We start from the raw sequence: 54,157 nt of genomic DNA, 5'->3' as shown, positions 1-54,157 counted from the left end.
ACTAGACTCCCCAATGGTTGACATAGAACCAACATTTTCCCTCTCAAAAAGAAATACTCAACAATTTCCCTTACATAAAAGAAAGACCTCTTTTTCAAGAGGCCTTTCTTTATATTATTCTTTGTCGCCGAGCCATTCGCGCATAAGGTCGAAGTATTGTTCTTCTTCTTCCACAAAGCACATATGGCGCGAGTAGCGGAAGAGTTTCCAACGGCTGTTGGGCAGCTCATCTGCCATGCTTTTTGAAATGTAGCAGCTGGAAAGATCCATTTGGCCGTTAATGACCAGGGCGGGTACGGTAATCTTTGAAAGTTTACCGACGTAATCGTATCCTGCCAATGTGCCGGTGGGGCCGAATTCGTTGGCGCCCCAGCCTGTCACGTAGACTTCGCCGCTATTTTCTTTTTTGCGCGTCAAATATTCCGGTGAATGTTCGTCGATGGTCGGACCGCAATAAAGTGCCATGAAGCGATCCAGGGCTTCTAAATAGGCGGGGTCATCGTAGTTTTCGGTGGCTTCCGCTTTTTTAAATGTCTCTTGATCTTCTTTCGACATAAAGCGATCGATTCTGCGCCATTGTTCTTCTCTCCAAAGTTTGGCGGAGTGAAGTGTGGATGACAACACGATGGATTGTACGCCTTTCGGATCTTTTTCCATCATGTAGTAAATGGCGAGCATTCCGCCCCATGATTGACCTAACAGATGCACTTTATCGAGTCCTAAGTGTTCTCTCAAAGCGTCGAGCTCTTCCATCCATACCTCGGCATTGTAAAGTTCCGTATGGCCGGGTGTCGCCGATTGGCCACAGCCGATTTGATCGTACATTACAATGGGGCGATCGATGGATTCCGCCAGCTTATCAAATCCTTCGAAGTAGTTATGGGTGCTGCCCGGTCCTCCGTGAAGGAGTACGAGGGCGGCTTTTTTTCCTTCGGGATTGGTAATTCTGTAATAGGTTTCGAATCCCTTAAAGGGCATGCGACCTTCTCGAACGTTTACCATTTTATTCCTCCTCTACGATAATGAGGTCTTTGGTTACAGAGTTTAAGACTTCACAACCGTCTTCGGTGATGATGACGAGGTCTTCTACACGTACGCCGATGCCTTCATCTAATAAATAGATGCCCGGTTCGACGGAGAAGCATTGGCCCGGACGAATGATCGCTTCGTTTACAGAGGAAACGTCGCCGACTTCGTGGTCTTCCAAGCCGATGGAGTGGCCGGTACGGTGAGTAAAGTATTCGCCGTAGCCTTTCGATTCAATATAATCGCGGCAAGCTAAGTCTACATCGCACATGCGATTGCCGGGTTTGGCTGCTGCAATACCGCGAAGGTTTGCTTCTTTTACGATTTCGTAAACTTCGCGCGCCTTTTCGCTGGCTTCGCCGATAAAGACAGTACGGGTCATATCCGACGCGTAGCCTTTGTAGAATCCGCCGATATCGAGGACGACGGAATCGCCTCTCTTACCTTTGGAATCGTCGGTTACGTGGTGAGGATCGGCGCCGCCGCGTCCGTAAGCGGTAATGGGATCGAAGGACATTTCCGATACACCGTGTTTTGCGAAAAGTTCAGCAACTTTTGCGCCGAGTTCATTTTCCGTAAGGCCTTTAACGACCCAGGGAATAAGTTCTTCCATAACAGCGTCGCAAATTTTCGACGATTCGCGCATAAGTTGTTTTTCGTCTTCATCTTTAATTTGACGTACGTCGTCGACGATTTCAGAACCGTTGACGTATTTAAGTTCGGGATGAAGTTCTTGAAGACGTAGCAAGAAGTGGCTTGCCCAGTTCTTGTCGATGCCGATGACCTTTCCTTTGGTCATATGATCGGAAAGAATTTTGACGCCGTCGTCGATGTCGTTATACCAAACGAGATCGACGCCTACATCGCCATCTTGGGGGAACAATTCGTTAATAACGAGTTTCGATGTTCCATCGATATTGAGGTAGAGTACGAGCATGCGTTCGCCGGGAACGATTTTTCTGCCGAGCAAGTAATAAATTGCTACGGGGTCGGAAATAATCATTTCATCGACGCCGCGATCTTTCATACCTTGTAGTATACGTTTAAGACGTTCTTGATTCATGTCAGGCTCCTTTCAGTAACCAAACAATTGTGTTTTATTCTTCGTCTTCCACTACTAAACTGTTTAATTTCGGGCTTACGGCAAAGAGGATGAGACCGCACACAATGGCGATGGCCGCAATCACGAAGTAGGTTTTGGCGAAGGGGAAGTTCAAGGTGAACTCATAGAGATAGCCGTAGGTCTTAGCCGATGCGAAAACAGCCAATGTCCAAACACTCATCATAACCGATAAGAGTCTTGCCGGAGCAAACTTGGAAATAAAGGAGTTTCCAAGGGGAGAGAAGACCATTTCGCCTAAGGATAAGGTAATACCGAAGGCTACGATCCAGCCGAGGTTAGCCAGATTGCTGCCTCTTGCGATATCTGCAACGGCGAAAATAATATAAGCGAGACCTAATAACAACATACCGAAGGATGTTTTTTGGAACATGTTGAAGTCGCCTTTGGCGCTTCTTGCACGTTTAGCCCAGAATGCACCGAGGATCGGGCCGAGGGTAATACAGCAAAGTGCGTTCAAGGAGTCGAACCATGCGGTGGGCACTTCGAAGTTGCCGATCATCCAGTTAGCAGCCGGGTTGTCGCCTGCCCAGTGGAAGTAAACGGGCATGTATGCCAAGTACCAGAACAACCAGAAAATGGTAGAGAATGCCGATACGAGAACAATGGCACCCACACGTTTCTTTTCGATAGTGGTAAGGGGACGTTTTTCTTCTCTTTCTTCAGCCGCGTCATCGAGGGCTTTACGTTCGTCAACTTTAAAGGGTTTTTTACCGGCATCGCCGAGGTATCTCCAACCGAAGACAAACCAAACGGCGTTGATGAACATGATAATGCCGCATACTAAGAAGCAGAAGGAGTAACCTTTGCTAAGGGCCAAAATACCGATAATCGTCGTACCGATAAAGGAACCGATATTAACAAATGAATATTGCGTTGAGAAAGCTGTATCCAGTACTTTCGGATCGTCGAAAAGACGGCCTGTAATAGCGTTGGATTGGGGCTTAAATAAACCGGTACCGATGGAGACGACGGCGATCATAAGATTGATCATGGCCGGAGTAGTAGCTTGCCAACCGATTAAATAGCCTGCTCCCATAAGGATCATCCCGACGGGGATCAAGTATCTTGCACCGATAAAGCGGTCAGAGATAATCGAGCCGAATAAAGGCGCGACATAAGTCCAGGCGACGAGATTTGCACTCATCTTAGCCGCATCGGCATCTGTCATTCCAAGGCCTCCGTTGACGACGGCAGCTGCAACCATTACCGTCATAAGCCATTTTGCAGAATAAAATGCAAAACGCTCCATGGAGAAGCCTAGGGAGACGACATAAAACCCGAAGGGCATCTTCGTTTTAGTGTTCATGTTTTCCTCCTATAATTGTTTTGTGTATTTTTTCAGCCATTCTACCTCTTCATCCTCTAAGTAGGGCGAAATGGTCTTGAAAACTAATTCATTGTAGCCGTTTAAGTAGGCTATTTCTTCGCTCGTGAGCAAGGATACGTCTACTGCATCGAGATCGAAGGGAACCAATGTAAGGGGTTCCAGATGCATCCAGGTACCGTATTCGTTGGTATCGCCTTTTACGACCAACATACAGTTTTCCAAGCGAATGCCGTGTTTGCCGGCGATATAGATTCCCGGTTCATCGGTAAGGATCATGCCCGGTTCGATTTGGTGATGTTCATTTTTCGCTACATTGATTTTGTAGCGGAAGCCTGTGGGGCCTTCGTGAATATTTAAAAGCTGGCCGATGCCGTGGCCTGTGCCGTGGTTGAAATCCAATTGAAGATCCCAGAAAGGCTTTCTTGCGGCGTAATCCAGGGAATAGCCGTGTGCGCCGTAGGGAAATTTCACCATGGCGAGACCTAAATGGCTCTTTAATACGAGGGTGAAGTGGAAAATTTCTTCATCGGTCAATTCACCGAGGGCGATGGTACGGGTAATATCGGTAGAACCTTCTGCAAAGTTCGAACCCGTATCGGAAAGGTAAAGGCCTTTCGGTTCCAAGGGAATGTCGCTCTCTTCGTCGGCGGTGTAATGCACGACGGCGGCATGTTGTCCGTAACCGCTAATGGGAGCGAAAGAGGGCCACATATAGCCTTCTTGTTCTTTACGGAAGTCTTCCAATTTATCGCTTGCGCCGATTTCGGTAATTTCTTCCTTGCCGATGGTGTGCTTCAACCAGTACATAAACTTGGTCCAGGCGACGCCGTCTTTAACGTGGGCGATGGCCATGTTTTTAACTTCCACTTCGTTTTTCATGGCTTTCATGATAATCGAAGGATTGGCCGCTTCCACCACGTGGTTTTCAGCAGGAATATTTTCGTAAAGCGCGTAGTTCATCTTGGAAGGATCGATTAAAATGGAGCGATCCTTTAAGTCCTTGACGTAGTCGTAAATGGCGTTGTAAGGACGGATGGAGACATTAAGCGCTTTGAATTCTTCTTTCATCCCGTCGTCGAGTTTCGCTTCGTCGATGAAAAGCACCATGTCGTCCATGGTAATGACGGCGTAACTCAAGACGATGGGCGAGAACAAAATATCGTCGCCGCGGATATTTAAAATCCAGCAGACGTCGTCAAGGGATGCGACAATATGGGTGTCCGTTCCCTTTTCTTCCATGACTTTGCGAATGCGCGCAAGTTTCGATTGAGCACTTTCGCCGGTAATATCTTCTGCCAGTTTAAACGCTTTCTTTTCGGAAAGGGGCGGGCGATTTTCCCAAATTTCGCCGACAAGATCCATATTATAGGTAATAGAACCTTCCTTTTCTTCAGCGAGCGCTTCATAAGCGGCGCCGTCGGATACGGAAATCGTACGGCCGTCGAAACCGAGGGTTCCACCTTTGGGAAGATGGGATTTTATGTATTCCATCACGGTAGGCACGCCGGGTTCACCCATTTTTTGTAAGACAATACCCGTGCCTTTTAATTGATCTCCCGCTTGAAGGAAATAACGTCCGTCGGTCCAAAGACATACTTCATCAGCCGTTGCGACGACAGTACCTGCACTGCCGGTAAAACCGGATACATATGCGCGGGCTTTAAAAAATTCGCCGACATATTCGCTTTGATGAAAATCTTCAGACGGCACGATGTAGACATCGATGTCTCTTTCCTTCATAAGGGAAAGCAGTTGTTTAACTTGTTCTCGCACCATAAACTCCTTTCGATAAAAAGTTACTTTCTTATCTGAATATTATATAGCTTCTATAGAACAATGTAAACCGAACCGACGTGAAATTGCTTGCATCTATAGCCTTTGATTTAGTCCGAAAAAGAAGTAATTTGCTATTGTCATTCGAAAAAAAGAAACGTATAAATCCCAATTTTACGGGAATTTCCAGAAAACTCGGCTCATCTTTGACGCGCTCTTTATAAAAAAATTCCCTTTTCAAAATTTTTTGGAGGGAATAAAAACATTTGCATAAATTAAAAAAGCACCCCGAAGGATGCTTCAATAGCGCACGACGCGCTCACCTTTTACCTCGCCGATAAAAGCTTCGATTCCGTAGAGATCGTAGAGATCTTTTTCGTCGACCTTATCCGGCGTTTTATTAAATAAGACCTCGCCGTTTTTTAAGGCGACAATGCGATCGGCAAAGCGAAAGGCGTGGTTAACATCGTGAAGAGCGGCGATCACCGTCGTGTCCAATGCTTTTACAAGGGAGAGGATGCTCATTTGGTAATAGACATCCAAGTGATTGGTCGCTTCGTCTAAAAGCATGTGATCCGTTTCCTGCACGAGGGCGCGGGCCAGCACCGCCCGTTGCCGTTCTCCCCCGGAAAGTTTGCCCAGGGGGCGATGGCGAAAATCGGAAAGGCCGACTTCCTCGAGAGCTTTTTCCGCAAGGGCGAGATCCTCTTTTCCCTCCCCTTCCCAAAAAGAATGGTAGGGCGACCTGCCCATAAGCACCATGTCCATCACCGTAAGCTCGAAGGCGCCGTCGTTAAACTGGCTCACCATGGCGAGGCGCTTGGCATAGTCTCTCCTCTTCATATGGTCGATCTCTTTTTTATCGAGGGAAATACTTCCCTTATAGGGAATCATACCGGCGACGGATCGCAAAAGAGTACTCTTCCCCGATCCGTTAGGGCCGATCAAGGCCACAAATTCTCCATCTTCTGCGGTGAAATCCACATTTTTTAAAATCTGTTTTTTCCCTATGGCGACATTTAATTTTTCCACACGTATCACGACCACGCCCCCTTTCTTCCCCGCTGAATAATCAGGTAGACGAAAAAGGGCGCGCCGACGACGGAAACCACCACGCCTGTAGGCAGTTCGCCGCCGGGAATAATGTTGCGCGCCACCACATCGGCCCACATTAAGAGCATACCTCCCAAAAGCACCACTACGGGAAGCAAGTGCTTGTGGTTGCCTCCCACGAGAAAGCGAGCCATATGGGGAACGATCAGCCCCACAAAACCGATGGTGCCCGATGTGAAGACCACGAGGCCGACGAGCACCGACACGACGACAGTGTAGACCGTGCGCAGAAGGGGCAAGTCCACGCCTAAACTGTGGGCGGCTTCATCTCCCAAGAGCAACAGATTTAAATAGCGGCTCTGAGTGGCGAGAAACAACACCAAAAGCACGATCACCGGCCCCAAGAGTGCGATATCCGCCCGTTTTGCTCCCGAAAGGGAACCCATGAGCCAAAAACTGACCTCCCGAATGGCGTCGCGATTTTTCGCCGTATACACCATCAAGGTGGCGAGACTGGATGCCGCCGTGGAAATGGCCATGCCCGACAAAATCAGCCGCTCACTGGTGGCGCGGCCGCCGATTTTTGCGAGAAAGAGCACGAAAAGCGCCGTGGCCAAGGCAAAGCAAAAGGCGGAAACCCCGACGCCGATGCTTCCGAAGACGGAAAACACGCCGAGGACGATGGCGAGAGTGGCGCCTAAGGACGCCCCGGACGAAATCCCCAAAATATAAGGATCCGCCACGGGATTCCCTACCACCGCCTGCATCACCAGCCCCGACACCGCCAGGGCGACGCCGGTTAAAAGGGCGAGGAGCACCCGGGGCAGGCGAATATCTAAAATAATCGCCCGCGTCGCCGGAGACAGATTATCGGCCCTACCGAACAGCGAGGCGAGGGCACTGAAAATATCGCCTTTTGAAATCGACGCATAGCCCAGCGTCATGCCGAAATAAATCGAAAGAAGAAGCCCTAAAACGAGCGCAATCAGAACGAGGGATCGCTTCATCGCGACGACTCGATCCCTTTAATCATCGTGTCGATACCGTCGGCAGTACGTACGCCCGATGCGTAAACTTCCGAAAGGCTAATGGGATAAACGTGATCTTTCGTAATGGCGGAAAGTGCCTTCAATGCGGGCAGCTTTTTAAATTTCGCAAGCTCTTCGTCGCGAACCTTGTCTTCCCCGTAATAAACTACGAAAATGACGTCGGGATCCTTCGCTACAAGTTGTTCCGCGCCGAAACGGTCGCCGTCCATCGCCAGTTCCGCGCCGGCCTGCTCGGCGATTTGTCCGCCGACCGTATCCTTTCCGTAATTGCGGAATACGCCTTCGTCTTCCATTTCGAGAATCGCCACTTTAAGAGGCTTTTCCCCGTCTTTAATCTTCTTTTCTTGGCGCGCGTGAGCTTCTTCCAAACGAGATTTCATAGAATCTACAATGGCTTGTGCTTCTTTTTCTTTATTGAAAATCTTACCTAAGGTTAAGAGATCATCGTATTCGTTATCCAGAGAATCTACTTTTACGGCACCGCTGTTTTTAAGAATAAAGGTGTGGATGCCCTTATCTTGCCATTCCTTTACACTCCCCAGCGTCTTATCTTTAAAATAAGAAGACCAGGAAATAATAAAGTCCGGATCGGCGGCGAGAACCGCCTCTTTCGACGGCGCGTCCTTCATATATTTAACTTTACTGAATTCATCTTTCCATTCGTCTTTTACATCAATATCCAATTGGCCGGCGAGGACGAGTTTGTCGCCGAGACCGAGGGCGAGCATATTTTCGATGGCCGATTGATACACCGCCACCACCCGTTCCGGAGCCTTGTCAAAAGTTTGCTCCACGGGATTGCCGTCGCTATCGACGGTAGTAACCGTAACGGGATAACCCGCTTCCTGCGTTTGAGCGGCTTCTTTTTGATGTCCATTGTTCCCTTCATTCTTTGCATTTTGCGGCGAACAAGCCGAAAGCAAAAGCAGACAGAGAACGAGCAGCGTGCTTAATTGTTTTTTCATTATAAACCTCCATACATCGTGAAGATAGCGAACCGTAGGCAGGTATCCTGACTTCCAATCTTCGGGTAAACCCACGCCCGTCATCCTTCCCTTGCAGTGAATGGCGGGCTCGATTTTCACAGTGGCGAGACCGTGCGCCGCGAGCGACTTCCCTATACCTACACCTATATTATAGTAGAGCATTAACATAAAGTCATGATCGAAAGCCGCCCTCTCAAAACTTCCGCTCCATGATAGAATAGAATGTAGGAAACAGAATATTTGGAAACAACGAGGTGATAAACATGAACACAAAAGTGGACATGGAAAAAGTAAAAGCATATGCCGACGAAGCTTTCCATTCGGGCTACGCCTGCTCGGAAACGGTCATCGATACCTTTAGAAAAAGTTTGGATCTGGACATCCCCGACGAAGCCATCGCCATGAGTTCGGGCTTTCCCTGGGGACTGGGCGGAGGCGGCTGCATCTGCGGCGCCCTGGCCGGCGCTACCATGTGCATCGGCTACCTTTACGGCCGCACGGAAAAAGGCGATCCGAAAATCAATCGCTGCTTCGAGCTAAGCAAGAAAATGCATGATTCCTTTAGAGAAAAAAACGGCGCTACCTGCTGCCGCGCCTTGACCCACGGCTACGACAACGACGATCCCCATCGCAAATGTAAATGCGCGGGCATCGTGGAAAACACCATGGAAGATTTAATGGCCATCGTCGCGGAAGCGGAAAAAGAAAATAAATAGACACAAAAAATACCCCTCGCAAGGGGTATTTCTCATTTTAAGCTATTGTTCGTTGTAGTAATCGTTGCGCTTCATATCTTGGAACACCACGTGAATGTGTTCCTTGGGAGCGCCCGCATGTTTGTGTACGGATTCGATAATTTCCTTTGCGATTTCAGCTTTTGCTTCGTCGGAGCGACCTTCGACGAGTTCTACATGAATAAATGGCATAATATTCCTCCTTTTTTATTATTATATCCAATTCGAGAAAAAGGGTCTAATAAAGTTTTCCCTTTCGAAAAAAATTTCGACCGCTACGCCGTCTTTTTCCTTAAAAGCAAATAATTACGAATAAACAAAATCCCCGACAGAGCCAGTGCCGAGCCGAGACCTGTGTAGAAAAAAGCGATAAAACTTTCCGGAACAAACCCCGATGCCCGCAAGCCGATGCCCACGCTCATCATGGTCAACATGATGAGATAGGATTTTTTATCGAAGAAATACCAAAACGGCTTCGCCTCGCCATAGTCTAAAATACGCTCCGTGTGGCTTTCCGTCATATTAAAAAACATTCTGCCGAAAAGAGCGAAGATCACCAGCGAAAGAGGATGCAAATACCACGCGCCCCCAATATTGCCATAGGATATGACGCCGAGACGCGCCACATTAAACCCCGCCATAAACCATACCGCTCCTGCAAACAAGAGCAGATTTTTATTCTTCACGCGAAACATCATCATCACCTGCTTCATAAACTCTTACATCATAAAAAAACATTTTCTTCGTTTGTTATATATTCCCAAAAACCAAACCCTTATTCTGTTTTTAAAAAAATTTACTCGGAAATGTTAAGAAGAAAAACGCCGATACCATTTCTTCTGACCCACCCCTTGACTATTTTCTTATTACCGATTAAGATTTTGTTAGAAAGTTTGAATTTCTGATAAGGAGGCTCTAACATGTTAGTAGAACTGAAGGCGAAATCGCAAGTTACGATTCCGAAAGATATCGTAAACTCTATGGAATTAAATCAAGGCGACCAATTTGAAGTCATGGAAGAGAATGGAAAAATTATCCTCGTTCCCGTGGCAATTTATCCCGAACATGTTATTAAAAATTTAAAAGCGGAAGTTCAAGAAATCAAAGAATCCATAAAAAATGGAGCACAACCCGTCTTTGATTCCATCGATTCCCTATTCGAGGCACTAGACAAATAATGCCTTATAAAATTACGTACTCAAAGGCATTTAAAAAACATTACAACAAACTATCCGATAGTGAAAAAAAGCAAACGCAACAGAAACTTAAATTTTTCGTAGAAAATCCCACTCATCCCTCGTTAAGAACCAAAAAGATTCTGGGTGCCGACGGCATTTGGGAATCATCCATCACGATGGATATTCGCATTATTTGGTTCTATGAAAATAACGAACTCGTTTTTCTCCTCGATATCGGACATCACGATATACTCAACAAATATTAAAACCTCCTCTATCCAATGTAGAGGAGGTTTTTCGTCGTTCTACTTTTTTTCGACAAAAGGATTGTATTCCCCGTCTTGATGAAAAGGCGTCGCCTTGCCGAACACGGCGCTTTCGTCGATGTGGGCAAAAATCTGTTCCGAATAAGGATGCATGCCGCTATGGCCCGTGCAAACATACTCGAGAGAATATCCCTTCAACTTCTCTTTCAGCGCGGCGAGGGACTTTTTATTGCGAGGGGGATCTTGAGTGAAAAAATCGAAAAAAGCATAGCCGCCATTATCGTTGACGGCGAGGCAATCTCCCGATACGATGATCTTGTCATCGACGACATACACCGTGTGGCCTACGGTGTGACCGGGCACGGGAATAGCTTCCACCTTGATCCCTTCGACCTCGAAATCCTCGTTGCCCTTAATGGGCGTCCAGCCGTCGGCAATGTGCACGCAATTGTGGAAAATACCCTTTCTGCGAACGTCTCCGGTCATGTAGCGCATTTCCTGCGCACCCATATACACCTGCGCCTCGGGAAAAAGAATCCGCCCGCTACTGTCCATTCCCCCTGCGTGATCCGTGTCCAGATGCGTTAAAAACAAATGCTTAATCCTTTTCGGATCGATCTGAATCTTCTGAAACTCCGAATCGATGGCGCTGTAATTCAAATGGCCGCTATCAAAGGCGATGGTGTTGCCATTTTTCGTGTAAAACCATAAATTAACATCATACTCGCGAATGCAGCTCATGCCGCCATGTAACACGCCCGTGTCTTCCGGTTTGCAATAATACTTTCCCCGCATGGTAAGAGGTTTAATCTTATCGTCAAAAAAATACAACCACTTCACACATGTCACCTCCTGAAAAAATTCTAAAATAACGTTAAGAGATAACCGTCGAGTAAAGCGACCAAAGCATACATCACCAAGCCCCTTACAAAAGCGTCGACATGCTTTTTCGGGTTTTGGTAAAGAGCCTTTTCAGGAATTTTTGAAAACCTGATGCGCTTTGTGTTCCGCCACCAAAATAAATCGATCACCACGAGATCAAACACATTCAGCACTTCCCCTAAGATCAGAAGAGAAACGACATTTTCCAAAAAAATATCTCGGCGAATAAAACGTCCGAAGATGAGAAGCAAAAGGGCGAACACTACGAAATTAGCGATGAACGCAACGAAAAAATTAGATTCCTTCCATTTTCCCCGGTATTCCTCCATTTCTTTAAGACGCAATTGAACCTCGTCGGGATAAGAACTAAAATATTTTAAATTCTTTTCGTCCGTGCCCGTGCCTAAAAAACATAAGGCGAACAAAAGAGAACACAAGACGATCACTTCTACCAAAAGCATACTCATCGCCTCACACTTTCAAAAATGCCAACATCATCTACTCCTATTATATTTCGAATGATAGTGATTTTCAAAAATATGGGTATGCTTTTTTGTAAAAAAGGATAAGGGTAAAAAACTTCTTTTCTTTCAAAAGGTATATTTATCAGAATGAATTTTAAAAAATACGCACACATAAAACGACTAGTTAATTGGGTTTCATACAACCCGAAAACCATGTCGCGGGGAAGAGGGAAAGGGCTCAGAGGCAAAGGCCGCGTTTCCCTCTTCCCCGCGCGCCCCATCTCCCTTTCCGGCCGGCACTATAACGTAAAATGCCAACGGCATTTTACTGATTATTGTCTGGCGCCAGCGGAAGTTATGCTTCACCGGGAAATAAAATCTCACGCTCACCTTGCGATGGCAAAATGCATCGCCTGAAACAGAGCGTCTCTTTCCGCGACGAATCTAAAAGATCTCTTTGCTAGTAGCTCGACTCATAATAATTCTCTCCGCAACACAGCCCAACACAAATCTGGGGTTGTTAGGACTAAAAAGCGTTAAAATGGAAAGGATTGGGGTCCGTGTAAATTAAAAAGTGCCTGACCCCAAAGTCGGACATAAAAATCCAGCCTTTCGGAGTCAGGGCACATGACCTATTTTTAATTTTTGTCTTTATCTTCAAATGTCGACGCATCGAGCAGAGCTTTAGAGAACTCTTCAGTTCCTTTTAAGAATGCATCATCCGGCATCCAAGAAGCTTTCAACTCTTCGTCTATAAGTTTAAAACCTGCCTTTTCGAGCTCTTCTCGTAAAACTTTGTTACCTTCTCCCGACCATCCGTAGGAACCGAAAACTCCCGCTACTTTGTCTTTAAATTTAAGCTCTTGAAGGAAGTGTAACCAGCCTGAAATCGTGGTAATTGCAGATTGTCCGACTGTGGGAGAGCCTACAGCTATGGCCTTCGATTTAAAAACTTCAGTCATGATGTCATTTCTGTCCATTTCTGCTACAGATAGAACTTTTGTCCTTGTCGATGGGGAAAGCTCTCTTATATCATCTGCAATTTTGTGGGCAATTTTTTTAGTTGCTCCCCACATCGAGTCGTAGATAATTGTAACCTGATCTTCCTTATAAGCATCTGCCCATTCTGCATATTTCTCTATTATTTCTAGAGCATTTTCTCTCCAAATACTACCGTGGCTTGTCGCAATGATATCTATGGGCAAGTTCATAGCCACAATTTCTTCAATCTTCTTTTTGGCAAAAGACGAAAAAGGATTTAAAATGTTCGCATAGTACTTCATAGCTTCATTCCAGAGAATCGTCGGGTCTGCCTTGTCATTGAAGAGCTCACTTAAGGCGTAATGCTGACCGAAGGCATCGTTGGAAAACAAAATATTGTCTCCGGTCAAATATGTCGCCATTGAATCCGGCCAATGAAGCATTCTCATTTCTACAAATACTAATTGTTTCCCATTACCTATATCCACAGAATCACCGGTCTTTACAACTCTATAGTCCCATTCCGGATGATGGTACTGTCCAATAAGAGATTTTTTACCGTTGGCTGTACAGAAAATCGGCGTATTTGGAATTTCCTCCATAATTTCTAATAAAGATCCTGAATGATCGGGTTCTCCATGGTTAATAACGATATAATCAATTTTTTTCAGGTCGATTTCGCTCTTTAAATTCTTTACAAACTCTTCTTTATGGGGGGTCCATACAGTATCGATTAATACCGTCTTTTCTTCTTTGATCAAATAAGCATTTTGGCTGGATCCATTGTGCACGGAGTATTCTGTTCCATGAAATTCTTGAAGTTCCCAGTCAATTTTGCCGACCCAATATACATTGTTCTTAATTTGCTTTTTCATTATTTCCACTCTCCTTCTCTATAGTTATCGAATATAATCGAAATCTTTTTTAATTAGTGGACGAAAATCGTCTTTTCGGTTTCTCCGGTATGCCAGATGTCTCGATATCCCTTCATAAACGCCTATCTCCAATTCACAACATCTGCTTTTATGCTTCTTCTATTGCACCTACCGGGCAACTATCCTTCGCTTCTTCTGCTGCGGCTTCTGAATCCGCAGGTACTTCTGTTTCAATAGCCTTTGCTTTGTCTTCATCAGTCATAGAAAATACTTCCGGGCATATCCCTACGCAAAGTCCACATCCGATGCAGCTTTCATTTACTCTGTATTTCACTATGATAACCTCCCTTTCTACTATTTCAAGGTAATAAGAAGAGCCATCTTAAATTTCTTTGTCGATTTTACTGAATGCAGACCGCCCTTGGCAAAGTGAAAATTTTCACCGGCATGAATTACATGATCTTTTCCCTCGTATCCGACCACTGCCTCGCCGTCCAAGGCGAAGATAATTGCCTCGCCCGGAGCAGCGTGTTCGGAAAGGCTCGTTCCTTCATCAAAGGCCATGACGACGAGCTTCATCTTGTCATTGTGCACTACGTCCATATTGACGATCTTACCTTCCGCATAGGGTACAAGATCTCCCAGCTTAAAAACTTCTCCTGCTTTGACTAATTCGTTCATTATGGTCTCCTTTCCTACGCATACTTCTGTGTATATGCTACCTTCTGCCGTTCGTATTCCTATAGGAATCTCCGTCAATGTTAAGATGCTGTCCCCTGCTTGCAACATTTGTGAAAAGCCGTCATTTCCGTAAACCTCCACACTTCCTTCCGCAACGATGATCAGTTTGTGATAAGGATAAATTTCCGCACTGATATCGGTATTTTGAGCAAGGGAAAAATATGAGATTGCATTGACTCCTCCGGCAATCTCTCTCGATACGGTACATCCCGGAATCGCCGGATTATCCTTTCCTATGGAAAAGACTTTACCTGTTTTTTCTTTCATTTCATCACTTCCCTGTCTCGGTTATTTTTCATTAATAGATTTTACGACCTTTATAATGTCGACCCATGGACGGCGCATGCCTCCTCTAGACTATCCCCCTGAAGGCAGGACATCCGAACCGATGCATGCCGATTCCATAAAATACTTCCATTGCTTCGCAATATCGGCTTAGGATATCGCTAATGATCGTTTTTCCCTTTATATTGACACTTCCCATGTTTTTTACTCCTCTCTATCGACTTTCTATTTATATTGTAGTACGATTGTTGCAACATGTATGTTGCCACAGCAACTAATTGGAGGTTTTATGAATACATTTTTTCTGGCAAACACGCAGCTTTTTCGCGGTATTAGAGAAGACGAAATAACAGAGCTCCTCCACTGCCTGGGGGCAAGTGAGCGCAGATTCCAAAAAAACGACGTCATCTTCCGAGCCGGATCGCCCGTCAACGAGATCGGGCTTATAGAATCCGGTAGCGTCAATATCGTGGTTAATCTCTATTGGGGAAACAGCATCATATTCGGACACATCGGTAGGGGAGAGGTTTTTGCGGAAAACTACGCGGCTATACCCGGAAAGGAACTTCTGTGTGATGTCGTCGCTACAGAGAACACTAAAGTAATCTTTTTGAAAATGCACAACATTCTGACGACCTGCCAAAAAGGATGCGCCTATCATAAGCGTATCATTCAGAATATGCTTCGCATCTCCGCTCAAAACAATTTGAATATGTCCTCCCGTATGATGCATACCGCATCCAAATCTCTACGAGACCGACTCCTGTCATACCTGTCCGAGCAGGCACTGGAGCACGGAAGTTCGCAATTTACCATACCGTTTAATCGTCAACAACTTGCTGATTACCTCGCAGTAAATCGCAGTGCCATGTCAAAAGAACTTTCTAAAATGCAGGAGGAAGGGCTTATAACTTATCGAAAAAATAAATTCATATTGACGGAGACTGTTCATAATGAATAAATAGCCGTTCGATCGTATCCATTACCTCCCGTAGAAGCGGATGATCTTTTTTATCTCGAGGACAAGCCATGTCCCATGGAATAAAAAAGAAGATACCGAAATCAATTAATGCACCATTTCCACAAAAAAATTCTCTGCCTTTAATCTTAGCAGAGAATTTTTTTGTGCAATTTTATGCTTCTTTTCCAAGGAAGTGTTCTTTCGTAAATTCCATATCTTGTACCAGTTCCAGGGTGCCTAGGTACTTGCCGGCCCCGTCTCGTACGGCCATATATTTAACAAGCATTGTCCGCCCCTCTTTTTCCATCCAAACCTCTACAAGATCGCGATTGCCATCTCTGAAATCACCTATAATCTGACGCACCATCGGCTCGATTTTCGGCGGATGACAAGAGAAAACCTCACGGTTCAGTGCTGCGAGAGGACGTTTGAACACCTTCGTTCCTTCGCCGAAGAATCGATTAATATTATCTGCATCGACAAATGTGATCTCCATGGGAATCGCGTTCAAAAGTGCAGTAAGCTGCTCTATGGTCAAGCGCCCTCCCGGCATGACAATCTCTCCTTCCGAGGCGGCCGCCATGGTCGTCACTGTATTTTCGGCTTCTTCCCAAATCTCCTGCTCAATACCGAAGCAAACAGAATAGTCCTTGGAATCCCGATAAATGCCGTACCAATCCTGTTCTGTAAAATTAACGGCACAAATGGGGAACAAAATATTCTGTTCTTTATAAATCATCTCCTCAGCACGAGTAAGCACGGCTTCAAGCTCGGCGCTCCATTCCTTGCCATGCTCTCTTTCACTCGCAAGGGTGCGCAGCTCATCTCGAATTTCATCGTCTACCGTCCACATCACATCAGAAGGGCCGGATATTCCATAATTAACTTTCAGCAGAGGATAGAGGAGATCTCCCTTCTTGGCGTAATGAATTGAAAGTTGACGAATTTCAGAAAGGAGCGATTCATCTTTGCTTTCTTTAAATTTCGCAAGCAATGTCGACAATGCCTCATTTTCTTTCTTCAACGTGTCAAGCGGATGCCCGGGAATTGCTGCGAGTTCTGAAGCCTTTACGTTTTTATCTGTATAATCCTTTTCAGGGAATTGATCTTTCTTCTTTAATTCCTCTTGAGCATTTTTTCTTAAAATCGAAGCTTCGACTTCCTTTTCGGCATTGGCAATTTTCTCTTCCGTAGTGGACCCGTGAAATAGCGCAGAGTGAATATCACATAGGCGCTGTACCTCATTGAGCGGCGTGCCTTCCTTCAATAATTCCTGTTCCGCTTCCATAATCTCGGACGCCTCGACTTCTCCAAAATCACGGACAAAATCTTTTCTGACTTCTTCCAGCTCTTCTCCATCACCAAGCCTTCTCAAATAAGCTTTTATTTGCTCTTTACGTCCTGTGGAAGGATTCTTCGTTTTTTCTTCCTTTCCTTCAACTCTCGATACAGTCTCTATATCCGGTATATCGCCGATAAGTTCAAATCCATTACTCATTAGAGTAGTCACTACATCCATCATTGAAATTTTCTTCAGCTTAGCGCCCTTCGGGATCGTCATCATTTTGCCCACAGAATGCAGCATAGGCTTTTTCGCAACCTCGGTAAAACCAAGACCCGCCATCATCTCGACAAGCTCCGGATACTCCTGCGTCAACTCGAAGACTGTTTTATTTAAATCAAGTTTTTTTGCCATGTCCATAACTCCTTTCACTTCTCACTTTTCTTTATTGTAAACCTAAAAGGAATTTGCGTATGTTGTTTTAACAACGGTTTTGTGTAAATGATGAAAGCTTTTATAGGATCGGTGATGAAGTTTTTTTAAGAAAACAAAAACGAGCCCGATCTTCAATAAACTCCTTAATAGTCGCATATAACCTAAATCAATGTCTAATCCAATTTATGTTCAGTACATAGAGCAGCGGTTCTCCTAGATTAATATATGACATCGACGCCTTTATTTTTCTTCTGTGACACAGTTTCTCGTTATCCACGGGATTTAACATTTCTATACCAAGAAGTTTTCTATCTCTCAGATAATTTTTAAAGATCCGGCTTTTCCATACCCTTATATGGCTATCTTTTTACTATCACCGTAGAACGAACATTATGTAAAAAAAATCGAGCAAGCATATTGCTTACTCGATTAAATCCGATTTTATGGAGTCACCTCATCGGGACAAGATCTCTTTTATGCGAAATAGCTTTTTGCTTTTTCTAATCTCTTTAATATCTCGTCTTTTCCCAAAAGATAAATAATGTTGCTGAGTTCCGGGCCGTGGACGTTTCCCGTCATGGCGGCGCGGGCGGGCATGTAAAGGTTCTTTCCTTTGACGCCGCTTATCTTTTGTACTTGTTTCATGAGTTTGCCGGCTTCTTCCAAGGTGATCTCGTCCATTTCGCCGAGGATTTCTTGGAGTCCTTCGATTACTTTCGGCGCCGATTCGGATTTTAATTGCTCGAGTGCCGCTTCTTCTGTTACCTCGTAGTCGTCGTAAAGGAAGCCGCAGGCTTCAGGAACTTGTTCCAATCGATCCAAGCCGTCTTGAATGGTTTCCATTAAGACGCGGTAGTGTTCGGGATTTTTTTCCACGTCTTCTTTTGTAAAGAGTCCCGCTTTTTCGATATAGGGCATGGCCATATCCAGGAGTTCGTCGGCGGAAAGTTCTTTCATGTAATGGCTGTTGACCCAATCCAGTTTTTTCACGTCGAAGACGCCGCCGGTTTTGGCGATGCGCTTGGTGTCGAAGGCTTTAATAAGCTCGTCCATGCTGAAGATTTCCTGATTGTCTTCAGGCGACCAGCCGACGAGGGCCAAATAGTTGACCAGGCCTTCGGGCAGGTAGCCGTGGCCGCGGAAGTCTTCTACGGACACGTCGCCTTGGCGTTTGGAAAGTTTTTTGTGATCGCTGTTTAAAACGCCGGGGAGGTGAATGTAGGTCGGTACTTCCCAGCCCAGGGCTTCGTAAAGGTACACGTGTTTCGGCGTGGAGGGAAGCCATTCTTCCCCGCGAATAATGTGGGTAATGCCCATTAAGTGGTCGTCGACGACGACGGCCATGTGGTAGGTGGGGAAGCCGTCGCTTTTCATGAGCACTTGATCGTCCATTTCGTTGCTGTTAATGGTGATGGTGCCGCGGGCTTCGTCCTCAAAGGAAATGTCGCGGTCGTGAGGAAGTTTTAAACGCACGACATAATCTTCTCCGTTGGCGATGCGTTTTTTTGCTTCTTCCATGGAGACGCCGCGGCAAAGGCCGTCGTAACGGGGTACTTTGCCTTTTATTTTTTGTTCTTCCCGCAAGTTATCTAACCGTTCTTTTGTGCAGAAGCAGTAGTAAGCGTGGCCGGATTCCAAAAGTTGATCTACGTATTTTTTGTAAATATCGAGACGTTTCGATTGAATGTATGGGCCGCAATCGCCTTTTTCTACGACTTCGCCGTTTTCCATCATGACGCCTTCGTCGATTTCAAGGCCTGCCCATGTTAAGGAGCGAATGAGGTTTTCGATGGCTCCTTCTACAAAACGGGTTCTGTCCGTGTCTTCGATGCGAAGTAAAAATTTTCCGTTATGTTGTCGCGCGTAAAGATAGTTGTAAACGGCCGTTCTCAATCCGCCGATATGCAGATAGCCCGTCGGCGACGGCGCAAAGCGTACGCGTACGTTATCCATTGTTCCTCCTTATTTTTCCATTAGCGTAAATGCGGAAAGTATGTCTTCGTCCTTCCAGGTGTTGACGATCAACTCTTCGGGATAGTCCAATTCTTCCAGGAGTTCTCTCGCCAAATCGAAGTTCCCCACTTCCACATCCATGTGAGCGTCGCTGCCCACGATGACTTTCATGTTTTTTTCTTTTCCTAACGGCAATAGTACCTTTAGGTTTTCCCTTGCCCCTTGACGCGGCCCATTAACTTTCAAAGATGAATTGTTGACCTCACAAAAAAGATCTCGCTCTACGATAAAATCCGAGAGCAAATCGTAATCTAAAGGAAAACGTCGATCGTCCGGGTGGCCGACAATTCTCACCAAGGGATGGCTACAGGCTTTGATAATGGCCTGTGTGTTTTCTTCCTTGGTTTTGGAACTGTAACATTGGCGATGCAAGCTTACGATGGCATAATCTACGCGACCTCCGTCGAGATCGATGTCGATTTCCCCTTGCGGATTTAAAATGTTGGCTTCTACACCGCAAAGCACGTGTATATCGTCGATGATCCGGGGAATTCCGCGGTAGTTTGCAAATACCGCATTACTAAAAACGCCCGGCATGGCTTTGGCGTGGTCACTGGTTCCGAGAATCGTCAATCCTTTTTGTTTGGCGACGTTTATATTCTCTCTAAGAGTGGAATAAGCGTGTCCGGAGGCGATGGTATGCGTATGCAAATCCATGTGTAAATTCATAATGCCTCCAATCTATCTTGTTTATTATAGCATAGCCTCCGAACATGGACAAAAACCGAGTGCTCACTTTCCCCATAAAAAAGCCCGACATGATGCACATTGAATTAGGGGCTTTAGAAAAACTCATTTAGAAAGTCTTTAGATAGCAAAAGAAAAGGCTATGAGTTTAATGCTCATAGCCTTTTCACTATTTTTTATAAATTTCCGCCTGCTCTACAACCATGTCAACTACTTCTTTACTCCATTAAGGAGAGTATCCGTTTTGATAAGGTTGAATTCTTGAATATACTATTTTCTTATATTTCTTACTTTCTTTCTTCTTTCTAAGTAAAATATAGCAAGAATGCTGATTATTTCAATAAATGTTACTAGTATACTACCCTCAGGTCCATATATTTCATCGTACAAGTTATAATTTAAAATTTTAAAGTTAAGTAAGCTATCAAATCCATTAAAGCCACTTACGTTTAAACCATAAATCATTGCCATGGAGAAATTCCAACCTGCGTGAACTCCAGAGGTCAACACAATATTTTCTTTGTAAAATAGTAATTTTGCAAAGAATATGCCCACTAGGATTGTGTTAAGAGTGGACAAAATCGTAACTCCCTCATTACCCAGGTGCAAAAGTCCAAAAAAAACCGAAGGAAGTAGAATTGCAACATTTCTTCCAAATCTATCACGTAGAACTCTCGTTAGGATTCCTCTTACCAAGACTTCTTCTGATGTTGACTGGATAAAAAATGCTATAAAGTAGGCAAGAAAAATCAAATTGAAATTGCCATAGTTACTTCCACTGTATCCAAGGGCTCCCCTTCCCAAGTCTAATAAGACATAAATTGAAATTTGCAGGAATCCGAGGAAAAGTCCAATGCTAGTGGTTTTGGCAAGGCTTTCTCTCTTAAAAAAGATGTAGTCACTTTTCTTTTTCAAAATAAATTTTACAAACAAGATGGCCGCCAATAGTTGACCTGTAGTTCCCATTAACATCACTAGGTTTGCATTTTTATAGTCGCTGTTAAAATAGGTTTTTCCGTAAAAAATGAGTGACAGGGCAAGCATAATCCCACCAGTGAAGATGGCGATTGTCAGTAGCAAAATAAAAAGCCTTAATATAATTTTAGAAAATTTCTTCACTTTATTTTCCATAGTCTTCTAACCTTTCTTCTTTAATCTCGTCCCATTTTAGCTCTGGTGTGAGGAGTTGCACTTATGACTTTTTGTAAGTCCAGTTTATTCATCTTTTCATTCATTATTCTTTACATAATTTATCATATGAAAATCCCATACTGCACCCCTGATCACATTGCACTTCGTGTAATTTTTCTGTCACACATTCTATAACTTAATCTCTCCATATTTCTTAAGACGAATCTATTTCCGCCTTCTTTTTTAATCGAAACATTGCGTTTATTTGGGCTAGCGAAGGGAGAATATGACCATCAACAGAAATCAACTAAACTAGAGAAACTTTTACAAAATCGCAGCCAGAAGAACTTAATGTGGACTCATTCGTTAAGCTTGTTAGGAAGTGCATGGGTATTAAAGAAATTGAACCAGGAATAATAAGAATTTTTATAGAGACGATTTTTGCAGTTCAATCAGAAAAAGCTCCAGATGCAAAGTTAAAGATACAAACCGTCTTGATTTATGCAACTTTATAGGGAAAATTGACATTTGAAAATCGGCATAAAATTTAATACCTTCATGCCGATTTAATATTAAAGAATAAAATCCCTAACTAAAAGCCCGACGCATCGGGCTTTTCTTCTTATTGAGGTTGTCCTGTGGCTTCCAGTATTTGGTAATAGCTCCACATATCTTTCTTCACGTCTTTAAAGGAATTGACGGCATAGGTATCGAGGAAGTTTTTGTTGGCTTCCCGGCCCAGGGCTTTGTTGAGGGCGGCGCATACTTCCTGGCGGGTAATGTTCGCAGAAGGCGCAAAGCGTCCGTCGCCTCGTCCGCTCATTAAACCGGCGCTTTCCACAGCGGCGATGTAACCGCTCGCCCAGTGATCGCTTTTTACGTCTTTGTAAGGGCTTCCCCCTTGCATGGGTTGGAGACCGGCATACCCTGCCAAAATGCGGGCAAATTCCGCGCGGGTAATGGTTTTTTGCGGTTTAAAGATGCCGTCTTGATAGCCGTTGATTAAACCTTTTTTCTCCATATAGCCTACGGAGGATGCGTACCATTTGCTGTCGTCGATGTCTTTAAAGGAACTGAAGGCGCCGACTTTTTCCCCTCGAGTTAAAACGCGTGTAAAGACGGCGGATACTTCCGCGCGGCTCATGGCATTTTTCGGCTTAAAGGTTTTGTCGGGATAGCCTGTCATATATCCGGGGCGAGCCACTTTTAGCGCTTCTTCCAGTGCTTTTTGCACGCTCGCCATTTCGCCCGGGTAGCTTTCTTCTTTTGCCAAGGCAAATTCCGCCGTGGCGACGGCGGCGTTTATTTGGAGATGGTCTACGTGGGTGCCGTTTTTCAGGGGAACGGATTTCACCATGTCCAAGTAATCCTGCATTTTTTTGCGGTTCGGATTTGATCCTGTCTGGATTTTTTCCGCGCTCTTTACTTTCACCTTAACGGTTTCGTTTTGTTTGCCCAACGCAAATTCAAAACTCAGTTCCGATCCCTCCGCCTGAGGGTTGACGACGATGGCGAAGGTGCCGTTGCTTTTCGCCACGCCGCTTCCGATAAGGGTGCGCCCGTTAAAGACGCGCACGCGAGTTTTCGCCGGCGCTTTTCCCGTAAGGGTGTTGTCCATGGGCTCGATGGTGTCTACGGTAAAGAGCCCGGAGGGTTTCGGTTGCCCTTTTTCGCTTACCACATCTCGTTGGATGCTCTTGGCTTTTCCCTTCGTATCCACCACGCTGTAAGCGTACGACATTTTGACTTCGTTTATGTTTTTAACGCCTTTTTTAAATTTTCCGTTGAGGATCAGATTCAGTTCTCTTCCCCTTACGTTTTTCGCATCGGGAATGACGAGGGTAATAATCTCTTGTTTCGGCCCGTCGCTTTTCGATGCGGAAAGTCGGTAGTCGTTGTCGCTTAAGGGGCCGTCCAATTTAAAATCATCGACACGTACCGATTTATCCACGAGAAAGGACAGTGAGAATGTCTTCAGGTTTTGTTTGTAATCAGTAGGCAGTGTAATAGCGAGGCTCATCGGGTAGCTGTCTCCCCCTTTTTGCTGATAGGTTTTGGGAAGGGACAGTGTCGTCTGTACATCTTCAACCGCATAGACCCCGGTGGTCACGCTTAGAAAAAGACAGAGCATCGCCCATAGTAATACTCTTTTTCTCATACCATACCTCCTTTTCGTCTATTATAAGGCTTTTTTTCTTTCCTCACGTTACGATTTTATAACATTCATAAAAAGAAAAACCTCGTCGCGCGAGGTTTTTAGTTTATGAAAGTGCCTTTAGGACAAAATCCAGCACACCGTCACGAGGAAGTTTTTCAACGTCTCCTCCGCGGCGTTTACATTCGTAAAGTCCTTCTGCAATGTCTTTCCCCGCCGTAATTTGTAGGGGGATGCCCAGCAAATCCCGGTCGTTAAATTTGACGCCTGCCCGTTCGCCTCGGTCGTCCAGCAAGACGGAGATCCCTTTTTCTTTCAGGGCGCGGTACAGGTCGAGGCCGCCTTCCATTTGATCTTCTTTTTTTATATTGACGACGGTAATCGCCACATCGTAAGGTGCGAGGCCTACGGGGAAGTTCAACCCTTTATCGTCGTGATGGGCTTCTAAAACTGCCGCCATCATGCTCGTCACGCGAGCGGCGACGCCGGTAGTAACGAAGGGCATTTCCTTGCCTTCTTCGTTTATGAATTGAACGTTCATGGCTTTTGCAAATCCATCGCTCGGTTTTTTTACGCGAAGTAGTTCAAAGCCCGTGCCGAAGGTGTAAGCTTCGCCCTCCGGCGTTTCGTCTCCTTCTTCTACGGAGAGGAGATCGTCTGCGATTTCCGCTTCGAAATCTCTGCCGTAGTTTACGTTTTTTCTGTGGTAATCTACGCGATTGGCGCCGACGACCATGTTGTCAATTTTGGTGACGGAACGGTCTACAATAATGCGCGCTTTTTCGCTCAGGCCGATGGGGCCCGTAAAGCCGGGGAAAGATCCCATTTCGCCGATGGTTTCTTCATCGAGCATGTCGATAGATTCTTCTCTTACTTTTAAATAGGCGGCGAGTTTTTTCAGGTTTAAATCTCGGTCGCCGGGAACGAAGACGAAAAGCGCATCGCCGTCTACATTGAGATCCACCGCTTTGGCACAGCGGGCGGGCTCGACGCCGATCATATCGCTTAAATCTTTAATGGTGGCCGCATCGGGCGTGTGCACATCTTCTATTTCCAGAGGCTCTTCCCCTCCGGGCAATGTGTAGCGAACGGGCGCCAGGTCTTTATAATAGGATTTCTCGCCGCACCACGCCAATTCTACGGGATAGCCTTCGCCCGTGCCGTAGAAAATATAGGCGTCGTCGGTTTCCACGGCTTTATAGGATAATTGCCAACGATCGAAGAGGGCTTTCGCCTTTTCGATTTTGTCGCGGTAAAAGTCCTCGCTTCCTTCTACGGATGTATGGAAGCGATAGCCGTCGATGACTTCGCTCTCCCGGGCGTCGCCAAAGCCTGCCTTCGGTTTTTCCACATCGCGAAATTCTTTTTCCGATTCGTAAAGGAAAAGGGGCAGTTGTTTGTAGCTTTTAAGTTCGCCGCTTACGAGATTTAAGAAGGCTTCTTCCGATTCCGGGGCGAGGGCGGCTTGGCGGTTGTAGCGATCCGCCACTTTATACATTCCCGAGCCATAGTTTTCCCAGCGGCCGCTGGCTTCCCACATGGCCCTGGGTTTTAAGCGGGAAGTGGATACTCTTAACCCGTCTTCAAAGAGGGCGCGGGTAATGTCCCCTTTTAATTTTTCCACCATTTCCACGCCATAGGGAAGTAGGCTGTAAACGCCGACGCCTGTCATGCGCGCCATGGCGCTTCTGGCCATTAAACCGTGGGCGCGGGTAACGGCTTCTGCCGGTTCTTCACGAAGGGTCGGCAAATAATAATGGGATAATTTCATGGGGCTCCTTTCATTCCGCTTGGCGAATGCAGTTTTTCGCCGCTTCTAAAAATCCGTAGCTGGCTTCCGTGGCGCCGGATACCGTGTCAACATCGGCGGATTGTTTTTTTATCACGCGGTCTTCCAATGTTTCGAAGGCATCTTCCACGACGCCAACATTTTCCGAATGGTCTACGACGTGCACGCTGTCGATGTAGCCGTCGCGCACGCGCATTTCCACGCGAATCGCGCCTTGCATGCCGCGGCCTTCCGAGGCGTAGGTGCCGTCTTCCAGCAAACGCCGCCCCTCCGCCCGTTCTTCTACGGGTAATGTGTTCGTTTCATCTTCAACTGGCTCTTCCGCACTATAACTTACAGAGGCTCCGCAACCTGTAAGCAATAGGCATGCCGATAAACTCATGATGAGTTTTTTCAATGGACTGACTCCTTTATAATCAATGAATGAATCAATAAATTTCTTTCTTATTAAATTATAACGAATATGAAAAGAGGCTTCAATCGTCTGATTCTCCGCTTTTTTTCGTTAGGTCGACGACACTTTGACGCTTAATGATTTCCACGGGAAGGAGAATCATTTCGTCGTCGCGATCGGCGTTTTTCTCATCTAAAATTTTGAAAAGTTTCCGAATGGCCACGGCGCCGATGTCGTAATAAGGCTCTTTGACCGTGGTCAGTTTCGGGCGGTAAATTTCAGAAAGGGTGGTGCCGCCGAAGCCCGCAAAGGAAATGTCCTCGGGAATACGCACGCCCTTATCCCGCATAACGTTCATTAAGTGAATGGCCATTAAATCCTGGCTGCAGAAGAGAACGGAATATTTTCCGCTAAGTAAATCGTCTTCGTGTTCTTCAAAAACCTCGACGGCATCTTTTTCCGTCAAACCTTCGCAATATAAAATCGACGGCTTGAGCCCGGCGGCGCGCATGGCGTCGCGATAACCGCGAATCTTGTATTTTTCGTTGGTACGATCCATGTCTTTTCTCAACGCCACGTAGCCGATGGAGGTATGGCCTAAATTAATGAGGTAATCGGTCATATTAAAGCTTGCCGCTTTGTTGTTGGTGGTAACTGTCGGCGCTTCGTCGATATTATAGAAGCGATTGATGACGACGCAGGGAATTTTAAATTCGTCTAATTTATAAAGTAGCTTTTGGTTTAAAATTTCCGAAATTATAATGATCCCTTCCACTTGTTTTTGGCTGAAGAGATTGGCGAATTTCAGTTCCACTTCGGGATCGCCGTAGGAAGAGGAAAGTAAAATATCGTAATTATACATTCTGCCGATTTCTTCAACGCCTCGAAGGACTTGGGATACGTATTGATTCCCTACGTCGGATACGATGACGCCGATAATATTACTTTTCTTCGTTACCAAACTTCTCGCCACTTCGTTGGGCTTGTAATCCAATACGCCGATAGCGTGGAGCACGCGGCGTCTCGCTTCGGGGCTAACCGGTTTTGAGTCGTTAATAACTCGGGAGACAGTGGAAATGGAAACATCCGCCATCTTCGCTACGTCTTTAATTGTCGATGCCATAATTCCTCCTATTTCGTAATGATTTGAATGGCGCCGGGTACCACTTGAATGGTTTTCGGTAAAAGGGGGCCTTTTTCGCCGTCGATGTCGATGTGCATTTCCTTGTCCGCATTGAGTGATACGCGTTTTACTTTTCGATAGATAAAATGATCGTGATCGATATGTTTTCCGAGACCGATGGAGGTAAAAAGCTCCAGTAATTTCGAAAGGCTCATTTTTTCGATGACGATTAATTCCAGTTCTCCGTCTTCCACATCGGCTGTGGGGCTGATTTTTGAAAAGCCGCCGACGCTGGACGAATTAGAAACCATGGCGATGAGTGCCTGTGTTTCAAAGGTTTCCTCGTCGGTTTCCACCGTCAGTTTAAAGCTGTCTTTGGAAAGATCGGTTACGCGAAAAGCCCGTAGCCCTTCGGCGTAATAGGCGAGCCTGCCCATGGTGGACTTGGCTTCTCCCGCCACATTGTAGCCGATTTCCGTAAAAAGACCGGCGGCGCATACATTGACAAAGGCGCGATCGCCGCAGAGGCCGATATCCACATTGCGCCTTTTGCCGTAAAAGACCATGGCGTAAAAATCGTAGGGATCTTTCGGAATGCCTAAGGATTCGGCAAAATCGTTTACCGTTCCCGCCGGGTAAATGCCGAGGGGCACTTTGCGTTTGGCGGCATACAACCCGCTGACCACTTCGTTGACCGTGCCGTCGCCGCCCATGGAAATAATACAGTCTTCCCCGTCATCTTCCATGGCAAAGCGTTTGGCGTCGCCGCTTTTCTGCGTAAATTCCAAGATCACCGTCGCGCCTTTGGCCGCAAAGGGGACGATTAGTTTTTTTATAACTTCCATCGCCTCTTCTCTGCCGCTGGACGGATTGGCGATGATTTTTATACGCTTCATACCACACCTCTATTCACTTCTATTATACGCCATGGCGAACGATTCCACAAAAGTTCTTTCCCCTTATTTTCATAAAATTTTCGGTGGAAAATAACTTGAAAAAATTCCCGGCAAGTCATGAATTCTTTTCCCGCGAAAAAAATATTGTCGCCATTTAGCCCGTTTTTTGTCCATGGCCTTTTCTTTAAAATGTGAAATCGGGAAAATATAAAAACTTTCCTCTCGATGATTTTTACGGCTGTTTTTGGAAAGCGTTTGATTTTTTCCACAAAAAAAGAAACGGCGAACCGTTTCTCTTTTACTTTCGATTAGCGCGTCTTCATGACGTCGCGAATAGATTCCAATACTTCGCGCATAATGTAGAAGTAATCCACTACATTGTTGGCGTTAAAGGAAATAGTCTTCGCCGTGTCGGTAATGGAATCCGACACTACATTGGCCGTGTTTTGAAGCTTCAAAGAGGTTTGATCCAATTTGCGCGCCACGGAATCTACCGTGCCGGTTACTTCGCCGACGGTCGAGGCGATTTTTTCAACCTCCGGTTTCACCACTTCCACCATTTCGGTGGCGTCGGTGGTAATGCGGGATGCATTGGTGGAGATAATAGTGGCATTATCTGTAATAGTGGGAAGCTTTTGGAAAGTGTCGTCGATGACGGCTTCGTGTGTTTCCAATTTGCTCTTCACTACTTTTAAGATAGCCGCTACATTTTTCAGCGCCATCGCCAAGTAGACGAGCGCGCCGATACCTGCAACATAAAGCAGTAGACGTAAGAGGTCATTTAAAGTAATTGTCGTATCCATGGTGACCTCCCGTTTCTATTTGTTGTCTTTGTCTTCCTTTACAACTTTTTCGCTTTTTTTGCCGGCTTCTTCGGCGGCTTTTGCGATTTTATCGGCACTTTTTTTAACTTGGTCTTTCGCTTCGTCTGCTTGAACCTTTACTTCGTCGCCGACTTCTTTTGCAGCATCGCCGATGGCGCCTGCCGTTTCCTTTACTTCCGATTTTACATAAGCGCCTTCTTGGCGTACGATTTGACCGATGGCTTTCGCTTTTGCTTTTGCAATTTCGGCGTCGTCGCGTACTTCGTCGGCTTTAATGGCGGCACGAAGTTTTAAATCGTCGTAAGTGTCTTGAACGGCTTGTTGCGCTTCATAAGCGCGAATGCTTAATTCGTCCGCTGTATCGAGGGCGAAATCTTTTGCATTTTCAGCGTAATCTCTCGAACGTTCTACAATATCTTCGCGGGTTTTTTTGCCGCTTTGGGGAGCAAATAAAATACCGGCTACTGCACCAAGTGCTGCACCTAAAGCAAATTTACGTGCACGTTCTTCGCGCCAATATTGTTCTCTTTCACGCATTCCAAATAAATCAAAAATCATAATTAACCTCCTGTTTAGTGATTCCTATTGTTAATTGTACCCTACCGTGTTGAATTTATGCAACTTGGGTAACGATTTATAGAATAAAGTTACGTTTTTTAAAAAAGGAGATCCTTATGCTCATAGATTCTCACACCCATTGCCGCTACTCTCCCGATTCCAAATCGGATCCCGAGGATAATATTCTTGCGGCGATCGACCGCAATATTCAGGTCTTGGCTTTTACCGATCACGTGGACCGCGTCGACAACGCGTTGGATTATGTCTTCGATTTCGACGCCTATATAAAGGAACTAAATGGTTTAAAGGAACGGTATAAAGACAAAATTGACATTTTAATCGGCTGCGAAATGGGTCTCAATCCCTCCATGAATCGCGTCATCGAACCTGCCATGGCCGACGATCGTTTCGATTTTTTTATCGGCTCCATGCATACATTAGATAATCAAGACGTCGCCTCCACCATTCGCCGTATGACGGGGGATTTTTTAGATTACTACCTTCATTATTATGAGGAAATGTTCAACGCCGTCGAATCCACCAAAGGCTTTCACGTGTTGGGCCACATGGATTACGTCGACCGCTACCTTACGGATAAATCCATGATCCCGAAATTTGTTCGTTATCGCGACATCGTCGCCGCCGTTTTGAAAAGCGTCATTCAAAAAAACATCGTCGTGGAATATAACACCGGCGGATTTTTCCGCGGCCTTCCCTACGGCAATCCGAAAGATGACATTTTAAAACTTTACAGAGATCTCGGCGGCGAACGGATCTGCCTTTCATCGGACGCCCACTTCCCCGCCCACATCGGCCGCGGTTTTTCCGAAGCGCGGGAACATTTAAAAGCTCTCGGCTTTCAACATCTGACCTATTTTAAAAACAAGCAGCCTATTGAAGTTCCTTTAAAATAGGAACTTTTTTATTTTCGAAAATATACAATCTACATCATTTTATCCTCTATGAATTTACCATCTTAAAGTGTATACTGGAACCAGAAACGATTATATGAATTTAAAAACGGTATTGTCGTTTTCAAAACTTCGATTTACATATAGGAGGTAGTATGACATCCATTGCTTATCAATTATTAAAAGAGCATTTACTGGAAGGGGAGCTTCGCCAAGGAGAAGAGATTAAAATTAAAATCGATCAAACCTTGACGCAAGATTCCACTGGCACCATGGTCTATCTTCAATTAGAGGCAATGGCGATCGATGATATTCGCACGGAACTTTCTGTCGCCTATATCGATCACAATATGTTGCAAACGGGCTTTGAAAATCCGGATGATCATCAATTTATTCAATCCGCAGCTGAAAAATATGGTCTCGTATTTTCAAAACCCGGTGGCGGCATTTGCCACCAAGTCCATTTGGAACAATTTGCCCGCCCCGGCAAAACGTTGGTGGGAAGCGACTCCCACACGCCGACGGCAGGGGGCATCGGTTCCCTCGCCATCGGCGCCGGCGGTTTGGACGTGGCCGTGGCCATGGCGAGCGGTTTTTATTATTTAAAGGTTCCGAAGATTTTAAATATTAAGCTTTCTGGCAAACTCCGCCCCGGCGTCAACGCAAAGGACGTGATCCTCACCATTCTCGGCAAAAAAACCGTAAAAGGCGGCACGGGCTACATCGTGGAATATTCAGGGGAAGGCGTGAAAAATCTTTCCGTCACCGATCGCGCCACGATTTGCAATATGGGCGCGGAACTGGGCGCCACCACTTCCATTTTCCCGGCCGACGAAATTACCGAAGCTTTTATGCGTCGCCACGGACGAGGCGACGATTTTAAACCGATTTGCGCCACAGAAGATGCGGTTTACGACGAAATCATGGAACTGGATCTGGGAAAAGTCGTGCCCTCTGTGGCAAAGCCCCATCTCCCCGATCAATACGAAGCCATCGATACGCTTGGCGAGGTCAAAGTGGATCAGGTGGCCATCGGCAGTTGCACCAATTCCTCTTACACCGACATGATGAAAGTGGCCCATATTTTAAAAGGGCGAAAAGTCCACGAAGATGTGAGCCTCGTTATTTCTCCGGGAAGCGCCACGATTTTACAGGCCCTTTCGGAAAACGGCGCGTTGGCGACGATGATTCAATCCGGCGCGCGGATTTTGGAAAGCGCCTGCGGCCCCTGTATCGGCATGGGGCAAGCTCCGAAGAGCGGCGCCACGAGCCTTCGCTCCTTTAACCGTAACTTTAAAGGACGAAGCGGCACGAAAGATGCGAAAATTTATTTGGCGAGCCCGGAAACCTGTGCCGCATCGGCCATTAAAGGCTATATCGCAAGCCCCGCCGATTTGGAAGGGCTGGATTACATCGAAGAACCGGAATCCTACGAACACGCCACCAATTATTTAATCTATCCCAAGGCAAAAAGCGAACGGCCGAAAGAAACCGTAATGGGGCCGAACATTAAGCCCTTCCCCTTGGCAAAACCCATCGCGGATAAAATTGAAGGGGACGTGCTCTTAAAGGCAAAAGATAATGTCACCACCGACGACATTTGCCCTTCTACGGCGAAACTTTTACCCTATCGCTCCAATGTTCCCAAGCTTTCCAACTACGCCTTTTCCACTCTCGTAGAGGATTTTAAAGAACGCGCCGAAACACACAACGGCGGCATCGTCGTCGGCGGCGAAAATTACGGACAGGGATCGAGCCGGGAACACGCCGCCCTCCTTCCCCTCTACCTGGGCGTAAAAGCGATTATCGCCAAAAGCTTTGCCCGCATTCACAGATCCAATCTTATTAATGCCGGCATCCTTCCTTTAGTCTTTAAAGATCCTGCAGATTACGAAAAGATCAGCGAATGGGATCATCTGGAACTCGACGATGTTAAAAAATCTCTGGAAAGTGGAAACTTTACCTTGATCACGCCGGCGGGAAATATTGAACTTCTCGGCGAGTTCAGCGAAAGAGAACGGGACATGCTCCTGGAAGGCGGCTACTTGAATTACACGAAAAACAGAAGGGAGAGCGTATGAAAACCGTAACCCTAATCGCGGGCGACGGCATCGGCCCGGAAATCGCAGAGGCGGTGAAAGAAATTTTATCCGCCGTCGACGCACCCATTGTATTTGAAGAGGTCAATGCCGGCAGCACGGTCTTTGAAAAGGAAGGCAGTTATTTGCCCGACGCCCTCTTCCGCTCCCTGGAAAAAAATAAACTGGCGTTAAAAGGCCCCATTACCACCCCCATCGGCCACGGCTTCCGCAGCGTCAATGTGGAGCTGCGCAAAAAATACGATCTCTACCAAAACATTCGCCCTATTTGTCCCGCCGCCAAGCTTCCCATGAAATTTGACGACGTGGACATGGTGCTCTTTCGTGAAAATACGGAAGATCTTTACGCCGGCGTGGAAAAAATTATTTCCGACGACGAAGCCCACTCCATTAAAATCATTACGCGGGAAAAATCCGAACGCATTATTCGCGCCGCTTTTGAATACGCCGCGGGCTTTCATCGCAGGTCCGTCACCGTGGTGACCAAAGCCAATATTATGAAGGCTACCGACGGCCTCTTCCTCGACGTAGCGCGGGAAGTGGCAAAAGATTACGACATTCCCATGAAGGAAATTCTCGTGGATAATATGGCCATGCAAATGGTCATGAACCCGGGGCAATTCGACGTGGTGGTGACGGAAAACCTCTACGGCGATATTCTTTCCGATTTAGGCGCCGGCTTAATCGGCGGGCTGGGCATGATTCCCGGCGTCAACAAAGGCCGGGACATGGCGATTTACGAATCGGTTCACGGATCCGCGCCGGATATTGCAGGCAAAGGCCTTGCCAATCCAACGGCCATGCTCCTCTCCGCCTGCCTCCTTCTCGACGACATCGGGGAGAGGGAAAAAGCCGATCACATTCGCCGCGCCGTCGACGACGTGCTTTCCAATCCGGCGACGCGCACCAGAGATTTAGGCGGCAGCCTGACGACAAAGGAATACACTCAAGCCTTATTAGAGAAAGTAGGTGGATCATGCTAGATATAAAAATGGATCATCGCTTAGATGATTACGCCCATAAAATCACTGAGCGAGATTATATCAATCGCGAGCTTTACCAAAAATACGACGTTAAACACGGCCTTCGCTATCCCGACGGCACCGGCGTCCTCGTGGGCATTACCCGCATCGGCTTCGTCACCGGCTACGAAAAAAAAGACGGCAAAAAAATCCCCGAAGAAGGAGATTTGCTCTACCGCGGCTATTCCGTAAAAGATATGGTGAAAGATTTTAAAGAAAACGATCGTTTCGGCTACGAAGAAGTGGCCTTCACTCTACTTTTCGGAAATCTGCCGACGAAAAAAGAAATCGCCGTGTTTAAAGAAATGTTAGGCGAAGAAAGAAGTCTTCCGAGAAATTATTTAGAAGACACGATTTTAAAAGTTCCAGGTCGCGACGTCATGAACAAAATGATGCGCTCCACCCTTTGCCTCTATTCTTTCGACGTGGATCCGGACAGTACCACCACCTCCAATGTTTTGCGTCAAAGCATGAGTTTACTCGCCAAGACGCCCCTCATTATGGCCTACAACTATCAGGCGAAAAAACACTACATCGACGGCGACAGCCTGGTCATCCACTATCCCGACAAAAATATGTCCACGGCCGAATTAATTCTCCACTTAATTCGCAAAAATTCCGATTACACCAACGACGAAGCGAAAATGTTGGATTTAATGCTCACCCTCCACGCAGAACACGGCGGCGGGAACAACTCCACCTTCGCTACCCACGTCGTCTCCTCGTCGGGAACGGATACATACAGTGCCATTACCACCGCCCTCGGCAGTTTAAAAGGCCCACGCCACGGGGGCGCCAGCTTAATGTGCTCCGCCATGCTCGACGACATCGCATCCAATGTGCGGGACATTCACAACGAAGCGGATATCGAAGATTATTTGCGCCGCATTTTGGCCAAACAAGCTTTCGACAACAAAGGTTTAATTTACGGCTTAGGCCACGCAGTCTACACACTTTCCGATCCCCGTGCGGAACTTTTGAAGCAACAGGCAAAAGAACTGGCGGAACAAAAAGGCTATTCGGATCAATTCAACTTTGTTCGTCTCGTAGAATCCATCGGCGGCCGCCTTTTACAGGAACGAAACGGGACCTCCTACCCCCTTCCCGCAAACATCGACCTTTACTCGGGGCTCGTTTACCAAATGCTCGGCATCCCGCGAGACCTTTACACGCCACTATTTGCTACGGCGCGTATGGCCGGCTGGTGTGCCCACCGCTTGGAACAAGTACAGGACACAAAAATCATCCGCCCGGCATACGTCCACTTAAACTCCAGAAAAAAATACCTTTCCATGAACGATCGGAGCAATTAATCATTTCCCCTCGCCTTTGCGAGGGGATTTTATTGTCCTCTTTTAAAATCAACTATTTATATGAATAAATAACAATACTATAGACAAGTTGTGCTCGCAGGAATACAATAAGCTTGATAAATAATATCAAATAATTTTAAAGGAGGCTCCCATGATCACTGTTCATAATCTACATAAAAGTTACGGTTCAAAAACACAACGGCTCCACGTTTTAAAAGGCATTACTTTTTCGCTCCCGGAGGGGTGCCTCGCCTGTTTGTTGGGCCCGTCCGGATCGGGTAAGTCCACCTTGTTAAATATTTTAGGCGGCATCGAATCCATGGACGAAGGGGATATTATTGTGGCGGGAAATCATCTGGCGCCTATGAATAAAAAAGAGCTGGAACGCTACCGCAGAAAACAATTGGGCTTTGTCTTTCAGTTTTATAATTTGGTAGAAAATTTAACCGTACGGGAGAATATTCTGACGGGCGCCTATCTTTCCGACGATCCTTTGGATGTGGATGCTTTGGCGAAGGAATTGGGTATCGCCGATCAGCTCCATAAATTCCCCACGGAAATTTCCGGCGGCCAGGCGCAACGTGTTTCCATCGCCCGCGCCATGGCGAAAAAACCCTCTCTCTTTATTTGCGACGAACCCACCGGCGCCTTGGACTACGAAAGCGCCAAAAGTGTCTTGCATTTAATCGAAGAACTGAATCGTAAATACAAAACCACCATTATCATCGCCACACACAATGAGGCCATCGCCTCCATGTGCCACGTCGTCCTCCGGCTCCACGACGGCGGTTTAAAATCCTACGAAGAAAATGAACACATTCTCTCCGCCGAGGAGGTGCAATGGTAATGAAAAACCCCATTCATCGACGGATTCCGCGACTGTTTTTGAAAAAACCCGGCGTCTATTTACCGCTGTTTTTCATTTCTCTTCTGACGGTGACCTTTGCGTCTTCCTTTTTTATCAGCCAAAATTCCATTAAACCCCTTTACTACAAGGGGCTTCGGGAAAATAAAGTGGAAGACGGGCAATTTCTCATGGCCAATCCGTTGACAAACGAAAGATCGGATGCCATTAAAAAACGAGATGTGGATCTCGTTGAAAATTTTTACAAAGATAGTAAGTGTCGCGTGCCGGGAGACGACGACAGGCGGGAGAAAATTCTACGCGTCTTCGCCAATCGCGAAAAAATCAACACCGCCGCCATTCACGCCGGCCGCCTTCCCAAAGCCAAGGGCGAAATCGCCGTCGCCGCCAATTTTGCAAAAGCCGAAAATCTCGTCCCCGGGGACAAATTAACTCTCGACGACGAGGATTATAAGATTACGGCCTTAGTGGCCACGCCGGATTACTCCACGATTTTAAAAACCCAGGGGGATCTGGCAATGGATACGAAACATTTTTCCGTCGCCTTCGTCACAAAAGATGTATTTGATTCCCTGAAAGAAAAAAATCATTACCTCTACTCTTACAGAAATCACGAGCGCCTTTCGGAAGAAAAAGCCCGGGATCGATTTGAAGACATTCTCTCCGATGCCGAAAAATCCGGACCTATTTTAGGTGCCACCACTTTCTACGACAATCGCTGCATCCAATACTTTATCGACGACATGGGCGGCGATGTGCCCATGATGACCATCACCCTCGTCATTCTCTTTATCTCTCTGGGGTTTATCAGCGCCCTTCAAACCCGCGGGCTGCTGCGGGAAGAAGCGCCGGTCATCGGCACGCTCCTTTCCATGGGGTACGGAGCGAAAACATTAATTCGCCACTACAGCCTCGTGCCCACCTGCCTGGTTATTTTGTCGGGCATTTTCGGCAATATCCTCGCCTACACAAAAGGCTACACCCTTTACGCCGACCTTTATTACACTTCCTATAATCTTCCACCCTTTGTGCCCATTCTTTCATTGAAGGCCTTCGCCATTACCACCATCATTCCCTTGGGTATCGTGTGGCTCGTCAATCGCATGCTACTTCTTCGCTATTTCCGTCTGTCCCCTCTACGCTTTTTACGACGGGAATTTTACCGCAAAAAAAGAAAGAACGCCCCGACATTCGACGGATTTTCCTTTAAGCGCGCCGCCCGCCTGCGCATTTTGACGGAAAACCGCTTAAATGTTCTCGCCCTTTTCTTCGGAATGTTTGTGGGCAATCTCCTGCTCCTCTTTTCCGTCGCCCTGGGCCCTATGTTCGACGACTATGCGGATTCCGTTAAAAAGGACATGAAGTACAATTACACCTATCTTGTGAAGGCGTCCGACCCCGACGTTCACGGAGTTAAGGGACTGAGCCTCACCATGGATTACAAAAAAGGCGAGGAGAAAACACAACTCAATGTGCTGGGCCCCGATCAACATACGGCCTTTGACGGTGACTTGCCCTCATCCATGAAGCCCCATGACGTGGTGATTTCCACAGGCCTCGCCCATCGAGATAACTTGGACATCGGCGATGCCATCGAGGTAAAACTTCCCGGCTCGAAACACTACAAAACATTACATGTCGCCGCCATTGCCCACGACATTCACTCGATTCAAGCCCTTATGCCCATGGACAATCTCAACCGATTGATCGACAAAGACCCGGGAAATTTTAATCTCTATTGGTCCGATACGCCCTTAAAAATTAACGACGATCTACTGATTACCACCATCGATCGCGACAAAACGGGAGCCTACCTGGAAGCTTTTCTGGAAAACTTCGACGGCGCCCTGCGTACCACCTGTATTTTGGCCATTGTTTTCTACTTTACTCTGGTCTACACCGTCAGCAAGCTGATCTTGGAAAAATCGCAAAAAGATATTTGCTACCTGAAAATTTTCGGCTACGGAGACGGCGAAGTGGCCTCCATTTATTTACTGGGCATGACCATCGCCGTGGCTCTCTTTTATCCCTTGAGCCTCCCCATCTTCGATCGCCTTGTGCGCTATCTCTTCGCCCTTTCCATTTCTAAACTTTCCGTCTACATGGAACCCCACTTCGCCATGACCAGCTACCTTTACATTTACGCGCTGGATCTCGCAGTCTTTGTCGCCGCCCAATGGTTGGGACGACGGAAGATTAAAGCTTTAAATATGGTGGAAGAACTGAAAAAAGTCAGCGGCTAAATTACCTCTTTTTGTCAATTTGCCCATTAAAAAAAGCCCTCTCGGGGGCTTTTTTTATTTTCCTACTTGTACCCAACGATCGACGGCCTTTTTGTTTTGTTTTTCCATTACCCGGTGGGTATTGGCGCCGTCCAACAAATCGTAATATGCCCAGTGATTCGGGCGCACGTCGATAAAGCTCACCATGCGATCCATGTGCGTGGTTTCTCTAAAACTTGCGGCGGTAGTCTTCCGACCCATGGAACGATTTAACATGGCCACAGCTTCCGCCCGTGTGACGCGACGATTGGGATGGAATTTTCCGTCGCCGTAGCCCGAAATCCATCCGCTGTTGTAGGCTCTACCGATGGAACGGCTCGCCCAATGGCCGTAGCTGTCTCTAAAGGGGTGGCCCGTTGCCTTGGCAGCCGGCGCAAAACGACACAACATGCTGGCAAATTCCGCCCGCGTCATGCCGCGATTGGGGTGGAATGTATTGTCGGGATAACCGCGCAAAATGCCCTTGCGGCTCACATAATCGACGGCCGTGGTGTACCAGCCGCCCGATGCATCGCGGAAGCCGCTTTTTTTAATGCCTCGAAGGGTCGTCTTCCCCGTCTCGATGCGAGCCACCATCATGGCCACTTCCGCGCGACTCACGACGACGTTGGGGTTCATGTAATGGCGATGGCCGGAAACATAGGCGCGACGTTCCACGGTCGCCAACGTTTCCGCCGGCGCTTTAAATTCGCCGTTGTGATCGTCTTTTGCCACGAGTACATCGCCGATGCGAATGGTGCGCGTCAAGGTAATTTGGAAACGACCGTTTCCGTCGCTCGTGCCCTTTCCCATAACCACCGATGTTGCGTCGTAAATAGTTATATTGGCGTTAGGCGCACCAAATCCCGTTACCGTACGCATTCCCGTTACGATGGGATCCATAAACACGCCGTGGGGAGTTTCTTTTTCCGCCGGAACATTTTCCTTTGCGGTCATGTTTGCCGGGTTCCGTTCATTTTCGGGGTTTACGCTTTCTGCATTTTCCGCCATAACAGGCGCTGTCCAAAGTAGTAGGCAAATAATTGCCGCAACGAATTTTTTCATAAGTCCTCCTTATGCGTCTTCTTCGATTACGGTGTACCCTTCCAAATCGGGAGCGTCTACCCGCTCCTCTTCCCTTTTCTTCCATTGACGATAATCGGCGATTTCCTCGGATAATTTCGACATGACGTAGACCAGTACGCCGAGATCGTCGGCAAAACCGATGGCAAAAATGAAATCCGGCACGACGTCCATGGGATTGACGAGGTATAAAAGCCCTGCCACGATCATGAGAATATTCTTTTTGCCGATTCCCCTATAGCGTCCGCTTACCGTATCTTTCACCATGTGAACGAGAAGCTCCGCCTCCGATTGCACTCGGGAAAAACGTTGCTTTCCCCGCAAAAGGGAAAAGCTGTCTTTCGCCAGTTTTTCCAGCCGCTCGGGATCGGAAATCACCCTCCGCGCCCTGTGCGATTTACTATTGAGTATGGATTCCCACATAGCACGCTCCTAATGAATCCAACTGCTGTCGTAAGGATCTTGACGCCATGTGTTCAGGCGATCCCGTTCATCGGCCGTTAATTTTCCCTGTTCCACCGCCACATCGGCGAGTTCCGGGAAGTTGGCGAGGGAAACATGTTGAAAACCCGACGCTTTGAAATTATCTTCGGCGACTTTTAAATCGTAACTGAAAATGGATACGATACCGACGACCTCCAGGCCTTCCGCTTCACAGGCTTTGGCCGCGTCGATGGAGCTGCCTCCCGTGGAGAAAAGATCTTCCACGACTACGACTTTTTCGCCTTTTTTTAAGGCGCCTTCGATGCGCTTGTTCTTGCCGTGATCTTTCGCCTTACCGCGAATAAAGCCGCTTGGCTTATTTAAAATCCAGGATACGTAGGATGCGTGGGGGATGCCCGCCGTCGCCGTTCCGAGAATGCCTTCGGCGTCGGGGAAATGTTTTTCCACAAGATCGGCGAGACCTTCTTCGATGATTTTACGCTCTTCGGGATAGGAAAGAATCAGGCGATTGTCGCAGTAAATCGGGCTCTTAATTCCCGATGCCCATGTGTAAGGTTCATTGGGCGAAAGGCTGACGGCGCCGATTTTAAGTAAAATATCGCAAACAGATTTCATTCATTACCTCCTAAAAAATCACGTCGAATGGCGGAGTAAGCGCTTAAGGGATCGTCGGCTTTTGTAATGGGGCGGCCGACGACGATAAAGTCTACGCCGATTTTTCGCGCATCCTCCGGCGTCACCACCCTCTTTTGATCTCCGGCGCTCACCCCTTTCGGTCGAATGCCCGGGCACACCAAGGGGAAAGAGGAGCCGATGGTTTTCCTGAGATATTCCCCTTCCATGGCCGAAGAGACGATGCCGTCGCATCCTGCGGAAAGCGCCATTTTCGCGAGGCCTTCCACCGTCTCTTCCACGCTGTGATTTTCGCCGAGGAGCGCCTCTTTACGCCCTTCATCGGAAAAAGACGTGAGCACCGTGACGCCGAGGAGAATGGGGGGATGCTCCATATCGTTTATCGCCTCTTTCGCGCGGGCGAACATTTCCCGCCCGCCCGATGCGTGGAGCGTAAGCATGTCGACGCCTAATCCCTTGAGAGAGTTTACGGCGCCTGCCACCGTATTGGGGATGTCGTGTAATTTTAAATCTAAAAATACGGGATAGCCTTCCGCCTTCAATTTCTTTACAAATTCCGGCCCGGCGGCGTAGAAAAGTTCCATGCCCACTTTTACAAAAGGCTTTTCCTCTAAGGATTTAAAATGATCTAAAAAGGCCCACGCCTTTTCCTCCGATGGAAAGTCCAGGGCGATAATAACATCAGATTTCATGCAATACTCCTTTTTCCAACAATCGTTTTCTTATTTTAGTATATACCGAAATCCCTACTTAATGAAACCGGTAAAAGTTAAGAGAAAGAAAAGACCTTTGATTCCGCCGAAAAGTTTTACGAAAAATTTATTTTATTTTCGATAGTCGTTCCCGTTAAAATCGATTATAATGGATTGAATGAAATGAGGAGAAAAAGTTATGAACTACAAAGATTATTTAAAAAGAGAATTAAAGGTGGCCTTCGGCTGTACGGAGCCCATCGCCCTGGCATATGCTGCCGCCAAGGCTCGGGAAGTTTTAGGCGAAGTGCCTGAAAAAATCGACGCCGATCTTTCCGCCAATATGATAAAAAACGCCAACAGCGTCTACGTCCCCGGCACCGAAGGGCGCAAGGGAAGCGCTATTTCCATCGCCGCCGGCGCTCTTTTAGGTGATCCTTCAAAGGAATTGGAAGTCCTCGCCCATATTGACAAAAGCGGACTCGCCGACTGCGATCAATTTATTAATGAGCATCGCATTCACATCGCCCTCAAAGAAAATGTAGCTAATCTCTACATTCAGATTACGGCTTACGCCGGCGATTCCTACGCCAAAGTTCGCATCGTCGACGAGCACACCAATATCGTTCACGTGGAAAAAAACGGAGAAGTGCTTTTCCATAAAAACGAAAGTGTGGAAGAAGAGGTGCAGGTCGATTTTACCTTCGATCAAATTTACGATTACGCTCAAACCGCAGATTTAAAAGATTTTGAAGAACTTTTAAATCTTGAAATCCAATACAACGGCGCCATCGCTAAAGAAGGCATCGACAATCCTTGGGGATCCGGCATCGGCCGTTTGATTCTCGACGCTCACCCCGACGATTTGCGGGAAAAAATCGCCGCCTATACCGCCGCCGGAAGCGACGCCCGTATGTCCGGCGCGGAAAACCCGGTGGTCATTAATTCGGGATCGGGCAATCAGGGGATTTCCATTTCCGTTCCCCTTATCCTCTATGCGAAAGAAAAAAATCTTCCCCGCGAAACTCTTTTAAGAGGCCTTTTGTTTTCCAATCTCTTAGGGCTCTACCAAAAGAAAAACATCGGCAAGCTTTCCGCTTTTTGCGGCGTCGTTTCCGCCGCTTCCGCCGCCATTTGCGGCATCGCCTTTTTAAATGGCGACGATAAGGAGATCATAAAGGAAACACTTTCCAATGCCCTCGCCGTCAACGGCGGCATTCTCTGCGACGGCGCAAAAGCTTCCTGCGCCATGAAGATCGCTTCCAGTTTGCGCAACGGCTTTTTGGCATACGATCAGGCAGTGGCGGGCCGATCCTTCCACGCCAATGACGGCGTCGTGAAAAAAGACATCGACGATACTCTGAAAGTTATGGGAAATATTGCGCGCTACGGCATGAAAAAAACCGACGAGGTTATTTTAAATGAGGTGCTCGGCAATCGGGACTACATTAAGGAATTTGAATAGAAAATAAAAAAAGGCTTTGAGTCGAAACTCATAGCCTTTTTTATTTTTGTGCAAAAAGATATTCGATCAGTACCATTTTATTCGTCAAATCCATTGTCATTGGAAAATGTTCGGAAGCGGGAGCAGAAACGAATGACGGTGCCGAAAAGAGCGGACAAAAAGAATGGCGCTACTGCTTACGCGCCTACAGAAACTGGTTCGTTGAGATCACCTACAGCTTTGACTGCCCATGGAATAATGGCTACGTAGAAGGAATGCACAACAGATTAAGACAGTGAAGCGTGTCGCTTTTGGGATGCGCAACTTTCATCATTTCAGGACCAAAATACTCTTAGTCTGTGCGAAAGACGAGTGATTTAAGATCTACGGGAAAACAAAAAGGAGCCTAGTTTTCACTAGACTCCCCAATGGTTGACATAGAACCTAAATAAAGGGCGAAATATCCCCAAGGGACGAACCGCGAGCTGTTATGGTCGGGACAGCTAGGCTTATTGGAGGTATTGATCCAAAAAGCTGCCGACCGTCTTCATATACTCATCATTCTTTCTATAGGGGTAAGTGGCGTGTTTGTAGCCGGTTACCGTCTCCATTTTCTTTTGATCGTGGCCTACGGCGGAGAATAAATCTTCCGCCATGGAAGGCGGCGTCAGCTTGTCGTCTTTTGAATTCGTAATTAAGACCGGTTTCGATACCTTTTTCATAGCGCGAACGCCGTCCATATCCTTGAAAGACGCGCCGATCTTAAACTTTGAATAAAGACTTCCCGTCGCCGATAAATACTCTATGGGAATGTTCTGACTTTCGGCAATGGACACCATTTCATTTTCTATCATAACGCGCCCGTCGGACACCGGCGAATCCAGTATAAGGCAATCGATTAAAGAATCGTCTTCTCCCGCCGCCAGAACGGCCGTAAGAGCCCCCAAGGATTCGCCCCATAAGGCAACCTTGCCGCCTTTATAAGCGGGGGCAATATAATGTAAGACCGCCAAAGCATCTCGGGATTCCAAGGCTCCGAAAGTATTATATTCTTTTTGATTCTCCCCGGAGTTTCGTTGGTCATAAGCTATTACATCGAAACCTTTTTGTAAAAAGCCTTCCATAAGAGGAGCCAAAGTTTCTTTCGTTCCGCCCATGCCGTGAATCATACATACAACATTTTGATTGCCCTCTCTTTTTACAAGAAGGGCCGGGATTGCATCGGACTCGCCGGAATCTTTAACGAGAACTTCTTTCACAGCATATTTCTTTTCAAGTTCATGAATCTGACGCTCAAAACCCTTTGCGTTTTTGATCGTTTCCTCTCTGCTCACCCCATTGGAAAAGCCGTCGAATACTCGTCCCCCGATATAGAAAGAAAAACCTGTAAAGGCAAGCAAAACGACGATGAGTACGATGATGACAGCTCTTAATACCTTATTCATAGCCACCTTTTTATTTAAATTTTTCCACCTTGTCGCCGATAGCCTTTAATCCCTCGTTTTCATAAAATTCAATGCTGCTTTGATCCGCCGCTTCGGCAAGTTTCGGATCGATGGGCAAGCCGCCTAAATAGGGAATTCCCTTTTCTTCGGCGATGGCTTTCGTCTTGCTTTCGCCGAAAATGTCGTAGCGCACTCCGGTGTCCGGCGCGATAAAGTACTGCATGTTTTCTACAATGCCGACGACGGGAATGCCCATCATCTTCGCCATTTTCAACGCCTTTTCCACGATCATGGCCACTAAATCCTGAGGCGAGGTGACGATGATGATCCCGTCGACGGACATGGTTTGGAACACCGTAAGGGCTACATCGCCCGTTCCCGGCGGCATGTCCACGAAGAGGTAATCTTTTTCTCCCCAGTAGACGTCGCTCCAGAAAGTGGTGAGCATATTTCCCACCACAGGCGCCCGCCATAATACGGGATCTGTAGGATTGTCGAGAATCAGATTGACGCTCATAACGTCGATGCCCGTAGAGGTCTTAATGGGACGAATGCCCTTTTCCGTTTGAAAGACCTGCTCGTCGGCGCCGAAAATTTTGGGAATGGAAGGGCCTAAAATATCCGCGTCCAAAACGCCGACGCTGTGACCCCTCCGACGCATTTCCGATGCCATAAGCCCGGTCACCATAGATTTCCCCACGCCGCCCTTGCCGCTTAACACGGCAATGGTGTGTTTAATTTTCGAGTGTTCGTTTAAAGGTTTTTTCAGTGTTTGCTTTTTCTCCATAATGCTTCCTAACTATTTTTTAGAATCTGCGACCTTTTCCATTACGGAATTGATCTTTTGATCCAAATTACCTTTTTTATCCCGTCGATCGTCGATTTTGACGACAGAATAGACCCGATGAGCGCCGTTTGCGAAGACGGCTTCCTGCATTTTACGAACACAAGCGAAAAGTTCGTCGATGTCTCCTTCCAAAACGGTGCCCATGGGGTTTAAGCGAATTTCAACTTTATCGTTATCTTTAACCGCATCGTAAGCCGCCGCCACGTATGGGCTGCAAGATGTGGATTCCGTACCAATGGGAATAAGTGTAAGTTCTACAACGGCCATATTAACCTCCAAAATAATTTACGGCAATGGCGCAAAAAGCGGCCACGCCTAATGTCATACTGCTTTCATTAAAGACTGCACGAGGATTGTGAAGTGGGTAGACTTCCCCCGATTCGGGTTTCACGCCGAGCATCATCATAACAGAGGGCACACGGGCGGCGATGTGGGAAAAATCTTCCGACGCCTGAACCGGGTTTCCTTCCCGAACGTCGATCCCCGCCGATTCCGCCGCATTCCACGCGAGCTTGGCTAGTTTCGGATCGTTGTTTACGATTTTCGCTTCCGATAAAATCTCCACTTCCGCTTCGGCGCGGTAGGTTTTCGCCACGCTCTTCGCCATGTCGATGACGCGGTTTCTTACATAATCGTGTACTTCAGAATCGAAGCTGCGAATGGTGCCTTCGATGATCGCCCGATCGGGAATGCTGTTGGGTGAATCCCCCGCCTCAAAATGACCCGTCGTAATAACGGCGGAATTCGCGAAGGGAATTTCCCGCGCCACAATTTCCGGAAGCGCCGTCACGATTTTCGCGCCCACATAGGTGGCGTCGATTCCTAATTCGGGCATGGCGCCATGCGCCGCTTTCCCCTTCACGGTGATGCGGAAATTATTATTGGTCGTGGTCATAATGCCGGGCTTAATATAAAGGGCCGGTTCGTCCACTGTGTTCACGTGAATCATAAAGGCGGCTTCAGGCGCGGGATCTTCCAAAAGCCCCGCCTCAATAAGGGAGAGGGCGCCTTTCAAGATCTCTTCCGCCGGCTGAAAGACGAGTTTCACCGTGCCCTTTAATTCCGATTCGTGGCGCTTTAATAATTTCGCCACGCCGAGAAGCATGGTGGTGTGCATGTCGTGTCCGCACATGTGCATGTTCTTTTCCGAGCGGAAATCCACATTCGCCAGTTCCTCTCCCGGAAGAGCGTCCATATCGGCGCGAAACAAAATCACGGGCTCGCCATTTCCGATGGTCGCCACTACCCCTTTATCCGTAACGAGCTTCGGTTGCAGCCCGTATTCTTCCAACTTTTCCTTTACAAAGGCCACCGTGCCCGCCACATCGAAACCTGTTTCGGCGTGAGCGTGTATATAGCGGCGATTTGCGATTAATTCCCGTTCAATTGATTCAGCTTCTTTTAAAAAATCAAAGCTCAAAAAATCATCACCTTTCTAAAAAGCCGATGATATCCTTCATCACATACTCTGTTGCCTCCTCGTGGAGCAGGTCGTGTTTCATAAGGGAGAATACTCGGTTTTCGTAATCTTTATACCCCAAATTATAAAAAGTTTTCGCCGTATCCGTAAGGCCTTCCACGCCGCCCGTTAAAGGATCTTCCGATCCGTTTAAAGCGAGGACGGAGAGATCGGGATTTTTCACTTTATAACGCCTGTAATCTTTTAATCGGCTCGCCGCTTCCCAAATGGCCATGGCGCCGCCGTTCAGGTAATGGCTCACGAGTTTTCTATCGCCCTTAAAGGAATTTAAAAACTCCGGATTGTTGCTGATGGTATTTAAGGCCGCCTTGGTCTTTGAATCCATTAAGGTCACCAAGGCGCCTCTTCGCTTGCCATTAGTAAAAAAGCGCTCGATATTGCCCGCGGCCAGCCCGAGTTTTGCCGAGGGAGGATAGCAGACGACCCCCGTTAAAATTAATTTGTCGATCATGTCGTCGTGATCCATAATATAATTTCTCGCGATTAAAGAGCCGAAGGAATGGCCGAAAAGAGTGATGGGAAGTCCGGGAAAGCGGCGTTTAAAATACACCGTCAGCGTGTACTGATCCAGGAGCAAGTCGTCGATTGAGGAAATATAGCCTCGGGGATGATCTTCCGACACGGAATCGCCGTGGCCTCGGTTGTCGGAAAGAAAGACCGTGTAGCCCGCCTTGGCCAAGTTTTCGGCAAACTCCAAATAATATCCTCTGTGTTCCTGAGCGCCGTGAATAATTTGCACGAGCCCTTTCGGATTTTCCGCTTTCATAATGGTAAAGGCCAGGGGCAAACCGTCTACGGCGGAAAGATAAATGCCCTCTTCCCGCCCGTCGTTTACACTTAAAAAAACGGCGTCGTCCTTCATGCCCTCTTCGATCCAGCGGTAGTACGCTTTGTCCGTGCGCACCTTATCCATTTTGCGCGCCAGCTGAGGGAGAACAGCCCCTGCGGCCAAGGCGCCCTTTAACCAATTGTTACCATGTCGTCTCACAACTGCCTCTCTTTCTGCAACTAAAAGCGATCGTCTTCGTAAAATGCCTTCATGGCGCTGTAAAAATCCTTTACATCCTCTACATGAACCACTTCCCTCATGGAATGCATGGCCCATGTGGGAATGCCCACGTCGATGGCCTCGATGTCCACGTGGCGCACGCTTAAAGGCCCGATGGTAGAGCCGCCCCGTTGCCCGTGGGGATTGGCGAAGTATTGCACTTTCAGATTTTGTCGTTTCATCAAAGCTTTAAAGCGGGCGCTGCTGTGGCCCTGGGTGGCGTAACTTCTCGCCGCGCCGGTTTTAATGGCCACCCCTTCCCCGAGTTTCGGCGACGCCGAGGGGTTGGAGAAATTGACGTAATTGGGATGGTAGGCATGTGCCATATCCGCGCTCATTAAAAAACTGCGGGAAAGGGCGCGGTAAAAAGCTTCTTCCCCGATGGAGAGGGCGATTCGCTTTAACACATTGGCAAAAAAACTGCTGTCGCCGCCGCTTTTCGTCAAGCTGCCCACTTCTTCGTTGTCCGTAATGTAAAGCATGGTCGTCGCCTTCGACGGCTTTCCGTCGAGGAGAGCGCAAAAAGCCGGGTAGGCCGTGGCGAGATTATCCAAACGGGGAGCGGAAAGCCATTCGCCGTTTTTGCCGATAGCTTCGGCCTTTTCCATGGCGTAAAAATAAAGATCGTAATCTAAAATCCCATCCTCTTTGACGCCTGCCACATTAGCGAGCTCTTTCAAAAATCCCCCGTCTTTCAAACTTTCGCCACCGAGGGGCACGAGATCCTTTCCCGGTTCGTACACGTGACCTGTATTCACTTCCCGGTGAAGATGGGGCGCAAGATTGGGGATCGTCGCGAGGGCATATCCGAAATCCACGGGAATACTCTTTACCCCGTCCTCTTCTACGAGAACGCGACCGGCTAAGGAAAGGGGGCGATCCAACCACGTGGACCGAATAATGGCGCCGTAAGGTTCCACGTCGAAACGCACGCCGCCGTCGATGTCGTGTACGCCGCCGGGCAGTAATTTCAAAAGAGGGCTGTCCGTGTGGCTCAGTACCGCCTTAAAGGCAAGTTCATCGTCGTTCAAACTACCCAAGCGGAAAAGCAAGACGCCGCCGTCGTCGACGACGAGGCTGTATCCTTTTCCCTCTTCCAATTTCCAGGTATCTTCCGGGCGCAACATGGTAAACCCTTTGGCCTCTTCTATAAAATGGCGCGCCACCTGATAAGAGGTGGGGCTTTTGTCAATAAAGTCTATAAACTTTTGAATCTCCATAGTCTCTCCTTTCTCTTTTTCCATTGTATAGCAAAAAATTCTCCCGTTCCACGATATTTCCTACACATTCCCCTTTTTCAGGGTATAATCGTATATACATAAAGGAGGATTTTATTCAATGGAACTTGCCGATCTCGTACCGGAACTTTTACTGATCGTCGCCCTGACGATTATCCACGGTTTTTTTGCGTCTGCGGAAATCGCCATGGTGTCCTTAAATCGCCAACGCATCGAGGACATGGCGGAAGAAGGAGATAAACGTGCCGCCACGCTTTTGCGATTGACGGAAGATCAAACGCGATTTATTTCCGCCGTTCGCGTGGGCATGACCCTGGCGGGATTTTTCTCTGCAGGACTTGCGGCGAGAAGTTTAAGCGCCCTTTTGGCATACCACATCGCCTCCATGGGCATTCCCTACGGCGACACCATCGCCTTTATTGTAATCCTCTTGTTTTTATCTTACCTTACCATGGTCTTCGGGGAACTCGTTCCCAAACGGGTCGCCCTGCAACACACGGAAAAAACGGCCCTTAAATCTGCAAAATATATCGCCCTGTTTTATAAACTCGCCTCCCCTTATATTCGCTTTCTCTCCTTTTCCACTACCGCCGTCTTAAAGGCCACGGGAAAATATTCCGAAGATGTGGAAAAAAACATTAGCGAAGAGGAAATTAAAAGCTATCTCCGCGTCGGCCACCAACACGGCGTCATCAACGAAAGCGGCGAGGTGATGATGGTCAATATTATGGCCTTCGACGACAAACTCGCCTACGAAATTATGACCCCGCGTACATCCCTTTACATGATCGATTACGACGATTTCGATAAAAACATGATTCGGGATATGCTGGAATCCGGCTACTCTCGCGTCCCCGTTTACCGCGACGGGCCGGACAATATCGTCGGTACCATTTACATTAAAGATCTTTTCGTGGAATATGCCAAACAGGATTACGAAACCATCGATATCGACAAGGTCATGAAAAAGCCTTACTTCGTGCCCGAGACGAAAAATATCGATCGCTTGCTTCAGGAATTGCAGAGCACGAAAAATTACCTGGCCATTTTAATCGACGAATACGGCGGACTCGCCGGCATGGTCACCATCGAAGACATCGTCGAGGAAATCGTCGGCGAAATCGAAGACGAATACGACGACGACATGCCGCCGATTTTAAAGGTAAATAATTCCACCTACGTGGCCGACGGCATGATGGAGCTAAACACTATTAACGAAGAGCTGAACATCGATCTGGAAAGCGAAAATCACGAAACCATTTCCGGCCTTACCATCGAACTTTTAGGCTTTATTCCCGAGCCGGAAGACACGAAAAAACACAGCGTACTTTACAAAAATTCCATTCGCCTCACCACCCTCGCCGTTTCCGACAAGCGCATTTCCCGCGTGGAAATCAAGCTTTTGGAAGAAGAGGAAGAAAAGGCGTAAATCAAGCGGCTTTCGAGCCGCTCTTTTTTAAGGAGCATGATTTGAAACGATTCTTTTTACTCGCCCTCATTTTTCTCCTCGTCCTTCCCCTTCCCGCTTTTGCGAAAACCACGGGGGATGAGGACAAAATCAAATCCTTCGTCGACAACCGCATCGTAGAAGGCGACGGTACCGGTCTCGCTTTGGATCGCCCCATTACCCGTGGGGAGCTGGCCAAAGTGATCGTCAGTTTACAACATCGTCGAGAGGATGCCGACGGAATGAAAACGAAAAAAAGCCCTTACACCGATGTAAGGGAAAGCCACTGGGCCAACGGCTTTATTAACGCCCTTTCCCTGAAAGAAAACGACGGGCTTCCCCTCTTGGCAGGCTACGAAGACGGCAGCTTTCGCCCCGACCGGGCGGTAACCTACGGGGAAGTGGCAAAAATCGCCTGTTTAATGGCATTGCCGGCCACCACTTCCGACGATATTGCGCCCATTCCCTGGCCTACGGGCTGGATGGAAATCGCACAGTCTTTGGAATTTTCCGCAGCGTCCTTTCCGCCAAATGCACCTGCTCTGCGTCGCCACGTCTTTACCACACTTTACGACGCCCACGCAACATCCGAATCCCGGGGGAAAATAAACTACATCCCTTCGCCGAAGACACTCTATTTGGAACAAATGAAGGGATTCAACGAAGGCACCTCCTTCGACAAGACTCTTTACCGGGAAGAAATACTTCGCCTCGTCAACGATGCGCGGAGAAAAAACAATCTCAGGCCCTTGCAATACATGGTCTCCCTCCAAAAAGGCACGACCCTCCGCGCCAAAGAGCTGGCGGAATACGGCGACATACGCATCAAAGGTAAGCGCCACAAACGGCAAAACGGCACGCCCTTTTATACCGCCTTTCGCTACCTTCCCTTCGATCCTCGCCCTCACATCGGAGAAAACCTCTTAATGTACGGATTGCCCTACGGCGACGAAAAAAACCGATCCTATCTCGCCGATCCCAACTTTCTCGCCGCCGAATCCTTCCGCCTGTGGATGGCGAGCCCGAGCCACCGCGCCAACCTTTTAGATCCCGATTACCGCTTTATGGCCTGCGAAAATTACGCGGGAGCAACCTACGGCGATAAAAACTACCCGAACACGGGCATTCTCGTCGCCGCCATGAGTTTTTACAAATAAACGCAAAAATCCCCCTCTCCATGTAGGAAAGGGGGATTCTTTTTTCTACTTCGTTTCTAAAGGATGAATAAACAGGCCGCTTCTCGGTTTCGGTTCAAACCAAGTAGATTTCGGCGGCATGACTTTGCCGGCGTCGGCCACGACCATTAAATCGTCTAAAGACGTGGGGAACATGGAAAAGGCCACGGTCATATCCTCTTTTACGCGCCGCTCCAGCTCTTTTAATCCGCGCACGCCGCCGACGAAATCGATGCGTTTATCGCTTCTCGGATCGCCGATCCCCAAAACCGGGGCGAGCAAAAAGTTTTGCAAAATGGAAACGTCCAAGCCTTCGATCACATCGTCGATGGCCTCGCCCTTGTAGCGGAGGCGATACCATTTGCCGTCGACAAACATGCCGAACTCGCCTTTTTCACGGGGATGGACTTCGGCTTTTTCTTCTTCTACCGAAAAGTTGTCGCCGATTTTTTCGAGAAATTCCTCTAAGGTGAGGCCGTTTAAATCGGCCACCACTCGATTGTAATCGTAAACCTTTAATTCTTCCGCCGGATAGACGATGGCCATAAAGTAATTGTAAGGGGTTTCGTCGTTCCCGGGTCCGTAGGCTTTTCGGCGCATTTCGCCGACGCGCACCGCCGATGCGGAGCGGTGATGTCCGTCGGCGATGTAAAGAGCATCCAGGGATTTAAAGTTTTCCACGATCTCGCCAATGACAGACCCATCGTCAATCGTCCACAGGCGATGAGTCGTGTCGTCATCTGTGGTAAAGGCCAGGGGCTCTTTTTTCATCGCCTCGTCGATTAAGGCGTCGATTGCCTTTTGATTACGATAGGTTAAAAAGATAGGGCCGGTTTGGGCGTCCAACGTGTCGATGTGGTCCACGCGATTTTCTTCTTTTTCCCTCCGGGTCTTTTCGTGTTTTTTTATCTTATCGTCGAGATAATCGTCCACGGAAGCGAGGCACATTAAACCCCGCTGTCTGTATCCGTCTCGCTCCAATTCGTAGACGTAAAGGCAAGGGGCCTCTTCTCTGTAAAAAAGGCCTTCTTCTTGCATCCGATCGAAATGTTGCTTCCCGATTTTATTAACCGAACCTTCCACTTCTCCTTCAACAGTGGCTTCCGGAAGATCCACTTGAAGGAAGGATTTCGGATGGCGGCGAATTTCTTCCCGCGCCTCGGCTACGGAAAAGACATCGTAGGGAAGGGCGGCTACTTCTTTTGCGTACTCATTTTTTGGCCGAACGGCTCGAAATGCTCTGATTTTAACCATAATACACCTTATAAAAAGCGCACGCGCACCACGCCGTCGATGGCGAGGATTTTTTCCCGTAACGCTTCGTTCACCGGGGAGTCGACGTCGATCATGGTGCACGCCCATTCCGTGCGGTGGCGGTTCAAAAGATTGGCGATGTTAATATGTTCTTCCGCAAGCACCGCCGTAATTTGACCGATCATATTGGGAATGTTGCGGTGATTGACCGTCACCCGCGCCACGCTCTTGCAGGTGCCCATGTTGCTGTCGGGGAAGTTGACGGAGTAGCGAATGTTGCCGTTGGTGAGGTAATCTACCGCTTGGCGCACCACCATCTTCGCCGAATTTTCTTCACTCTCAGGCGTGGAGGCGCCTAAGTGGGGAATGTTAATGGTGTTGGGAAGGGTAACGGACTCGGGATCGGGGAAATCCACTACGTATTTCGCCACTTTTCCCGATTCCAAATAGTTTCTAAGCACTTTTAAATCCACGAGGCCGCCTCGGGCAATGTTAATAAGGCGCACGCCGTCTTTTGCCACGGAAAGGAGTTCTTCCCCTACGAAATTTTTCGTATCCGGCGTGTAGGGAATGTGGATGGTAATGTAATCGCATACTTTAAAAAGATCTTTCGCATCCTCCACTACATTGACCCGCGTGTCCAGGTGAAGGGCATTTCCAATGGAAAGAAAGGGATCGTAGCCGTAGACGTCCATGCCCATGTCGATACCCATTTTCGCCACTCTGCGCCCGGTAGCGCCGAGACCGATAATCCCCAGGGTTTTCCCCATAAGTTCCGGTCCTGCAAAACGCTTTTTATTGCTTTCCACGGCTTTTGCAATATCGTCTTTTCCGTAATTGCGCACCCAGTCGATGCCGCCTAAAACATCTCTCGACGCTAAGAGGAGCGCCGTAAGCGCCAATTCTTTGACGCCATTGGCATTGGCTCCCGGCGCCTTGCTGACGACGATGCCAAGTTCCGAGCAGCGATCCACGGGAATATTGTTGACCCCCGCGCCGGCTCTTCCGATAAAGCGCACATTTTTCGTAAATTCGTAATCGTGAAGATCGGCACTTCTTACGAGAATCGCATCGGGATCTTCAATATCGGGCCCGGCGATAAAATTATCCGGCAAAAGCTTAAGCCCTTCTTCGGAAATATTATTAATGGTTTTTATTTTATAGGTTTTCTTTTGATCAGTAATAAAGTCAGCCATTGTTTCGTTCAAACTCCTTCATATAATCTACAAGTCGCTTAACACCCTCAAGTTCCATGGCGTTATAAAGACTTGCCCGCATGCCGCCGACGCTTCGGTGGCCTTTGATATTGACGATGCCTTTTTCCTTGGCGCCTTTTACAAATTCGGCGTCCAGATCCTTCGATCCCGTGACGAAGACGATATTCGTAAGGGAACGATCCCCTTCGGGAATGTTGTTTTTAAAGAGCGCGCTGTTGTCGATGGTGTCGTACAAAAGTTTCGCCTTTTCCTTGTTTCGCGCTTCCATGGCGGAGACGCCGCCCATGCGTTTCACCCAATCCAGAACCAAGCCGCAAATGTAAATATTGTAGCAAGGGGGCGTGTTGAACATGGAGTCTTTTTCAATATGGGTTCTGTAATCGAGCATGGTGGGGAGTTCCCCTTCTTTTGTAGCGAGGAGCTCTTTATTTAAGACGACGACGGTCACGCCGCTGGCGCCGAGATTTTTTTGCGCGCCGGCAAAAATAAGGCCGGGTTTATTAAAATCGTAGGATTCCGTCAAAATATTCGACGACATATCGCAGACCAAGGTGGCGTCTACTGATGCTAATTTTTCAGGGGCGAGGCGCGTGCCGTAAATCGTATTGTTGACACAGGTGTAAATGTATTTGTCCGTGGGCTTCATCTTGTCGGCGGAAATTTCCGGAAAATAAGAAAAGCCGTCTTCTTCCGAAGACGACATGACATTTACCTTTCGCAGCTTCTCAGCTTCTTGATAGGCTTTTTTCGCCCAGGAGCCGGAGATTACGTAGGATGCTGAATCTTCTTCAGAGAGTAAATTTAAGGGAATCATTGTGAATTGCAAAGAACCGCCGCCTTGTAAAAATAAGACGTCGTGGTTTTCGTCCAATGAAAGAAGAGATCGAAGGGAAGCCTTGGCATCCGCTTGGATCGCGCCGTATTCTGAACTTCGATGGCTCATTTCCATTACGGACATGCCGCTACCGTTAAAGTTCATCATGTCTTTAGATGCTTTTTCCAAAACCTCGACGGGGAGCGTCGACGGCCCTGCAGAAAAATTAAAAACTCTTTCCATGGTAACCTCCTGATTAAAAAACATTTTCTTGCTTTACCGTTCTAAATTATGAATGGTATTTCATCATTATACGCCTGATTTTAGAATCTTACAATCACCTCGCGGAAATATATTTGTAGAAACTCATCGATTTTTGCCAAATAAAAACTCCCGCAAAGCTTGCGAGAGTTCGTTTTATTTATTCTATTGTC

At 47.3% G+C, this 54,157-nt stretch carries 55 protein-coding genes and 1 riboswitch; of the genes, 15 read left to right on the top strand and 40 right to left on the bottom strand.

Annotated elements, in window-relative coordinates:
• Positions 1-114: 114 nt before the first annotated feature.
• The 7 genes from pepI to HMPREF1863_RS05545 form a co-directional block, all read right to left on the bottom strand.
• On the bottom strand, positions 115-1,002 hold the full coding sequence (gene pepI / locus HMPREF1863_RS05575) for a proline iminopeptidase (protein ID WP_068368343.1): 888 nt from the start codon (positions 1,000-1,002) through the stop codon (positions 115-117).
• Position 1,003: 1 nt separating this feature from the next.
• Positions 1,004-2,089 (bottom strand): M24 family metallopeptidase, encoded by a 1,086-nt coding sequence (locus HMPREF1863_RS05570; protein ID WP_068368340.1) that lies wholly within the window; start codon positions 2,087-2,089, stop codon positions 1,004-1,006.
• 34 nt (positions 2,090-2,123) lie between these two features.
• The gene (locus tag HMPREF1863_RS05565) at positions 2,124-3,455 is read right to left on the bottom strand and encodes a peptide MFS transporter (protein WP_068368337.1); all 1,332 of its coding nucleotides are present in this window, start codon (positions 3,453-3,455) and stop codon (positions 2,124-2,126) included.
• Positions 3,456-3,464: 9 nt separating this feature from the next.
• Positions 3,465-5,252, bottom strand: coding sequence for an aminopeptidase P family protein (locus HMPREF1863_RS05560; RefSeq protein WP_068368334.1), 1,788 nt, complete (start codon positions 5,250-5,252; stop codon positions 3,465-3,467).
• Positions 5,253-5,549: 297 nt separating this feature from the next.
• The gene (locus HMPREF1863_RS05555) at positions 5,550-6,290 is read right to left on the bottom strand and encodes an ABC transporter ATP-binding protein (protein ID WP_068368328.1); all 741 of its coding nucleotides are present in this window, start codon (positions 6,288-6,290) and stop codon (positions 5,550-5,552) included.
• On the bottom strand, positions 6,287-7,309 hold the full coding sequence (locus HMPREF1863_RS05550) for a FecCD family ABC transporter permease (RefSeq protein WP_068368325.1): 1,023 nt from the start codon (positions 7,307-7,309) through the stop codon (positions 6,287-6,289). The genes HMPREF1863_RS05555 and HMPREF1863_RS05550 overlap by 4 nt, the downstream gene beginning before the upstream one ends.
• Positions 7,306-8,316, bottom strand: coding sequence for an ABC transporter substrate-binding protein (locus HMPREF1863_RS05545; RefSeq protein ID WP_068368322.1), 1,011 nt, complete (start codon positions 8,314-8,316; stop codon positions 7,306-7,308). The genes HMPREF1863_RS05550 and HMPREF1863_RS05545 overlap by 4 nt, the downstream gene beginning before the upstream one ends.
• Positions 8,317-8,336: 20 nt before the next feature.
• Positions 8,337-8,493: riboswitch (cobalamin riboswitch) on the bottom strand.
• Positions 8,494-8,600: 107 nt separating this feature from the next.
• On the opposite strand from HMPREF1863_RS05545, the gene HMPREF1863_RS05540 reads away from it, so the two are divergent.
• The gene (locus tag HMPREF1863_RS05540) at positions 8,601-9,053 is read left to right on the top strand and encodes a C-GCAxxG-C-C family (seleno)protein (protein WP_068368320.1); all 453 of its coding nucleotides are present in this window, start codon (positions 8,601-8,603) and stop codon (positions 9,051-9,053) included.
• Between the two features lie 42 nt (positions 9,054-9,095).
• Here HMPREF1863_RS05540 and HMPREF1863_RS05535 read toward each other — a convergent pair whose 3' ends face one another.
• Together HMPREF1863_RS05535 and HMPREF1863_RS05530 are read right to left on the bottom strand one after the other, a co-directional pair.
• Complete coding sequence (locus HMPREF1863_RS05535; protein ID WP_068368317.1) at positions 9,096-9,263, bottom strand: 2-hydroxymuconate tautomerase; 168 nt, start codon at positions 9,261-9,263, stop codon at positions 9,096-9,098.
• Positions 9,264-9,346: 83 nt separating this feature from the next.
• Complete coding sequence (locus tag HMPREF1863_RS05530; RefSeq protein ID WP_232300130.1) at positions 9,347-9,784, bottom strand: hypothetical protein; 438 nt, start codon at positions 9,782-9,784, stop codon at positions 9,347-9,349.
• Between the two features lie 207 nt (positions 9,785-9,991).
• On the opposite strand from HMPREF1863_RS05530, the gene HMPREF1863_RS05525 reads away from it, so the two are divergent.
• Entirely contained in the window at positions 9,992-10,249 is a 258-nt protein-coding gene (locus tag HMPREF1863_RS05525) for an AbrB/MazE/SpoVT family DNA-binding domain-containing protein (protein ID WP_068368312.1), read from the top strand.
• A complete protein-coding gene (locus HMPREF1863_RS05520) occupies positions 10,249-10,515 on the top strand; it encodes a type II toxin-antitoxin system RelE/ParE family toxin (protein WP_068368305.1) in 267 nt (88 codons plus the stop codon). Before HMPREF1863_RS05525 ends, HMPREF1863_RS05520 begins: the two co-directional genes overlap by 1 nt.
• A gap of 39 nt (positions 10,516-10,554) precedes the next feature.
• Here the strand turns inward: HMPREF1863_RS05520 and HMPREF1863_RS05515 are convergent, their stop codons facing one another.
• From HMPREF1863_RS05515 to HMPREF1863_RS09475, 6 genes are all read right to left on the bottom strand, one after another.
• Positions 10,555-11,355: an MBL fold metallo-hydrolase gene (locus HMPREF1863_RS05515; protein ID WP_068368302.1), complete on the bottom strand. Its 801-nt coding sequence runs from the start codon at positions 11,353-11,355 to the stop codon at positions 10,555-10,557.
• A gap of 23 nt (positions 11,356-11,378) precedes the next feature.
• Positions 11,379-11,858 (bottom strand): ABC transporter permease, encoded by a 480-nt coding sequence (locus HMPREF1863_RS05510; protein ID WP_068368344.1) that lies wholly within the window; start codon positions 11,856-11,858, stop codon positions 11,379-11,381.
• Positions 11,859-12,499: 641 nt separating this feature from the next.
• The gene (locus HMPREF1863_RS05500) at positions 12,500-13,717 is read right to left on the bottom strand and encodes an oxygen-binding di-iron domain-containing protein (RefSeq protein WP_068368297.1); all 1,218 of its coding nucleotides are present in this window, start codon (positions 13,715-13,717) and stop codon (positions 12,500-12,502) included.
• Positions 13,718-13,865: 148 nt separating this feature from the next.
• On the bottom strand, positions 13,866-14,051 hold the full coding sequence (locus tag HMPREF1863_RS05495; protein WP_068368294.1) for a ferredoxin: 186 nt from the start codon (positions 14,049-14,051) through the stop codon (positions 13,866-13,868).
• A 20-nt stretch (positions 14,052-14,071) separates the two neighbouring features.
• Positions 14,072-14,725 (bottom strand): cupin domain-containing protein, encoded by a 654-nt coding sequence (locus tag HMPREF1863_RS05490; protein ID WP_068368291.1) that lies wholly within the window; start codon positions 14,723-14,725, stop codon positions 14,072-14,074.
• Between the two features lie 85 nt (positions 14,726-14,810).
• Positions 14,811-14,942: a DUF1858 domain-containing protein gene (locus HMPREF1863_RS09475; protein WP_083508528.1), complete on the bottom strand. Its 132-nt coding sequence runs from the start codon at positions 14,940-14,942 to the stop codon at positions 14,811-14,813.
• 90 nt (positions 14,943-15,032) lie between these two features.
• On the opposite strand from HMPREF1863_RS09475, the gene HMPREF1863_RS05485 reads away from it, so the two are divergent.
• Positions 15,033-15,704, top strand: coding sequence for a Crp/Fnr family transcriptional regulator (locus tag HMPREF1863_RS05485; protein WP_068368288.1), 672 nt, complete (start codon positions 15,033-15,035; stop codon positions 15,702-15,704).
• A 172-nt stretch (positions 15,705-15,876) separates the two neighbouring features.
• Here the strand turns inward: HMPREF1863_RS05485 and HMPREF1863_RS05480 are convergent, their stop codons facing one another.
• The 4 genes from HMPREF1863_RS05480 to HMPREF1863_RS05465 form a co-directional block, all read right to left on the bottom strand.
• A complete protein-coding gene (locus tag HMPREF1863_RS05480; RefSeq protein ID WP_068368286.1) occupies positions 15,877-17,400 on the bottom strand; it encodes a DUF438 domain-containing protein in 1,524 nt (507 codons plus the stop codon).
• Between the two features lie 495 nt (positions 17,401-17,895).
• The gene (gene gltX / locus HMPREF1863_RS05475; RefSeq protein WP_068368284.1) at positions 17,896-19,374 is read right to left on the bottom strand and encodes a glutamate--tRNA ligase; all 1,479 of its coding nucleotides are present in this window, start codon (positions 19,372-19,374) and stop codon (positions 17,896-17,898) included.
• Between the two features lie 9 nt (positions 19,375-19,383).
• Positions 19,384-20,103 carry a PHP domain-containing protein gene (locus HMPREF1863_RS05470; protein WP_068368281.1) on the bottom strand — a complete coding sequence of 240 codons (720 nt, stop codon included), beginning with the start codon at positions 20,101-20,103 and terminating at the stop codon, positions 19,384-19,386.
• Positions 20,104-20,391: 288 nt separating this feature from the next.
• Positions 20,392-21,252, bottom strand: a complete 861-nt coding sequence (locus HMPREF1863_RS05465) for a CPBP family intramembrane glutamic endopeptidase (protein ID WP_068368279.1) — start codon at positions 21,250-21,252, stop codon at positions 20,392-20,394.
• A 386-nt stretch (positions 21,253-21,638) separates the two neighbouring features.
• Between HMPREF1863_RS05465 and HMPREF1863_RS08910 the strand changes: the two genes are divergently transcribed.
• Positions 21,639-21,767, top strand: coding sequence for a hypothetical protein (locus tag HMPREF1863_RS08910; protein ID WP_232300129.1), 129 nt, complete (start codon positions 21,639-21,641; stop codon positions 21,765-21,767).
• Positions 21,768-21,874: 107 nt separating this feature from the next.
• Here the strand turns inward: HMPREF1863_RS08910 and HMPREF1863_RS05460 are convergent, their stop codons facing one another.
• From HMPREF1863_RS05460 to HMPREF1863_RS05425, 8 genes are all read right to left on the bottom strand, one after another.
• Complete coding sequence (locus tag HMPREF1863_RS05460; RefSeq protein ID WP_068368276.1) at positions 21,875-23,410, bottom strand: S-layer homology domain-containing protein; 1,536 nt, start codon at positions 23,408-23,410, stop codon at positions 21,875-21,877.
• A gap of 103 nt (positions 23,411-23,513) precedes the next feature.
• Positions 23,514-25,178, bottom strand: a complete 1,665-nt coding sequence (gene proS, locus HMPREF1863_RS05455; protein ID WP_068368273.1) for a proline--tRNA ligase — start codon at positions 25,176-25,178, stop codon at positions 23,514-23,516.
• A gap of 10 nt (positions 25,179-25,188) precedes the next feature.
• Positions 25,189-25,593, bottom strand: a complete 405-nt coding sequence (locus HMPREF1863_RS05450) for an FMN-binding protein (RefSeq protein WP_068368270.1) — start codon at positions 25,591-25,593, stop codon at positions 25,189-25,191.
• Positions 25,594-25,672: 79 nt separating this feature from the next.
• Positions 25,673-26,713, bottom strand: coding sequence for a LacI family DNA-binding transcriptional regulator (locus HMPREF1863_RS05445; RefSeq protein ID WP_068368267.1), 1,041 nt, complete (start codon positions 26,711-26,713; stop codon positions 25,673-25,675).
• Positions 26,714-26,721: 8 nt separating this feature from the next.
• A complete protein-coding gene (locus HMPREF1863_RS05440; protein ID WP_068368265.1) occupies positions 26,722-27,609 on the bottom strand; it encodes a diacylglycerol/lipid kinase family protein in 888 nt (295 codons plus the stop codon).
• Positions 27,606-27,878 carry a hypothetical protein gene (locus HMPREF1863_RS09235; protein ID WP_068368263.1) on the bottom strand — a complete coding sequence of 91 codons (273 nt, stop codon included), beginning with the start codon at positions 27,876-27,878 and terminating at the stop codon, positions 27,606-27,608. Before HMPREF1863_RS09235 ends, HMPREF1863_RS05440 begins: the two co-directional genes overlap by 4 nt.
• 39 nt (positions 27,879-27,917) lie before the next feature.
• Positions 27,918-28,412 (bottom strand): hypothetical protein, encoded by a 495-nt coding sequence (locus HMPREF1863_RS05430; RefSeq protein ID WP_068368258.1) that lies wholly within the window; start codon positions 28,410-28,412, stop codon positions 27,918-27,920.
• 15 nt (positions 28,413-28,427) lie between these two features.
• Positions 28,428-28,991 carry a YtxH domain-containing protein gene (locus HMPREF1863_RS05425; RefSeq protein WP_068368256.1) on the bottom strand — a complete coding sequence of 188 codons (564 nt, stop codon included), beginning with the start codon at positions 28,989-28,991 and terminating at the stop codon, positions 28,428-28,430.
• A 116-nt stretch (positions 28,992-29,107) separates the two neighbouring features.
• On the opposite strand from HMPREF1863_RS05425, the gene HMPREF1863_RS05420 reads away from it, so the two are divergent.
• The 6 genes from HMPREF1863_RS05420 to HMPREF1863_RS05395 all read left to right on the top strand — a co-directional run bounded on the left by HMPREF1863_RS05420 (position 29,108) and on the right by HMPREF1863_RS05395 (position 37,444).
• A complete protein-coding gene (locus HMPREF1863_RS05420; RefSeq protein ID WP_068368251.1) occupies positions 29,108-29,905 on the top strand; it encodes a histidinol-phosphatase HisJ family protein in 798 nt (265 codons plus the stop codon).
• Between the two features lie 152 nt (positions 29,906-30,057).
• Positions 30,058-31,983 carry an aconitate hydratase gene (locus tag HMPREF1863_RS05415; RefSeq protein WP_068368249.1) on the top strand — a complete coding sequence of 642 codons (1,926 nt, stop codon included), beginning with the start codon at positions 30,058-30,060 and terminating at the stop codon, positions 31,981-31,983.
• Complete coding sequence (locus HMPREF1863_RS05410) at positions 31,980-32,984, top strand: isocitrate/isopropylmalate dehydrogenase family protein (protein ID WP_068368246.1); 1,005 nt, start codon at positions 31,980-31,982, stop codon at positions 32,982-32,984. Before HMPREF1863_RS05415 ends, HMPREF1863_RS05410 begins: the two co-directional genes overlap by 4 nt.
• Entirely contained in the window at positions 32,978-34,336 is a 1,359-nt protein-coding gene (locus tag HMPREF1863_RS05405) for a citrate synthase (RefSeq protein ID WP_068368240.1), read from the top strand. The genes HMPREF1863_RS05410 and HMPREF1863_RS05405 overlap by 7 nt, the downstream gene beginning before the upstream one ends.
• Positions 34,337-34,487: 151 nt before the next feature.
• Positions 34,488-35,183 (top strand): ABC transporter ATP-binding protein, encoded by a 696-nt coding sequence (locus HMPREF1863_RS05400; protein WP_068368237.1) that lies wholly within the window; start codon positions 34,488-34,490, stop codon positions 35,181-35,183.
• Positions 35,177-37,444, top strand: a complete 2,268-nt coding sequence (locus tag HMPREF1863_RS05395) for an ABC transporter permease family protein (RefSeq protein ID WP_068368234.1) — start codon at positions 35,177-35,179, stop codon at positions 37,442-37,444. Before HMPREF1863_RS05400 ends, HMPREF1863_RS05395 begins: the two co-directional genes overlap by 7 nt.
• Before the next feature lie 54 nt (positions 37,445-37,498).
• Here the strand turns inward: HMPREF1863_RS05395 and HMPREF1863_RS05390 are convergent, their stop codons facing one another.
• Genes HMPREF1863_RS05390 through pyrF form a run of 4 tightly spaced genes read right to left on the bottom strand, consistent with a single transcriptional unit; the run spans position 37,499 to position 40,314 of the window.
• Positions 37,499-38,527 (bottom strand): S-layer homology domain-containing protein, encoded by a 1,029-nt coding sequence (locus tag HMPREF1863_RS05390; RefSeq protein ID WP_068368231.1) that lies wholly within the window; start codon positions 38,525-38,527, stop codon positions 37,499-37,501.
• 9 nt (positions 38,528-38,536) lie between these two features.
• On the bottom strand, positions 38,537-38,968 hold the full coding sequence (locus HMPREF1863_RS09355; protein ID WP_068368229.1) for a YkvA family protein: 432 nt from the start codon (positions 38,966-38,968) through the stop codon (positions 38,537-38,539).
• Between the two features lie 9 nt (positions 38,969-38,977).
• Positions 38,978-39,604, bottom strand: coding sequence for an orotate phosphoribosyltransferase (gene pyrE, locus HMPREF1863_RS05380; protein ID WP_068368228.1), 627 nt, complete (start codon positions 39,602-39,604; stop codon positions 38,978-38,980).
• The gene (gene pyrF / locus HMPREF1863_RS05375; RefSeq protein ID WP_068368227.1) at positions 39,601-40,314 is read right to left on the bottom strand and encodes an orotidine-5'-phosphate decarboxylase; all 714 of its coding nucleotides are present in this window, start codon (positions 40,312-40,314) and stop codon (positions 39,601-39,603) included. Before pyrF ends, pyrE begins: the two co-directional genes overlap by 4 nt.
• Positions 40,315-40,513: 199 nt before the next feature.
• On the opposite strand from pyrF, the gene HMPREF1863_RS05370 reads away from it, so the two are divergent.
• Together HMPREF1863_RS05370 and HMPREF1863_RS09470 are read left to right on the top strand one after the other, a co-directional pair.
• A complete protein-coding gene (locus HMPREF1863_RS05370; RefSeq protein ID WP_068368221.1) occupies positions 40,514-41,779 on the top strand; it encodes an L-cysteine desulfidase family protein in 1,266 nt (421 codons plus the stop codon).
• A 65-nt stretch (positions 41,780-41,844) separates the two neighbouring features.
• Complete coding sequence (locus HMPREF1863_RS09470) at positions 41,845-42,057, top strand: transposase (RefSeq protein ID WP_157065090.1); 213 nt, start codon at positions 41,845-41,847, stop codon at positions 42,055-42,057.
• Between the two features lie 210 nt (positions 42,058-42,267).
• Here HMPREF1863_RS09470 and HMPREF1863_RS05365 read toward each other — a convergent pair whose 3' ends face one another.
• From HMPREF1863_RS05365 to HMPREF1863_RS05340, 6 genes are read right to left on the bottom strand one after another with little or no spacing between them, the layout of a single operon-like run.
• Complete coding sequence (locus HMPREF1863_RS05365; RefSeq protein WP_068368218.1) at positions 42,268-43,203, bottom strand: alpha/beta hydrolase; 936 nt, start codon at positions 43,201-43,203, stop codon at positions 42,268-42,270.
• A 10-nt stretch (positions 43,204-43,213) separates the two neighbouring features.
• Positions 43,214-43,990: an Mrp/NBP35 family ATP-binding protein gene (locus HMPREF1863_RS05360; protein ID WP_068368215.1), complete on the bottom strand. Its 777-nt coding sequence runs from the start codon at positions 43,988-43,990 to the stop codon at positions 43,214-43,216.
• A gap of 12 nt (positions 43,991-44,002) precedes the next feature.
• Positions 44,003-44,317 (bottom strand): MTH1187 family thiamine-binding protein, encoded by a 315-nt coding sequence (locus HMPREF1863_RS05355; RefSeq protein WP_068368212.1) that lies wholly within the window; start codon positions 44,315-44,317, stop codon positions 44,003-44,005.
• Between the two features lies 1 nt (position 44,318).
• Complete coding sequence (locus HMPREF1863_RS05350) at positions 44,319-45,470, bottom strand: M20 metallopeptidase family protein (protein WP_068368209.1); 1,152 nt, start codon at positions 45,468-45,470, stop codon at positions 44,319-44,321.
• A 7-nt stretch (positions 45,471-45,477) separates the two neighbouring features.
• On the bottom strand, positions 45,478-46,518 hold the full coding sequence (locus HMPREF1863_RS05345; protein WP_068368207.1) for an alpha/beta hydrolase: 1,041 nt from the start codon (positions 46,516-46,518) through the stop codon (positions 45,478-45,480).
• Positions 46,519-46,538: 20 nt separating this feature from the next.
• Positions 46,539-47,798 (bottom strand): M18 family aminopeptidase, encoded by a 1,260-nt coding sequence (locus HMPREF1863_RS05340; protein WP_068368205.1) that lies wholly within the window; start codon positions 47,796-47,798, stop codon positions 46,539-46,541.
• Positions 47,799-47,916: 118 nt separating this feature from the next.
• On the opposite strand from HMPREF1863_RS05340, the gene HMPREF1863_RS05335 reads away from it, so the two are divergent.
• Positions 47,917-49,245, top strand: coding sequence for a hemolysin family protein (locus tag HMPREF1863_RS05335; RefSeq protein WP_068368202.1), 1,329 nt, complete (start codon positions 47,917-47,919; stop codon positions 49,243-49,245).
• 41 nt (positions 49,246-49,286) lie between these two features.
• Entirely contained in the window at positions 49,287-50,420 is a 1,134-nt protein-coding gene (locus tag HMPREF1863_RS05330; RefSeq protein WP_068368199.1) for a CAP and S-layer homology domain-containing protein, read from the top strand.
• Between the two features lie 45 nt (positions 50,421-50,465).
• Here HMPREF1863_RS05330 and HMPREF1863_RS05325 read toward each other — a convergent pair whose 3' ends face one another.
• Genes HMPREF1863_RS05325 through serC form a run of 3 tightly spaced genes read right to left on the bottom strand, consistent with a single transcriptional unit; the run spans position 50,466 to position 53,966 of the window.
• Positions 50,466-51,692, bottom strand: a complete 1,227-nt coding sequence (locus HMPREF1863_RS05325; protein ID WP_068368195.1) for a DUF1015 domain-containing protein — start codon at positions 51,690-51,692, stop codon at positions 50,466-50,468.
• 8 nt (positions 51,693-51,700) lie between these two features.
• Positions 51,701-52,888 carry a phosphoglycerate dehydrogenase gene (locus tag HMPREF1863_RS05320; RefSeq protein ID WP_068368188.1) on the bottom strand — a complete coding sequence of 396 codons (1,188 nt, stop codon included), beginning with the start codon at positions 52,886-52,888 and terminating at the stop codon, positions 51,701-51,703.
• Positions 52,881-53,966, bottom strand: a complete 1,086-nt coding sequence (serC, locus tag HMPREF1863_RS05315) for a 3-phosphoserine/phosphohydroxythreonine transaminase (RefSeq protein WP_068368186.1) — start codon at positions 53,964-53,966, stop codon at positions 52,881-52,883. The genes HMPREF1863_RS05320 and serC overlap by 8 nt, the downstream gene beginning before the upstream one ends.
• Positions 53,967-54,157 lie beyond the last annotated feature (191 nt).

This window comes from Aedoeadaptatus coxii (assembly GCF_001553115.1).
Taxonomy (GTDB): domain Bacteria; phylum Bacillota; class Clostridia; order Tissierellales; family Peptoniphilaceae; genus Aedoeadaptatus; species Aedoeadaptatus coxii.
Note: the sequence above shows the minus strand (reverse complement) of the source record. Positions and strands in the feature narration are given on the sequence as shown.

Bases quoted from the DNA above. Each gene is read 5' to 3' on its own strand.
- HMPREF1863_RS05545 (WP_068368322.1), bottom strand. From the start codon at position 8,316: ATGAAAAAACAATTAAGCACGCTGCTCGTTCTCTGTCTGCTTTTGCTT.
- HMPREF1863_RS05335 (WP_068368202.1), top strand. From the start codon at position 47,917: ATGGAACTTGCCGATCTCGTACCGGAACTTTTACTGATCGTCGCCCTG.
- serC (WP_068368186.1), bottom strand. From the start codon at position 53,966: ATGGAAAGAGTTTTTAATTTTTCTGCAGGGCCGTCGACGCTCCCCGTC.
- HMPREF1863_RS05425 (WP_068368256.1), bottom strand. From the start codon at position 28,991: ATGATTTTTGATTTATTTGGAATGCGTGAAAGAGAACAATATTGGCGC.
- HMPREF1863_RS05420 (WP_068368251.1), top strand. From the start codon at position 29,108: ATGCTCATAGATTCTCACACCCATTGCCGCTACTCTCCCGATTCCAAA.
- HMPREF1863_RS05480 (WP_068368286.1), bottom strand. From the start codon at position 17,400: ATGGCAAAAAAACTTGATTTAAATAAAACAGTCTTCGAGTTGACGCAG.
- HMPREF1863_RS05360 (WP_068368215.1), bottom strand. From the start codon at position 43,990: ATGGAGAAAAAGCAAACACTGAAAAAACCTTTAAACGAACACTCGAAA.
- HMPREF1863_RS05320 (WP_068368188.1), bottom strand. From the start codon at position 52,888: ATGGCTGACTTTATTACTGATCAAAAGAAAACCTATAAAATAAAAACC.
- HMPREF1863_RS05470 (WP_068368281.1), bottom strand. From the start codon at position 20,103: ATGAATTTACACATGGATTTGCATACGCATACCATCGCCTCCGGACAC.
- HMPREF1863_RS08910 (WP_232300129.1), top strand. From the start codon at position 21,639: ATGGGTATTAAAGAAATTGAACCAGGAATAATAAGAATTTTTATAGAG.
- HMPREF1863_RS05395 (WP_068368234.1), top strand. From the start codon at position 35,177: ATGGTAATGAAAAACCCCATTCATCGACGGATTCCGCGACTGTTTTTG.
- HMPREF1863_RS05570 (WP_068368340.1), bottom strand. From the start codon at position 2,089: ATGAATCAAGAACGTCTTAAACGTATACTACAAGGTATGAAAGATCGC.
- HMPREF1863_RS05440 (WP_068368265.1), bottom strand. From the start codon at position 27,609: ATGAAGCGTATAAAAATCATCGCCAATCCGTCCAGCGGCAGAGAAGAG.
- pyrE (WP_068368228.1), bottom strand. From the start codon at position 39,604: ATGAAATCTGTTTGCGATATTTTACTTAAAATCGGCGCCGTCAGCCTT.
- HMPREF1863_RS05525 (WP_068368312.1), top strand. From the start codon at position 9,992: ATGTTAGTAGAACTGAAGGCGAAATCGCAAGTTACGATTCCGAAAGAT.
- HMPREF1863_RS05405 (WP_068368240.1), top strand. From the start codon at position 32,978: ATGCTAGATATAAAAATGGATCATCGCTTAGATGATTACGCCCATAAA.
- HMPREF1863_RS05370 (WP_068368221.1), top strand. From the start codon at position 40,514: ATGAACTACAAAGATTATTTAAAAAGAGAATTAAAGGTGGCCTTCGGC.
- HMPREF1863_RS05520 (WP_068368305.1), top strand. From the start codon at position 10,249: ATGCCTTATAAAATTACGTACTCAAAGGCATTTAAAAAACATTACAAC.
- HMPREF1863_RS05550 (WP_068368325.1), bottom strand. From the start codon at position 7,309: ATGAAGCGATCCCTCGTTCTGATTGCGCTCGTTTTAGGGCTTCTTCTT.
- HMPREF1863_RS09475 (WP_083508528.1), bottom strand. From the start codon at position 14,942: ATGGGAAGTGTCAATATAAAGGGAAAAACGATCATTAGCGATATCCTA.
- pepI (WP_068368343.1), bottom strand. From the start codon at position 1,002: ATGGTAAACGTTCGAGAAGGTCGCATGCCCTTTAAGGGATTCGAAACC.
- pyrF (WP_068368227.1), bottom strand. From the start codon at position 40,314: ATGAAATCTGATGTTATTATCGCCCTGGACTTTCCATCGGAGGAAAAG.
- HMPREF1863_RS05500 (WP_068368297.1), bottom strand. From the start codon at position 13,717: ATGAAAAAGCAAATTAAGAACAATGTATATTGGGTCGGCAAAATTGAC.
- HMPREF1863_RS05355 (WP_068368212.1), bottom strand. From the start codon at position 44,317: ATGGCCGTTGTAGAACTTACACTTATTCCCATTGGTACGGAATCCACA.
- HMPREF1863_RS05325 (WP_068368195.1), bottom strand. From the start codon at position 51,692: ATGGTTAAAATCAGAGCATTTCGAGCCGTTCGGCCAAAAAATGAGTAC.
- HMPREF1863_RS05340 (WP_068368205.1), bottom strand. From the start codon at position 47,798: ATGGAGATTCAAAAGTTTATAGACTTTATTGACAAAAGCCCCACCTCT.
- HMPREF1863_RS05485 (WP_068368288.1), top strand. From the start codon at position 15,033: ATGAATACATTTTTTCTGGCAAACACGCAGCTTTTTCGCGGTATTAGA.
- gltX (WP_068368284.1), bottom strand. From the start codon at position 19,374: ATGGATAACGTACGCGTACGCTTTGCGCCGTCGCCGACGGGCTATCTG.
- HMPREF1863_RS05400 (WP_068368237.1), top strand. From the start codon at position 34,488: ATGATCACTGTTCATAATCTACATAAAAGTTACGGTTCAAAAACACAA.
- HMPREF1863_RS05565 (WP_068368337.1), bottom strand. From the start codon at position 3,455: ATGAACACTAAAACGAAGATGCCCTTCGGGTTTTATGTCGTCTCCCTA.
- HMPREF1863_RS05560 (WP_068368334.1), bottom strand. From the start codon at position 5,252: ATGGTGCGAGAACAAGTTAAACAACTGCTTTCCCTTATGAAGGAAAGA.
- HMPREF1863_RS05465 (WP_068368279.1), bottom strand. From the start codon at position 21,252: ATGGAAAATAAAGTGAAGAAATTTTCTAAAATTATATTAAGGCTTTTT.
- HMPREF1863_RS05410 (WP_068368246.1), top strand. From the start codon at position 31,980: ATGAAAACCGTAACCCTAATCGCGGGCGACGGCATCGGCCCGGAAATC.
- proS (WP_068368273.1), bottom strand. From the start codon at position 25,178: ATGAAATTATCCCATTATTATTTGCCGACCCTTCGTGAAGAACCGGCA.
- HMPREF1863_RS05415 (WP_068368249.1), top strand. From the start codon at position 30,058: ATGACATCCATTGCTTATCAATTATTAAAAGAGCATTTACTGGAAGGG.
- HMPREF1863_RS05460 (WP_068368276.1), bottom strand. From the start codon at position 23,410: ATGAGAAAAAGAGTATTACTATGGGCGATGCTCTGTCTTTTTCTAAGC.
- HMPREF1863_RS05510 (WP_068368344.1), bottom strand. From the start codon at position 11,858: ATGCTTTTGGTAGAAGTGATCGTCTTGTGTTCTCTTTTGTTCGCCTTA.
- HMPREF1863_RS05365 (WP_068368218.1), bottom strand. From the start codon at position 43,203: ATGAATAAGGTATTAAGAGCTGTCATCATCGTACTCATCGTCGTTTTG.
- HMPREF1863_RS05490 (WP_068368291.1), bottom strand. From the start codon at position 14,725: ATGAAAGAAAAAACAGGTAAAGTCTTTTCCATAGGAAAGGATAATCCG.
- HMPREF1863_RS05430 (WP_068368258.1), bottom strand. From the start codon at position 28,412: ATGGATACGACAATTACTTTAAATGACCTCTTACGTCTACTGCTTTAT.
- HMPREF1863_RS05445 (WP_068368267.1), bottom strand. From the start codon at position 26,713: ATGGCATCGACAATTAAAGACGTAGCGAAGATGGCGGATGTTTCCATT.
- HMPREF1863_RS05540 (WP_068368320.1), top strand. From the start codon at position 8,601: ATGAACACAAAAGTGGACATGGAAAAAGTAAAAGCATATGCCGACGAA.
- HMPREF1863_RS09355 (WP_068368229.1), bottom strand. From the start codon at position 38,968: ATGTGGGAATCCATACTCAATAGTAAATCGCACAGGGCGCGGAGGGTG.
- HMPREF1863_RS05530 (WP_232300130.1), bottom strand. From the start codon at position 9,784: ATGAAGCAGGTGATGATGATGTTTCGCGTGAAGAATAAAAATCTGCTC.
- HMPREF1863_RS05535 (WP_068368317.1), bottom strand. From the start codon at position 9,263: ATGCCATTTATTCATGTAGAACTCGTCGAAGGTCGCTCCGACGAAGCA.
- HMPREF1863_RS05390 (WP_068368231.1), bottom strand. From the start codon at position 38,527: ATGAAAAAATTCGTTGCGGCAATTATTTGCCTACTACTTTGGACAGCG.